Genomic DNA, 57,123 nt, shown 5'->3' with positions numbered 1-57,123 from the left:
GAGGGTGCGCTTCTCGAAGTTGCCCCAGACGGTGCCGCCGCAGTCACCGGCGGCGTTACCGGCCGCCCACTTGATGCCACCGAGCACGTGATTCTGGAAGTTCGCCTCGCTGTAGGAGCCGATCGCGTGGCCCATCGCGGTGGCCCACACCCGCCCGCCACTGGTGTTACGGCACCAGGAGATCGGATGATCCGGGCCCATCGCCCGGGATCCCGGGTTGTACGTGCGCTCGTCGGCGGTCACCAGCACGTGCACGTTGCCGCGCGGGTTGGCGTCGAAGTTGTACCACTCTTCGCTGCGGGTCCACCGATCCGGCAGGCTGGCCGTCGACGGGTGCTTCTTGTCGGCGACGATGGCAGTGCCCTGGAGCACGCCGGGGGAGTGCTCGGGCATGTGGGCGCCAGCGTTGATGGTCTGGTCCCACCACGGGTACTCGCCCTCGATGCCCATGTCGGTGGCATTGTGGATGGCGACGATGCCCTTGCCGCTGGCGAGGTAGCCCTCCACCGCCTGGCGCTGCGCCGTCGAGGTCCAGACCATGCCGGAGGTCTGGAGCATGACGATGACGTCGAAGGTCGCCAGGTTGCTGGCGGTGAAGACGCTGGAGTCCTCGGTGGCCACCACCTCGAAGTTGTTCGCCGCCGCCTGCTGCTGGATCATGCTGATCCCGGCGGGGATCGAGTCGTGGCGGTAGCCGGTGGTCTTGCTGAACACCAGGGCGCGGAAGGCCGGGGCCGCCGACGCGGGTGGGGCGAGGCCGAGCGCCAGTAACAGGCCGGCGATCACCGAGATGAGCATTGTGTTACGACGCATGCCGTCTCCTAGGTTGGGCGGGCGTAGGGATTGCGACCACGGGCCCTACGACGCGCCAGGTTGACCCTGGACACGTGAGGGGACGCGGGCGCGCTTGGCTGTCCTCATGCCGTTCGCCGCAACGGCAGTCAGACCTGCGAGACGTCACACAGCGTGATGGTGACTGTGGTTCTCGCCCCGGGGTCCACGAGGTCAGGATGAGCTAGAGATCGATGACTGTCAATCCACAAAGTAACGTCCGACGTCCTGCCCGGTGGACGACGTCCGTGCCCGACTCCCTCGCTGCGGTGCCGCTCGTCGATCCTGGCCCGACCTGGTAGTCAGTCTTGATCGAGGATTGCGGACCCGCATCCAAACATCTATCTTCATACGTGTGATGTTTCGTCGGTGTCAAGGGAATGTTTGCACCGCAAGAACGTAAGTCGTGGTTGATGCCACGAAAGCTTGTTGTTCAGTGCCTCAAAGCCGCCGTAGTGTGGCATCTAAATACGTCTATAACTACTGTCTGTGAGGGCTTTCGGGATGTCAGACCCGCCGCCGACGCCGCTTCTCACCCTCCGGGGCATCGGTAAGTCCTTCCTCGGGGTCCGCGTTCTCGACGGCGTCGACCTCGATGTCGCGCCGGGCGAGGTGCACGCCGTGGTCGGTGAGAACGGTGCCGGGAAGTCGACCCTCATGAAGATCGTCTCGGGTGGGCACGCCCCGGACGGGGGCACTGTCGAGTTCGCCGGCGCGACGCGGACGTTCCGTGGCCCGCGCGACGCGCAGCGGGCCGGCATCGGCATCATCCACCAGGAATTCAACCTGCTGCCGGAACGGACCGTCGCGGAGAACGTCTACCTGGGGCACGAGCCGGTCCGACGCGGGCTCGTCGACCGTCGGGGGATGATCGACCACACCACGCGGCTGCTGGCCTCGATCGGTGAGACCACGTTGCCGGCCGACGCCCGGGTGGGGCAGCTGGGCGTCGCGCAGCAGCAGGTCGTCGAGATCGCCAAGGCGCTCGCCCTGGACGCGCGGCTGCTCATCATGGACGAGCCGACCGCCGCGCTGGCCGACCACGAGGTCGAGCTGCTCTACGGGCTGGTACGCCGACTGCAGGAGCGGGGCATCGGGCTGCTGTACGTCTCGCACCGGCTCGCCGAGGTCTTCGACCTGTCCGGGCGGATCACAGTGCTCAAGGACGGCCGACGTGTAACCACGGTGGACACCGCCGACACCACGCCGGACCAGTTGGTGCGGCACATGGTCGGCCGGGAACTGTCCAGTTACTACCCGGACCGGGCCGTCCCCGAGGACCGGGGCCCGGTGCGGCTCACCGTTCGCGACGCCGGCAACCGCAAACTGCGCGACGTCAACCTCCAGTTGCGCGCCGGCGAGGTGCTCGGCATCGGGGGCCTGCAGGGCTCCGGGCGCTCGGCGCTGGCCCGCGCGATCTTCGGGGTGTCGCCGTTCACGACCGGCGACGTCACACTCGACGACCGGCCGGTCCGACTGCGCTCACCCCGCACCGCCATGCGGGCCGGCATCGCCTACGTCACCGAGGACCGCAAGGGCGAGGGGATCGTCCCTCGGCAGTCGGTGCTGGACAACGCGCTGCTGGCCAGCCGGGCCGTCTTCGCCGCCCGGTCCGGCCGGGCGGCCAGGACCGCCCGGGTACGCGAGTTGCTGGCCGCCGTGGAGATCCGCGGCGCCGGCGACGACCAGGAGATCCGCTTCCTGTCCGGGGGCAATCAGCAGAAGGTCGTACTGGCTCGGTGGCTCGCGCTCAGCCCGCGGATCTTGCTCTTCGACGAGCCGACCCGGGGCATCGACGTCGGCGCGAAGTCAGCCATCCATGATCTCGTCCGCCGCCTCGCCCGGGATGGCGCGGCCGTGCTGATGATCACGTCCGATCTACCGGAGCTGCTGGGAATGAGTGACCGGATCGTCGTCATGCGGGACGGCCACGTCGCGGGTGAGCTGCCCGCCGGCGCGACCGAGGAGGAGGTCGTCGCGCTGGCGGTCGGCACGGTGCGGGAGGCGGCCCAGTGAGCGCGAGGAGTGAGCCGGTTTTGCGAGCCCCGCAGTCGCGAACCGAGGTGACCCAGTGAGCGCCCTGTCGCTGCTGCCGGCCCGACGGTCCGTACCGGGCGTGTTCGTGGCCCTGACCCTGACCCTGACGATCGGCTGGCTCGTCGTCCTGCTCGACGGTGGTCAGCTCTTCAACCAGTCCACGACCGTGAGTCTGCTGCATGTCGCGGCCGGCCTCGGGCTGGTCGCGGTGGGGCAGACTCTCGTCATCCTGGGAGGCTCGCTCGACCTCTCGGTGGCGTACGTGATCAGTCTCAGCACCCTCGTCGCGGCCGAGACGATGAACGGCAGCGACGGCGCGGTGCTGCCGGCGATCGGCCTGGTGCTCGTGGTCAGCGCCGGTGTCGGGTTGCTCAACGGGCTCCTCGTCACCAGGTTCCGGGTCAACGCGTTCATCGCGACGCTGGGCGTCGGGCTACTGCTCAAGGGCTACCTCGACAACGGCTACGACGGCCCCGCCGGCACCACCGCGCCCTCGCTCGTGCAGGCGCTCGGCTACCAGCGGGTCGGGCCGGTTCCGGTGTCGTTCCTGCTGCTGATAGCGGTCACCGCGGCGGCCTGGTTCGCCCTGTCGCGGACCCGCTTCGGCCACCACCTGGTCGCCGTCGGTGGGGACCCGGAGGTGGCGCGGCTCTCCGGCGTCCGCAACAACCGGGTCCTCGTCACCGCCCACGTCCTGTGTTCGATGTGCGCGGGGCTCGCCGGCATCTACCTCGCCAGTCGGCTCGGCTCGGGCGCACCCCGGGTCGGCACCGAGGGCCTCTACGACCTGGAGTCGATCGCCGCTGTGGTCATCGGCGGAACCGCCCTCGCCGGTGGGCGCGGCGGCGTCATCGGCACGGTCGGCGGGGTGCTGCTGCTGGCCAGCATCGACGCCATCTTCAATCAGCTCGAGGTCGACGCCTTCTTCAAGCAGGTGATCCGGGGCGTCATCATCATCGCCGCGGTCGCCGTCTACGCCCGCCGGGCCATGCGAAAGGCGGCCTAGCCATGCAGACCGTCCAGCCTCGTTCCCTGCCGCTGCGTCTGCCGCGCGTGCGTCCCGGTGGAGTCCTGCCGATCCTCGTTATCCTCGCGGTGCTGCTGGTGCTCGTCGGCATTCGTCAGCCCGACTTCCTGGCCCCGCCGTCGTTGATGTCCTTCCTCGGCCGTTCGGCCCCGATCATCCTGCTCGCCGCCGGCCAGTACTTCGTGATCGTGTCCGGCGAGTTCGATCTGTCGGTTGGTTCCCTGGTCACCGCCCAGGTGGTGGTGGCCGCCCGGCTGATCGACAGCGACCCGGCGCGTACCTGGCCGGTGGTGCTGCTCCTGCTGGCCTTCGGCGCACTGGTCGGGCTGGTCAACGGCCTGATCACGACACGGCTGCGGGTGCCGTCGTTCATCACCACCCTCGGCATGTTCCTGATCCTCGTCGGTGCGGTCTACCTGTGGTCCGACGGTGCCCCGAAGGGTGGGCTCTCCGAGGAGTTCCGTCGGTTCGGCCGGCGCGCCTTCGAGGACGTGCCGGTGCTGGGCCGCGTTCCGTACGCGCTGGTGGTACTGGTGGTCCTGGCGGTGGCGGCCGTGCTGCTGATGCGCTCGGACTTCGGCCGGACGCTGGTCGCCGTCGGCGACAACCCGCGCACCGCCGAGCTCAGCGGCGTACGCGTCTGGCGTACCCGGACCTTCGCCTTCATCCTCAGCGGGCTCGCGGCGGCGGTGGCGGCCATCCTCCTGGGCGGCTACAGCGGCGTGTCGTTCCAGGCCGGCGCGGGCCTGGAGTTCGGTGCGATCACCGCCGTCGTCCTCGGTGGGGTGGCGCTCGGCGGAGGTCGCGGCGCTGTCGTCGGGGCGATGCTCGGCGCGCTGACCCTCGAACTGCTGTTCGCCCTCATGAACTTCTACGGCGTCTCCGGCGCCCTCAGATCGACCGTCCAGGGCGCGATCATCCTGCTCGCCGTGGCGGTCTCGGCAACGCGTTCTTCGTCGAGATGAAGGGAAAACCATAGTGCGACGTTCCATGGCGGCCATTGCCGCTGTCACCCTGCTGTCCCTTACCGCCTGTGCCACCGACGAGCCGGCCGCGAGCCCGTCGGGAAGCGCGTCCGCCGCCACCGGGTCCGGCACCGGGGACCAGTCGAAGTTCTTCGTGCAGGCCGACTACGACGCCGAGTTGGCGCTGCTCGACGCGGCACCGACCGGCCCGGCCGACAAGCCGTGGGAACAGGTGCTCAACCCGACGATGGTCGACACCGCCAAGTTCAAGAAGAGCGGCCCACACAAGATCTGCTTCTCGAACGCGGCGCTGAACAACCCCTGGCGGCAGGTCGGGTTCAAGACCATGCAGGCCGAGGTCGAGGCGCAGAAGAGCCGCATCAAGGAGTTCGTGCACGTCGACGCCGAGGGCAAGGACCAGAAGCAGATCGCGGACATCAACGATCTGCTCGGCAAGGGCTGCGACGCGCTCATCGTCTCGCCGAACACCACCGCCACGCTCACCCCGGCCGTCGAGGCGGCCTGCAAGGCCGGGCTGCCGGTCGTCGTCTTCGACCGCGGTGTCAACACGAAGTGCCCGGTGACGTTCATCAACCCCATCGGCGGTTACGGGTTCGGCCACGTCGGGGCCGAGTTCGTCAGCCAGAAGATGAAGTCCGGCGGCAAGGTCCTCGCCCTGCGGATCCTGCCCGGCGTCGACGTCCTGGAGACCCGCTGGTCGGCGGCGAAGGTGGCGTTCGACAAGGCGAAGGTCGACGTCGTGGGCGTCGAGTTCACCGATGGTGACCCGGCCAAGACCAAGAAGATCGTCGACGACTACATCCAGCGGTACGGCACGATCGACGGGGTCTGGATGGACGCCGGAGCGACGGCCGTCGCGGCAGTCGAGGCGTTCCAGGACGCGGGCAAGCCCGTTCCGCCGATGAACGGCGAGGACCAGCTCGACTTCCTGAAGATCTGGAAGGACAAGAACCTCACCGCGATCGCGCCGACCTACCCGACCTACCAGTGGCGGACGCCGATCCTGGCGGTGTTGCAGATCCTGGACGGCAAGCAGGTGTCCAGCCCGTGGAAGCTGCCGCAGCCGACCGTCACCCAGGACAACCTGGACCAGTACCTCGACGCGAACATGCCGCCCCTGCACTACGCGATGTGCGGCTGCACCGACCTGCCCGGTTACCCGCAGCGCTGGAAGTAGGAACCGATGTACGCCATCGGCGTCAACCCCTGGGTCTGGACCTCGCCGGTCGACGACAAGGCCCTGACCGAGCTGATCCCGCGGATCGCCGCGTTCGGCTTCGACGCGGTCGAGTTGCCGATCGAGCAGCCCGGTGACTGGGACCCGATCCGGACCCGGGATCTGTTGGCGGAGCACGGCCTCGTCGCCGCCGGCGTCTGCGCGGTCACCCCGCCCGGGCGGGACCTGGTAGACGCCGCGCCGGCGGTCGTCGAGTCGACGGTGGCGTACCTCAAGGGCTGCGTGGCGAGCGCGGCGGCCGTCGGCGCTGGATGCGTCGGCGGCCCCGCGTACGCCTCGGTCGGCCGCACCTGGCGGATGTCCCCAGCGGCTCGCGCGGCCTGCTATGCGGAATTCCGGCAGGCCCTGGCACCGGTGGCCGAGCAGGCCGGCGAGTTGGGCGTGAGCATCGGTGTCGAGGCGTTGAACCGCTACGAGACGAGTGTCGTCAACACGATCGAGCAGACGATCGAATTGATCGACGGGCTACCGCCGAACGTCGGCATCATGATCGATACCTACCACATGAACATCGAGGAGGCCGACCCCTACGCGGCCCTCGCCGTCGCCGGCCCGCACATCAAGCACGTCCAGGTCAGCGGCACCAACCGGGGCGCTCCGGGTGCCGACCACTTCGACTGGCCCCGCTTCTTCACGGTCCTGCGGGACACCGGTTACCAGGGCTCGATCTGCATCGAGTCGTTCACCGCGGAGAACGAAACCATCGCCACCGCCGCGGCGATCTGGCGTCCGTTGGCCCCCTCGCAGGACCGTCTCGCCACGGACGGCCTGCGCTATCTCCGGGAGATCCTCGGATAACTGCCCGACCCGTCACCCCCGCGCTGGTCGAGGCCGCTCCGCCACCCCCACCCCGTTCTCATGTCAGGAGCATCGTCCCGTGTCCTCGTCCCTTTCGTCGCTGCGCCGGCTGCTGGCCGGCGCCGCCGCGACAGCGGTGACCGCGCTGGTCGCGGTAACCGCCTCGGCGTCCCCGGCCTCCGCGGCCACCACCACCCTCTACGCGTCGCCCTCCGGCACCGGCACCGCGTGTTCCGCCAGCCAACCGTGTTCGCTGACCGCCGCCCAGACGGCGGTACGGGCGATCAACAGCGCGATGTCCGGTGACATCGTCGTGGAGTTGGCCAACGGCGCGTACCGGCTCTCGTCGCCGCTGCGGTTCACCGCGGCCGACTCGGGCACCAACGGCTATCAGGTGATCTGGCGGGCGGCCTCCGGCGCGCGTCCCACGATCACCGGCGCCCGGGCGGTCACCGGCTGGTCGCTCGTCGACTCCGGAAAGAACATCTGGCGGGCCAACGTCGGCGCCGGGCTCGACTCCCGTCAGCTCTACGTCAACGGGGCGGTCGCCACCCGGGCCCGCACCGCCGTGAACCGCTCCGACTTCACCTTCACCACGTCCGGCATGCGGTTCACCAACAGCGCGCTCAACTACCTCAACAACCTCGGCAACCAGAACCGCGTCGAGGTGGAGAGCGTCGGCTCGTTCACCGACAGGTACTCGCCGGTGCAGAGCATCAGCGGAAACTTCCTGACGATGCAGCAGCCCGCGTGGAACAACAACACCTTCGGGTTCGACACCCTCTCCAGCCCGCACCGCGCCGGCCCCTTCTACCTGACCAACGCGTACGAGTTCCTGGACTCGGCGGGGGAGTGGTATCTCAACCCGAGCAACGGTCAGCTCAACTACATCCCGCTCGCCGGGCAGAACATGAGCTCGGTGAGCGTGGAGCTGCCGCAGTTGCAGTCCCTGGTCAACCTGGGCGGCACCCTCGCCGCGCCGGCGCACCACATCTCGTTCAGCGGCATCACCTTCACCGGCACCAGTTGGCTCGGCCCGAGCAGCAGCAACGGCTTCGCCGACCAGCAGACCGGCGCCCACATCACCGGCACCTGGTCCCGGCCCTCCGACGCGCTGACCTCCTGCCAGGCCGGCTGCCCCCAGTTCGAGGCCACCCGGCCGAACTGGAACCAGATGCCCGCCGCCGTGCAGGTATCCGCGGCCAACACCATCACCTTCAGCGACTCCCAGTTCGTCAACCTCGGGCAGACCGCGATCGGCATCGGCAACGACGCCAACGCCCACGCCAGCGGCGTCGGCCTGGGCGCCAGCAACATCACCGTCACCCGCTCCGAGATCGCCCGCAACTCCGCCGGTGGCGTCGTGGTCGGTGGCGTACGCGCCGACGCCCACCACCCCAGTGACCAGCGGATGATCAACCGCAACATCACCATCAGCAACAACCGGGTGCACGACCTCGGCCTCGAGTACCGGGGTGTGGTCTCGATCCTGACCACCTACGTGAACACGGCGACGGTCTCGTACAACGAGGTCTACAACATGCCGTACACCGGTCTGTCGGTCGGCTACGGCTGGGGCGCCAACGACGCCGGTGGCAGCCAGCACTACGCCAACCGGGGCCTCTACAACTACCAGCCGCGCTACACCACGGCGACCACCGCGGCCAACAACCAGGTCATCGGCAACTACGTGCACGACGTGATGCAGCAGATGACCGACGGCGGCTGCATCTACACGCTGTCGGCGAACCCGGGCGCGACCATCAACCAGAACTACTGCCTGCGGACCAACGGCTGGTTCGGGCTCTACTTCGACGAGGGCTCCCGCTACTACACCGCCCGCAACAACGTGTTCTCCTCCACCGGTACCTGGGCCACCGCCAACTACTGGTACGCGGAGAACATGGGCAACTTCACGGTCACCAACAACTGGTCGACGAACAACTCCACGAACGTGACGAACGGCGACCGCGGCAACGTGGTCAACGGCAACGTCACGGTCAGCAACGGCAGTTGGCCGTCGGGCGCGCAGACCGTGATCAACGCGGCGGGAGTGCAGAGCGGCGGCGGCACCAACCCAACGAACGTGCAGATCGTGGGCGGTCAGTCGGGCCGGTGCGCCGAGATCGGCAACTCCAGCACCACGAACGGCACGCAGGCCCAGATCTGGGACTGCATCAGCGCGGCCACCAACCAGCGGTGGACCCACACCGCCAGCCGGCAGCTCATGGTCTACGGGACCAAGTGCCTGGACGCCTCCGGCCAGGGCACCAGCAACGGCACCGCGGTGGTGATCTGGGACTGCAACGGTCAGGCCAACCAGCAGTGGAACGTCAACGCCAACGGCACGATCACGGGCGCGCAGTCTGGTCTCTGCCTGGACGCCAACGGCGCCGGGACGGCGAACGGCACCAAGCTGATCCTCTGGTCCTGCTCCGGCGGCACCAACCAGCAGTGGCAGCTGCGCAGCTGATCCGGTAGCACGACACCGACAGGTCCGGGCCGGGGCGAGATGCCCCGGCCCGGACGCGTCCGGGCTACCGCTTGACTGTCAACCCGGCCGCGGCGTCGTAGCGGACCGGGATGGGGTCGGTGAGTTCTCCGACGAATGTTCCGTCGACGTGGTCGAGGAAGCCGATGAGGGACCAGTCGTCGGCGGGTCCGGGGACCAGCCGTGGCGCGTACAGGTGCGGGTGGGTGAACGGCTGGGCGGACGCGATGTCCCACGGCCCGAGGGTGGTCTCGCCGGTTGCCACCCAGATCCGGTGGTCGTCGCGCCGGGCGCTGCCGGTGGCGTCGGTGGAGAAGAGCAGCAGCGGCTGCCCGTCGAGCACCGCGACCTGGGGCACCTCCAGGTGACCGAAGCCGGCCGGTGTCGACAGCGGCGGCGCGACGGTCCAGGTGACGAGGTCGGTGGAGGTGGCGTGGCCGACGACGCCACGGGTGTTCGCCGGACCGGTGTTGGCGCGGGCGGTGATGAGCATGTGCCAACCCTCGCCGTCGGGATCGGGGAAGACCCAGGGGTCGCGCCACGCCTGCTCGTACCACAGCTCCTTGTCCAGCAGCTCGTACCAGGTGGGGTCGGCCTGGACGATCGGCTCTGTGCCGTGCCGGTGCCAGGTCATGAGGTCGTCGGAGACGGCCAGTCCGATGCGTTGGACGAGCCCGTCCTCGGCGCGACCGACGCCGGTGTAGAACAGGTACCACCGCCCGTCCGGCCCACGGACCGTGCAGCCCGTCCAGGTCGCCAGGTCGTCCCAACCGGGCGCGTCGGCGGGGACCACGGCGTCGGCGACCAGGCGCCACGAGCACAGGTCCGTCGAGACGGCGTGGCCGATGGTGGCCCGGCGGTGGCGGCGGTGCGGGTCGTGCAGGGCGCGGGACGCGCGCAGGAAGAACACGTGCCAGAGGCCGTTGTCGTCCCGCGTGTACCAGCTGTCCCACACCCAGTGGTCGGGTAGACGAAGCATGGTCGGAAACCTAGCACTAAACCGTTTTAGCGTCGGCCGAGCCCGATTCGACGGTGCGGATCGGAGGCCGTTGCTCAGCCGGCCGGCGGGGCGAGGGACCGGCGTCGACGCAGGGGCATCGGCACGAGCGAGGGCTCGACGGCGCCCCCGTCCAGGAGCAGTTCGACCGCTCGACGTCCCATCTGTTCGTGCGGCAGCGCCGTGGTGGCCAGGCTCGGACGCAACCAGGCGGCGATCGGGTCGTCGTCGAACGAGATGACCGAGATGTCCTCCGGAACGGTCAGCCCCGCCTCGCCGAGTGCCTGGTACGCGCCGAAGGCCAGCCGGTCGTTCATGCAGATGATCGCGCTGGGTCGCTCCGGCTTGCTGAGCAGGCTCCGCGTGGCCGCGTACCCGTGCTCGGGCAACCACTCGGTGCAGAAACACTCGGCCAGGAGGCCGACCTTCGCCTCGTCCAGTGTCTGCCGGATGCCGTGCAGGCGGGCGCGGGCGGCGAGTGAGACCTCCGGATCGTCCTCCTTGAGCCGGTTGCGGCCGATGAGCGCGATCGCGTCGCGGTGGCCGAGCTCCAGCAGGGCGGTGGCGACGGAGCGCCCGGCCCCCTCGTCGTCGGGGACCACGCTGGGCAGGCCGTCGGGGCTGGTGGCGTTGAGCAGCACCACCGGGCCGCCGAGGATGGCGGCGGGCACCGTCAGCCGTCGGGTCGCCATCGCCGCGTAGATCACCCCGTCGACCTGCCGGTCCAGGACAGCCTCGATGGCGTACTGCTCGAAGGTGGCGTCGCCCTGCGTCTCGGTGATGAGCAGGACGTGGTCCCGTTCGCGGGCCGCGTCGAGGGCGCCGCGGATGAGGTCGCCGGCGAACCGGGTGGTCGCCACGATGTCGGAGACGAACGCGATGGTGGCCGTCTTGCGGGTACGCAGGCTGCGCGCGGCCAGGTTGGGTCGGTAGCCGAGTTCCTCGGCGGCGGCGAACACCCGCTGGTGCGCCTCGGCCGAGAGTCGGGTGCCCTCCCTGCCGTTGAGCACCATCGACGCGGCGGTCTTGGACAACCCGGCTTTCCGCGCGACGTCGGCGAGTGTTGCTCTGTTGCGGCCCATCAGTCCTCCGAATCAGGCACGGCGCCACGGGCACCGCTCCTGCCCATCATGATGCGTCGCCGTCCGGGATCGAGCGCCGGTCACGTCGGGTGTGGTGTGAACCCAACGTTTCCGCACCGTTGCCAAGTTGTCCTTGACAGCTCCCCGTGCCGCGCGCATGCTCTGCTAAATCAGTTTAGCGACCACTTCCGGTGCATCCAGAGGCGCCTGCGGTGGCCGCGCCGGTTCCTTTTGTGCTGACGGTACGGGTGCCGCGCCCGCGCGAGAGGCCACGACCGACGTGTCGTGGCCTCCGCCGGTTCGCGGTGGTCCCGGTGGAGCCGTCGCGCGGCCATGGGTCGCGGGACGCGTGGAGATGTCAAGGAGTCATGACATGGCAGAATTGCTGACAAAGTTTCCGCGACGGAGGACTGTGCTCCTCGCGTCGCTGCTGGCCGTCGGGATGACCGCGACGGCCTGCAGCGCGCCGGGGGAGGACCGGTCGTCGAGCCAGAAGTCCGACGCCGCCGTCAAGACCGAGCTGGGCACCGACCCGATCACCCTGGAGATGTACGCGGAGACCGGCTTCCCGCTGGCCAAGGCGTTGGCCGACGAGTTCTCCAAGCAGCACTCGAACGTCACGTTCAACATCCGCGAGGACCAGTTCACGGTGATCGTGGAGAACGCGCCGCGGGTCATGGCGTCGGACAACTCGCCCGACATCATCCGGCTTCCGACCATGGTCGACCTGGTCAAGGACGACCTGCTCAAGAACCTCGACCCGTACTTCACCGCGTACGGCTGGGACAAGTTCCCCGCCTCGCAGCTCATGCAGCTGCGCGTCGGCGAGAACACCCGGGGCGCCGGCTCGCTGTACGGGATGGGACTCGGCTACAGCGTCACCGGCGTCTTCTACAACAAGAAGCTGGCCACCCAGATCGGCATGACCCAGCCGCCGGCCACCGTCGCCGAGTTCGAGGAACTGCTGGCCAAGGCGAAGACCGGCGGAGTCCAGCCGATCATGCAGTTCAACAAGAACACTGCGGGCATCAACTTCCCGCACCAGGCGCTGCAGAACCAGTTCGGCGACCCGACCCAGGTCGCCGACTGGATTTTCCAGAAGCCGGGGGCGACCTTCGACACCCCGGCTGCCCTGAAGGCCACCCAGGCCATCCAGAAGTGGGCCCAGGCCGGCTACTTCCCCAAGGACGCCAACGCCCTGGACTACGCGGGCATGGTGGGGGAGTTCCAGAAGGGCAACGGCCTGTTCATGTTCAACGGCGACTGGGAGTCGGCCAACCTCGACAAGTCGATGCCCGGCAACGTGGGCTTCTTCCTCTTCCCCACCGAGTCCGCCGGTGGAAAGCACGTGGCGATGTCCGCCCCCAACACCTTCGGTGTCTCCGCCAAGGCCAAGAACCCGGACGCCGCCGCGTACTTCCTGAACTGGGTGCACACCAACGCCAAGGCCCGCGAGATCTCGGTGACCGTCGGCGGCTCCAGCCCCGGCGGCCCGAGCGACCTGCCGGTGCCGAGCGCCGCGGAGAACACCGTGCTGGCCGAGACCCTGAAGGCGTCCCAGCAGCTCGGTGCCGAGAACGGCGCTGTCGACTTCACCGCGAACGCGACCGGCGGCATCTTCGCCGCCGCGATCACGCCGGAGATGCAGAAGCTGATCGCCGGCCAGCAGACGCCCGAGGGGTACGTGAAGGCGGTCCAGGCCGAGTACCAGAAGGAACTGTCCCGATGACGTCTGCCCTCGGCAGCGCACCAACCGGGCGCGACGATCGTCGCACCCGCCCCACCCCCACGCGGGCCCACCGATTCCGGTGGGCCCGCGCGGCCGGGACCGGCTGGTTGTACGTCCTGCCCGCCCTGGTGATGTACGCGGTGTTCGTCCTGCGCCCGCTCGTCCTGACGCTCCAGTACTCGCTCTACGACTGGAACGGCATCGGGGTGGCCCGCTGGGTGGGCCTGGACAACTACCTCACCGTGTTCACCGACAGCGACCTGCTGAAAATCATCGGCAACGCGATCGTCCTGATCGTCTTCTTCAGCTTCATCCCCGTCGCGCTGGGGCTGTTGGTGGCGAGCATGGTCCGCCGGATCACCACCGGAGTCTTCGGTACCGTCGTGCGGACCATCCTGTTCCTGCCGCAGGTCATCCCCCTGGTGGCGGCGGGTATCGCGTGGAGCTGGCTGCTCTCGTCGAACGGTCTGGTCAACCAGGCGCTGCGCGCGGTCGGGCTGGGTGGCGTCGCCCGCGCCTGGCTCGGCGACTTCGACACGGCGCTGCCGGCCGTCGGCGTCATCGGGGCCTGGGTCCTGCTCGGCCTCTGCACGATCCTGCTGGTCACCGGCATGAGCAAGATCGACCCGGCGCTGTACGAGGCCGCCCGCCTCGACGGCGCCGGTCCGGTCCGCGAGTTCCTCGCCGTGACCCTGCCCAGCCTGCGCCAGGAGATCGGCGTCTGCCTCACCGTGACGATCATCGCGGCGCTCGCGAGCTTCGACATCGTCTACATCTCCACCAGCGGCGGCCCCGGCCTCCAGACCACGGTGCCGGGCCTGGAGATCTACCGGCTGGCCTTCTCGCAGCGGCAGGTGGGGCTCGCCTCGGCGCTCGCCGTCGTACTCATGCTGCTCGTACTGGCGTGCGTGCTGCCGATCCAGCGCCTGAGCCGAGGGGACAAGCAGTGAACCTGAGTCGACGCGAACAGGTGACCGGCCGGGTCTTCCTGATCGCCCTGATCGTCGTCACCCTGCTGCCGTTCGTGAGCATGCTCTCGGCGGCGCTGCAGCCCCGGGGCACCGTGCCCAACGGGCTCGAGTGGCCGTCCGACCCGCAGTGGGGCAACTTCGCCGACGCCTTCACCGCCGCGAACATGGGCGCCCTGCTCCGCTCCAGCCTGCTCATCGTGGCCGGCGTCGTACCGGTGTCGGTGCTCATCGCGACCCTGGCCGGCTTCGGTCTCGGTCAGCTGCGCGTCCCGGGTGGCCGGCTCGTCTTCGGTCTCTTCCTGCTGGGTCTGACCCTGCCGTTCGAGGCCGTGGTCACGCCGCTCTACTACCAGATGCAGGACCTCGGCCTGCTCAACACCCGCTGGGCCATCATCCTGCCGCTGATCGGGCTCTACATGCCGTTCGCGGTGTTCTGGATGCGGGCACACTTCACCAATGTGCCGGTCGAGTTGTCCGAGGCGGCCCGGGTGGACGGCAGCAGCACGTGGCAGTTGTTCTGGCGGGTCCAGGTGCCGCTCGCCCGGCCGGCGATCGCCTCGCTGACCATCCTGATGTTCCTCTGGACGTGGAACCAGTTCCTGCTGGCCATCGTCCTCGTGGACGACGCGACGAAACGCACCATGGCAGGGGCGCTCGGAGCGTTCCAGGGCCAGTGGGGCACCGACCTGGTGCTGCTGTGCGCCGGGTCGCTGCTGATTCTCACCCCGACCCTCATCGTGTTCCTGATCTTCCAGCGACAGTTCATCAAGGCCCTGATCCAAGGGTCAGTGAAGGGGTAGGCAGTGGTCACACAGCCACAGATCCACGGCGACGTCGACGATCGCTTCGGGCGCGTCGCCGACGTCTTCCGCGACAACTTCACCTCCCGGGGCGAGGTCGGCGCCGCGGTAACCGTCTACGTGCGCGGACGCAAGGTCGTCGACCTGTACGGCGGGGTCGCCGACACCCGTACCGGCCGGCCCTGGGACGCGCGCACGCCGGTCGTCGTCTTCTCCTGCACCAAGGGGATCCTGGCGATCTGCGCCTACCTGCTGGCCCAGCAGGGCCGGCTCGACCTCGACGCTCCCGTGACGCGTTACTGGCCGGAGTTCGGACAGCACGGCAAGGCGGACATCCCGGTGCGCTGGCTGCTGACGCACCAGGCAGGTCTGCCCGCGGTGGACCGACCGCTGACCCTCGACGAGGTGCTGGCGTGGGATCCGGTGATCAAGGCGATCGAGGCGCAGGCCCCGCTGTGGGAGCCGGGCACGGCGCACGGGTACCACTCGATGACCTACGGCTGGCTGATCGGAGAGGTGATCCACCGCATCACCGGCCAACTACCCGGCGCGTTCTTCGCCGACACCGTCGCGGGTCCGCTGGGCCTGCGTACCTGGCTGGGGCTTCCGGCCGCGGAGAGCGACAGCGTCGCCTGGGGCCTGGCACCGCCCCCGGACCCTGACCCGTTCGTGGACCCGGTCGCCGAACGGGGCATCACCATGGGGGGCGCCTTCGCCTTCCCCGCCGACGCCGACGGCCTGGTCAGCTTCAACGACGACGCCATCCGGGCCGCCGGTGTTCCCGGCGCGGGCGCGGTGAGCACCGCCGAGGGCCTCGCGCGCCTCTACGCCGCCTGTGTGTCGGAACGGGAGGGTGGGCCGCTGCTCACGGCGGCGTCGGTGGACGACGCGGTAGTGGTTCGCTCGCGTGGTCAGCAGCGGCACGGCCCGCCGGACACCGGGCAGCGCTGGGGCACCGGCTTCCTGCTGCACTCGCCACCGGCCCGACCCCTGCTGGGTGAGCGCAGTTTCGGCCACGACGGCGCGGGCGGCAACCTCGCCTTCGCCGACGCCGAGCATCAGGTGGGCTTCGGCTACGTGGTCAACCAGATGCGCGGGATGGGCGACGAGCGCGCCAATCTGCTCACCGTCGCCCTCCGAACCTGCCTCCAGGCCTGACCCTCCGGGTCCCCCCCGCCGGGAGGGTCGCCTCGGTCGATCATGGAGTTGCTGCCCCGACCCGTCGTGGACGGTGGCAGCAACTCCATGATCACCGAGGACGGGGCGGGTGCGGGCAGTTGGTCCACTGTGGATGTACGCGGTGTTACGGGCGTACTTCGGATGCGTTTCATCGATAGTCTTGACAGAGCTTGTTAGCGATAACACGATGGCCTTCACGCCGCTCTCGCGTTTGGAGCTCGCCTTGGCCCTGTCGGTCCGCTCGCGCGTCCTGAACATCGCCCGCGAATCCGCTGTGAACAGCCTGAACGCCGCCGCTCGCCACGCCACGCACGCGCTCGCCCGAGCGGCCATCACAGTGGCCGCCAGCCGCCTTCGTCCGCTGTGCGCGCTCGCATCGGTGGCCGTTCTCGTCGCTGCCGGCATGCTGGCCGCTCCCGCCGTCCCCGCCACCGCGCACGCCGCCGACGGATGGTCGCCCCGATCGTCGTACACCTCCACCGACACCGGCGCCGGCACCTACTCGGTGCCGCTGCTCAACGCCGACGTGCCGGACATCAGCGTCGAGCGGGTGCCGGCCGCCGAGAACGACGAGGGCCGTGACCTGTACTACATGATCAGCACGACCATGCACCTGAGCCCGGGCGCGCCGATCATGAAGTCGTACGACCTCGTCAACTGGGAGATCGTCAACTACGTCTTCGACCGGGCGAGCATCGGCGACTCCTTCTCACTGCGCAACGGCCAGAACTCGTACGGCCAGGGCCAGTGGGCGTCGTCGCTGCGTTACCACGACGGCACGTTCTACGCCGTCTTCAACACCAACAACCTCGGCGGGGCGTACCTGTACCGCACCGACGACATCGAGAACGGCCCGTGGCAGCGCACCGCCCTCGGCCGTGGCCTGCACGACCCGTCGCTCTTCTTCGACGTCGACGGCACGCCCTACATCTTCTACGGCTCCGGCGGCACCAGCGCCGTACGCCTCAACGCCGACCTGACCGCCGTCGCGCAGGACTACCCGAACATCTTCACCGCCAGCAACTACGCCGGTCAGCCGTTCATCGGCGGGTTGTTCGAGGGCGCGCAGGTCTACCACATCGACGGCTGGTACTACGCCGTCATCATCACCTGGCCCTCGGGGCAGGGACGCCAGGTGGTGATGTTCCGGTCGAAGGACCTGCTCGGGCGCTACACCTCGGCCGGCGGGGTCAACACCTACGAGGCGCGCGGAGTGCTCAACTCCAACGGCTTCGCCCAGGGCAGCCTGGTGCCGATCAGCCGCCCGGGCGGCCGGACCGACTGGCACGGCATGTTCTTCCGGGACACGTTCCCGATCGGCCGGATCCCGGCGCTCATCCCCGCCACCTGGCAGGACGGGTGGCCGACCTTCGGCACAGGCGGGGTCTTGCCGGTCAACGGAGTGTTCGACAAGCCGATCAGACTGAGCCCGGCCGAGGAACTGTTCGAACGGCAGAAGAGCGTCGTCGCCTCGGACGACTTCGCCAACGACGCGCCGCACCGGGCATACCAGGACGAGCAGTGGGCGGTCCCCGCGCCGCTCGACCCGGCGGAGATCGCCCCCAACGGGTCGCGGCTGGACCTGGCCTGGGAGTGGAACCACGCCCCGGACAACCGGCACTGGTCACTCACCGACCGCGACGGCTGGCTGCGGCTGACGACCGGCACGGTGGTGACCGGCCAGTACCTCTACACCAAGCTGTCCAACCGGGCCGAGCTGGCGTGGTTCGAGGAGGCACGCAACACGCTCTCGCAGCGGACGTTCGGGCCACGACAGTCGGTCCAGACCCGGATGGACATCTCCGGGATGCGCAACGGCGACGTCGCCGGTCTGGCCGCCTACAACCGCGGATTCTCGTACGTGGCCGTCAAGCGCGTCGGGAACGTCAACACCCTCGGTGTGGTCAACCGGTCGCAGCCGTTCGCGGTCGACCTCGACCAGTCGACGCTGGAGACCTTCATCGCCGGCACGACGGTATCGCTGGGCGACGCGACCGAAGTGCACGTGAAGGCGGACCTCGACTTCTCCGCACCGGTCGGCCAACTGTGGACGACGTTCTACTACAGCCTGGACGGGATCCAGTGGACGAGGCTCGGTAACCGCGTGGGCCCGCAGGCGCTCGACGGCAGCCTCGCCCACTTCATGGGTCACCGGGTGGGCCTGTTCACCTACGCGACCCAGCAGACCGGCGGCCACGTCGACTTCGACGACTACCTGCTCAGCGACGTCCTGACCGCGCAGGCCCGGCCACTGGACACCACCGCCCTGGACGCCGCCATCGCCCACGGGCGGACGCTCGACCCGCGCCACTACCCGGCAGACGCCTGGGCGGCCGCGCAGTCCGCGCTCACGGTGGCGACGTCGGCACGGGCCGGACAGTTCGGCACCCAGAACCAGATCGACGCACCGGAGCGGGCACTCAGCTACCAACTGGCCCGGCTCGGGGTGCTGGCGGCGCTGCCCGTGACGGCCACCGCCCAGGTGCGCTGCCTCAACGGCAGGGCGTACCTGGCGGTGCAGGCGCGCAACGACTCGGACGAGCCGGTCGAGATCACGGTGGAGACCCCGTACGGAAGCCGGTCGTTCACCGCCGTCGCACCCGGCGCGAGCGTCTACCAGTCGTTCAACACCCGCGCGTCGTCGACGCCGGCCGGCTCGGCGACGGTCCGGGCCACCGGTACGGTCGCCGGCCGGGACGTGATCACCCCCCACGCCGTCGAGCACCCCGCCACCGCCTGCGGCGGATAACCCCACCACGAGCCTCGGCTCACCGACCAGGACCACCGGCGTTCGGCCGGGCGGCGCGGAACAGCGGACGGGTACCGCGCCTCGGCCGCTGTCGCACCCGGTGGCGGCGGTCGGCCCCTGATGTCCGGACCACTCACGACAGCGCACCCACCGATCCCCCGTACACCGATGACCGCACGTCAGAGATGAAGGAGGATGTCTCGTGGAACAACGAATGCGACGGGCGACCCGAGGACGGGTCGCCGCGCTCGCGGCGGTCGGCCTGATGCTGACCACGGGGTTCGTCGCCCCGGCGGGGCCGGTCCAGGCCGCCGACACGAATCTCGTCGTCAACGGCGGGTTCGAGGACGGCCTGACCAACTGGTTCGTCAACAACGGAAACGCCTCCGACGGGGCTCAGTTGTCGGCCACGTCGAACGCCTACTCCGGTGCGAACGCCGCGCTCGTCACCAGCAGGGCGACCACCGGGTCCGGCCCGATGCAGGACCTCAGCGGCAAGGTGCAGGCCGGTCAGGCCTACACCCTGACGGCCCGGATCAGGTACGAGAACGAGAGCGGGCCGGCGACGAAGCAGTTCTTCGCCACCATGCACTACGGCGGTGGCACCTACACCAACCTCGTCAGCGTGACGGCGACGAAGGGACAGTGGGCGCAGTTCACCGGAACGTTCACGATCCCGACGACGCAGAGCGTGTCGACGGCGCGCCTGTTCTTCGAGACCCCCTGGACGAGCACGCCGTCCACCGACCCGGCGCTGCACCTGATGGACTTCACGCTCGACGACGTGTCGGTGACAGGCGCCGCGCCGCCCGCGCCCGCGTCGAAGACCATCGAGGTCGTCGGCAAGCTGCCTGGGGAGCACAACCCGTTGATCGGGCACAAGTTCGGGGCTGACGGTTTCGGTCTCGTGCACGACGGCCGGGTCTACATGTACATGACCAACGACACCCAGGGCTACGCCCCGAACCCGACCACCGGCGTCTCCCCGGGGATCAACTACGGCGACATCAACCAGATCACGGTGATCTCCTCGGCGGACCTCGTGAACTGGACGGACCACGGTGAGATCCAGGTCGCCGGCCCCAACGGGGTGGCCCCGTTCACCGCCAACTCGTGGGCTCCGGGCATCACCAAGAAGGTGGTGAACGGGGTGGAGAAGTTCTTCCTCTACTACGCCAACGGCGGTGGCTCCAGCAACGTGATCACGGGTGCGTCGCCGCTCGGCCCGTGGACCAGCGAGCGCACCAGCACGCTGATCGACGGCCGTACCCCCGGTGCCGAGGCCGTCGCGTGGAAGTTCGACCCGGCCCCGTTCGTCGACGACGACGGCCAGCCGTACCTCTACTTCGGTGGTGGGCCCGCGTCGACGAGCATGCCGCCGGCCGAGCGCTTCAACAACCCGAAGAACATCCGGTCGATCGAACTCGGCGACGACATGGTGTCGACCGAGGGCACGGCGGCGGTGGTCGACGCCCCGGTCGCCTTCGAGGCGGGCCACGTCTTCAAGCGCCAGGGCCGTTACTACTTCTCGTACTCCTCGCACTTCGGCGGGAACGACTTCGGCGGCAACCAGCAGCCGCTTCCCGGTTACCCGGGGGGCGGCCAGATCGGCTACATGATCTCCGACGGCCCGATGTCGTGGCCGAAGGAGACCTACGCCGGCGTGCTCTTCCCGAACCAGTCGCAGTTCTTCGGGGCCGGCACCGGTGGCAACAACCACCAGTCGGTGTTCGAGTTCGGTGGCAGGTACTACTTCACCTACCACGCGCCGACGCTGAACAAGCGCATCAACGGCAACACCACCCAGGGGTACCGCAGCCCGCACATCCAGGAACTGACCTTCAACCCGGACGGCGCCATCCAGCAGGTCGTCGGCACCTACGCCGGGGTGGAGCAGGTTCGCGACTTCGACCCGTACCGCGTCTTCGAGGCCGAGACCTTCGGGTGGAGCAAGGGCGTCGCCACCACGAAGGTCGACGGCAGCTCCGCCCAGTTCGGTGGTGCGGCACCCAACCTGGTCGTCCGCGACATCGACAACGGCGACTGGACGGCGTTGTCCTCGGTGGACTTCGGTGACGACGGCGCGCGGAGCCTGACGGCGCGGGTGCGTGCGCTCGCCACCGGCGGGCAGATCCAGGTCCGGCTCGACGACGTCAACGGTCCCCTCGTCGGCACTGTCGCGGTGGACAGCCCGGCCGGACAGTGGGCCGAGGTGACCGCCACGCTCGACGGCGTCAGTGGCGTGCACGACGTCTACTTCACCTACACCGGCTCGGCCGGCGCGGACCTTTTCGAGATCGACAACTGGTCCTTCGCGGCGGACACCCTCGACCTGCCCGTCACGCTCACCGCGTCCACGCGGTGTGTGGGCGGCAAGGCGTACGTGGCGGTGCAGGCGCGCAACGACCACGACGCGCCGGTGGGGATCACCCTGGAGACGCCGTACGGCGAGCGGTCGTTCGCGGCCGTCGCGCCGGGCGCGAACGCCTACCAGTCCTTCAACAGCCGTGCCGTGTCGCTGTCGGCGGGTTCGGCCACGGCCCGGGTGACCGGGGCGATCGGCGGACACGACGTGACGACCGTCCGCACCGTGCAACACCCCGCCGGCACCTGCGGCGGATGACCCCTGATGGCGGAGAACGGAGAACACATGAACACAGACAAACGGCGGCAGACGCTCGCGGCCGGCGTCGTCGTCGCCGTGCTGACCGGGGCGGCGGTGCTGCCGTCGCCCGCGCTGGCCGAGCCCGGTGACGACGCCAGCGTGCGGGTCACTGTCGACATCGACGAGATCAGGGAACCGGGCGTGCTCGCCCTGTCGATCGCCGGCGACGCCGTCGCGCTGTCCGAGGACGGCTCGACCCTGCTGGTCCGCCAGTTCGTCGGCACGTTGCCGACGGTGACGGTCACCGACACCCGGGTCGCCGACGAGGTGCCCGACGGCGCCAACTGGGCGGTGCTCGGCAGCGCGACCGACTTCGCGGGCAGCGCCGGCCAGGCACCGATCACCGCCGACCATCTCGGTTGGAAGCCGCGCCTGCTCGACGGCGGCGAGACCGGCCTGGTCACCGAGGGCGAGGAGGTGGTGACCAGCCTGGACGAGCCGACCCAGCCGGGCAACAATGTCGGCCTCGTCGACCAGGAGCTGTTGGTCTCGGCCTTCGACTCCGGGGCTGTCGCCAGCGACTCGTACTCGGTGAACGCCGACCTGTACCTGCGGACCCCCGCGGAGGTCGCCGCCGGCGAGTACAGCTCGACGCTCACGCTCTCACTGTTCGAGTAGTGGCCTGGGCGGGGGCCCGGAGCGGGCCCCCGCCCAACCCCGTGCCGAAGGGCCGTCTCATGACCGTCACCCCGTTGCGCCGCGCGCTCGTCGTCCTCGCCGTCGCGTCCCTCGCCGTTTCGGTCTCGCCGAGCACGGCGGCGGCGGAACCGGACCCGAAGGCCCTGACCTGGACGGTCCAACCCGCCACCGCGAGCGGGCCGGACCAACGCCGATGGATCAACGCCAGTCTGGACCCGGGGCAGGCGGTCACCGAACACCTGGCGGTACGAAACTTCAGCCGCACCGCCGTCGCCTTCTCCCTGAAGGCCGCCGACGGCTACCTCACCGACAAGGGCCGCTTCAACATGCTGTCGTCCGACCGACCCTCCGTCGACGGCGGCACCTGGATCGACGTGCAGGAGAAGGTCACCGTCGGCCCCAACGAGACACGGGTGGTGCCGTTCACGATCACGGTGCCTCAGGGCGCCGCACCTGGCGACCACCCGGCCGGCATCGCGGCGACGGTCACCAGCACCGGGGGCACCGTCAACGTCGAGAGCCGCGTCGGCTTCCGGGTGATGCTGCGCGTGAACGGCGCCGCGCGGGCCGCTCTGGCCGTCCGGGGCCTCGATGCGACGTACTCCCCGTCGTGGAACCCCTTCGCCGGTGGCACGGTGCGGGTCCGCTACACCGTCGAGAACGACGGCAACGTCTGGGCCGGCGGGACGAGTCGGGTGGCGATGTCCGACCTTCTGGGCCGGAGCAGCCACGACGCCACCAGCGCGGTCGAGGAGTTGCTGCCTGGCGGCGCGCGAACGATGCAGACCCGGGCCGGCGGCGTCTGGGCCCTGGGGCGCCTGCGCACCACCGTCAGCACGTCGCCGACGCTGCTCGGCGACGGCCAGGGTGGGGCAGACCTCCGACCGGCCTCCGCCACCGTCACCACCTGGGTGGTGCCGTGGGCGCAGCTCGCCCTGTTGGGTCTGCTCGCCGGCCTGTTCCTGGGACTGCGGGCGGCGGCTCGGCAGCGGCGGCGTCGGCTGGCCGGGCTGCTGGCCCGCGCGAGGCAGGAGGGCAGGCAGTCGGTGCTCGTCGGGGGTGCGCCCGCTGCCGCCGAGCCCGGCGCGGGCGACGCCCGCCGGTGAGCCGTCGGCGCGAGGGAGTCGCGCTGCCGGATCACGGCGAGGACGTCGCCCGGCCCCGGCCTCAGGGCTTGGACCGGCCCAGCAGCCAGCGCAGGATGCTGGCGTCCTCGTAGGTCGGCCCGAACGCCGCGTGGTAGTCCGGCACCGAGAACGCGGCGTCGGCGTACTCGGTGTAGCCCACCAGGTCGGCGGTCTGCTCGGGCGTCCTGCCCCGGGCGGCGTACGCCTGCCGCAGCAGGGCGGTCGAGTTGCGCGCGCCCGAGACGTTGAGCAGGTGGTCGTGCTCGCCGTGCGTGATCCACACCGGCACCTCGGCCGCCGCGATGGCGGTCGCCTGGGAGGCGTTGACCGGGAAACCACCGGTCACCAATCCTCCGGCGAACAGGTCGGGACGCTTGGCGAACGCCTCCCAGAGCAACTGCGAGCCGTACGACACAGTGGTCGCGTACACCCGACGGGTTTCCACCGCGAACTGACCGATGAACTGGTCGAGCAGCTTGACCAGCAGGTCGGCCTCGGCGACCCCACCGACGCGCTGGTGCTGGGGCGCCAGGACGATGACGTCCTCGGCGGTGCCGGTCCACCGCGGTTGGAGCCACGCGGTCGCCGGGATGTCGGCGGCGAGTTGGACGCCGAGGTTGTCACCGTCCCAGCCCATGCCGTGACCGGGCAGAACGACCATCAGTGGGTATGTGCGGCCCGGCTGGTAGTTCTTCGGCAGGTGGTAGTGGTACGGCAGCACCATTCCGCCACTCAGGAACGAGCCGTAGGTGAACTCGTCGACCAGTTGGTTGACCGGCTTCTCGGTGAGGGGACGGGATTCGCGCGGGGTGGCCCGGGCGAGCACCGGGCCCTTGCCGGCCCCGCGGCCGGGCTGGCCGTGCACGTCCTTGCGTTGCACGACCCGGGTCGGCAGCTCGGGGTTGACCTTCACGGTGCAGAGGAAGGTCGGGCACTTGGAGACGACGACCGTCGAGCCGCCGGTGTCGGCGGGGTCGAGTTCGACGATGACGTACCGTCCCGGCGCCGATCGGTGGTCGGCGCGGGTGCCCGGTGTTCCGTTGGTGTAGGTGTGGGTGACGGTCCGTTCGGCGAGCTTCGGCAGGTCCTCGATCGGGTTGAAGCGGAAGTTGTAGATGGTGTCGGTGACCGAGAACGTGGCGGTGTCGAGGGTGCGCGGGTTGACAGTGGCCGGGTACTCGATCGCCACCGCCGAGACCTTCTGGCCGTAGGTGTAGACGGTGGTGATCGGGGTGATGCTCCGGATTCCGTCAGTGCTGCCCGGGCTGCCGCTCGCGCTGCCGTACGCCGTGCCGGAGGCGCCGGCCAGGACGAGGGTGGCGGCGAGCGGGATCAGTCCTTTTCGCAGTCTCATGGGGGTCCTTTCTCGAAGGTGGTGCGCTCAGTCAGCGGTCCGGCCGGGGGAACGGGAGTGGGACGGGTCGGAGAAGTCGGTCGCTAAACTGATTTAGCAGAGCATCGATCGCGGGCCCGCCGGTGTCAATACCGAGGGCGCTATGAGCCGGGAACCGGGTCGCCGACGGCCGGGACCGCTCTGGCTGCGCGGTCGACCACTCCCGTGAGCACTGCAACAAACCTGCAAGCGTCAGCTATTGCGTTCCCGGAAACCGCTTTCCTACGATTGCGTTACATCGATGTTTCATTTGACAGTCGTGTGAGCGATGGCACCGGGCGCACTCCGCTTGCACGGCGCGACCCCGCTTCCACCAGGGCGCGAGCGATCTCGATGAAATCTCTGCGATTGACTGCCGTCAATTCTCGAATCTTGTCTGTCGGCAGGTGCGGTCGCGATGTCCGTCGAGTCGAAGCCTGGAACGAGACGATTGCGAAGGTGAGAAGACATGAGACGACCAGTCGTGTTGCGACGTCAGGCGGTGCTGGCCGCGGTAGCCGTGGTGACCGCGGTCGGGGTGGCCCTCCCGACCCCGCAGGCCTCGGCGGCGGTGGGCAGCGCCACCGGCTACGCCACCCAGAACGGCGGCACCACCGGCGGCGCGGGCGGGCAGACGGTGCGGGCCACCACGGGCACGGCGATCCACGCGGCCCTGTGCGGTCGGCCCAGCAGCAGCACCCCGATCACCATCGAGGTGAGCGGGACCATCAATCACGGCAACACCAGCAAGGTGTCGGGGTCGAGCTGCAACACCGCGGCGGGCGTGATCGAGCTCAAGCAGATCAGCAACGTCACCATCATCGGGGTCGGCAGCGCCGTCTTCGACCAGCTCGGCATCCACATCCGCGACTCCAGCAACATCATCATCCAGAACGTGACGGTGCGGAACGTCAAGAAGTCGGGCTCGCCCACCTCCAACGGCGGGGACGCCATCGGGATGGAGAGCACGGTCCGCAACGTCTGGGTCGATCACGTCACCCTGGAAGCCTCGGGCGGGGAGTCCGAGGGGTACGACGGCCTCTTCGACATGAAGGACAACACCCAGTACGTGACGCTGTCCTACAGCGTCCTGCGCAACTCCGGTCGGGGCGGCCTCGTCGGGTCCAGTGAGAGCGACCTGTCCAACGGCTTCATCACGTACCACCACAACCTCTACGAGAACATCGACTCCCGCACGCCGCTGCTGCGTGGCGGGGTCGCCCACATCTACAACAACCACTACGTGAGCCTGAACGAGTCCGGGATCAACTCCCGGGCGGGGGCCAGGGCCAAGGTGGAGAACAACTACTTCCGCGACTCCAAGGACGTCCTGGGCACCTTCTACACCAGCGAGCGCGGCTACTGGCAGGTCGCCGGCAACGTCTTCGACAACGTGACCTGGTCCAGCGCGGGCAGCGACAACTACCCCGCCGGCCCCAACCCGACCTCCACCACCACGGTCGGCATCCCGTACTCGTACCGCCTCGACGGAGCGAGTTGTGTGCCGGACATCGTCCGTCAGACGGTCGGGGCCAACACGGGCCTGAGGGTGTCCGACGGCAGTTGCTCGCCGCAGACCCCGCCGCCCACCACGCCCCCGCCCACCACGCCCCCGCCGACCACGCCCCCGCCCACCACGCCTCCGCCCACCGGCGGGACCAACCTCAGCCTGGGCGCCGGCGCCGACGGCTCCAGCAAGGCCAGCGGAACCAGCTACGGCAACGTGCGTGACGGCAACCTGAGCACCTGGTGGTCGCCGGCCGGCTCGACCGGCACGATCTCGATCAAGTGGGGCTCCGCGACCCGGGTGTCCCGGGTGGTGATCCGCGAGCCGTCCGGCACCCAGGGCTCCATCGGGTCCTGGCAGCTGATCAACAACGACAACGGAGCCGTCCTGGCGTCCGGCAGTGGGGCGGGTGCGATCACCTTCCCGGCCACCGCGATGAGCAAGGTCAACTTCAAGATCAACAGTTCCAGCGGTACGCCACGGGTCGGCGAGTTCGAGACGTACGCCAGCTAGGGCTTGTTCATCAGGGCGGTCGCCTTCGTCGGGGGCGGAAGCGGTTCCGAGCGGTACACCGCAGAGGTGTGGACGCGCCTCTGCGGTGTACCGCTCCTCGGCGGATCGACAATCGGCGAGGCGGCCCTGCGCGCCCTCAGGAGTCCGTGTTCGGCAGAGTGTCCATGAAGGAGCTGACCGAGAAGACCGCTCGCCCGGGCCCGGCCGGGCCGTACCCCGGCGGGCTGGACAGACCGTGGGCGTCCATCGTCGCCCGGTAGGCCTCCAGCAGGCGGACGTGGTATTCCAGCGGCGCGCCCTGCGGGTTCGTCCGGCCCAGCGGTGTGGTGGGCTCCGGGCACCAGGTGGTGAAGCGGGGCGTGATCCCCCGGGACATGAAGTAGTCGAGCCCCTCCGTGGTGGAGGTGATCGCCTCGTCGACGCTGGTGAAGCCGTGCGGGGCGGCCATCTCGACGCCCGCGACGAAGTTCGGGATCACGTTGCGGGGGCCGAACACCTCGGCCGAGTCGAGGATGCGCCGGTGCCACTCCTCCCGACCGACGTACCGCTCCTTGCCCGGGCAGTACAACTCGAACAGCCGCTTGTCCCACACCTCGTAGTTGGGGTGGTAGATGCGGATCCCGTAGTCGTGGAACCGCTGCACATCGGCTCGGGGGAGCGCCTGGGCCACCACCTTGCCGATCCATCGTCCCGGAAACCGCTCCTCGATCGCCTGCGCGTACTGGCCGTAGAAGTCGGCCTCGGCCAGCCCGTTGACCTGCGAGGTGATGCTGCCACCGGTCAGCGTGTACGCCTGCGACGCGCGATCGACGTCATGTCGGTTGATGATCTCCAGCGCTTCGAGGACCTCGTCGACGGGCTTGACCCCGGTGTAGGGCCGGCCGGCCTGCTTGTGCTGCCGCCAGTTGTGGTTGATGTCGCAGTACTGGCACTCCTCCTTGGCGCCGAAGTACTGGCAGACCCGGAACGCGGTCAGATAGATGAGATAGCCCCACTGGATCGTCGGGGCGACCTCCATCACCGACTTGCCGTTGGCGAGCGTGTGACGGTAGTACGCCGGCATGGGGGGCAGCCCGACATCGGCGATCGGTCGTCCGTCCAGGAACAGGCGCAGTCGACCGTCGCTGTCGGTGCCGACGCGGTACGGCGAGCTGGGGTTGGTGCGGACCGACACGACGGTACGACGCAACTCGTACGGGCCCCCGGTGAGCACGATCTCCTCCGGTGGCCGGCGCAGCGCCGCCGTCCCCAACTCGGGCAACGTCCGGTGATCGAAGGAGAAGATGAAGTACGACTTCGGCTTCACGTCGCCGTGCTCGTTGTCGGTCAGTGCCGCGTCGTCGAAGGCGAGCCCGCCCCGCAGCAGGTCCTCCTTGAGGACCGCCTCCCGCGGCACGTGTGGGAAACGGCTCATCAGATCTTCGACGAGGTCGGTGCGCGACGTCATGCGGTTCCTCCCGAACGCGGTACGCCGCACCGGGTGGCCGGTGCCACCCGGTGCCGGCTGATCAGCTCTGCTTGGTCTCCCAGAAGATCTTCGAGATCTCCTCGATCCTGCCGAGGAGCTGCTCGGCGACCGCCGGGTCCGCGGCACCCTTCGCGCCGCCGGCACCTGCCAGCTTCGTCGCCTCGTTGAAGAGGCCGTGCAGGTGGGGGTACCTCTCGAAGTGCGGCTGCTTGAAGTAGTCGGTCCACAACACCCAGAGGTGGTGCTTCACCAGCTCGGCGCGCTGCTCCTTGATGAGCAGCGCGCGGGTGCGAAACTCCGGGTCGTCGCTGGCCTGGTACTTCTCGGAGATCGCCTTGATCGACTCGGCCTCGATGCGGGCCTGCGCGGGGTCGTAGACGCCGCAGGGGAGGTCGCAGTGCGCGCTGGCGACGGTGCGGGGGCGGAGAAGGCGGGACAGGAACATCGGAATCCCTTCGACTGTGGCGTTCGGCCGACGTGGGTCCGGGCGCGGCGGCCCGGACGTGACCATCGAGGAACGCTAGAACCTCAACCGCACTTCATGTCAATGGCGGGCCCTGTTTGCGGACGAGCGTCAGCAGGGCGGTGTGCGTCCGCTCGTCCGCGGCCACCACGAGACCGTCCCCACCGGTGTGCAGGGGCTGGCCGTCGAGCCCGGTGACCACGCAGCCAGCCGCCTCGCAGAGCGCGATTCCGGCCGCGAAGTGGACGCTGTTGCGCAGGTCGTGGCGGTCGGTCACATAGCCGGCGCGGCGGCCGGCGGCGACCCAGGCCACGGCCAGGCTGGTGGAGACCACCCGGGGCCGGAACTGTTCGAGGAAGCCCTCGTCGGCGAGCAGGCGGGCGGCCAGGAAGACGTCCCGGTTGGGAAAGGGCGGGTCGAGGTTCAGGTCGACCAGCGTCGACTCGGCCGACGGGACGAGACGCTCATCCGTCCCCGCAACCCCCCGGACGTACGCGGCGACGCCGTCGGTCCAGAACACCTCGTCGGCGAACGGGTCCACCGACGCCGCCACTGTGACGTCGGACCCGACGCGCAGGGCGACGTTGACCGAGACCAGCGTGGTCCGCGCGGCGAAGTTCAACGTCCCGCACAGCGGGTCGACCAGCCAGGTGCGCCCGTTGTCGCCGGTACCCGTACGCCCGCTCTCCTCGGCCACCACGGCGTCGTCCGGACGCGCTGCGCGCAGGACGTCGATGATGGCGTGCTCGGCCTCCACGTCGGCGGCGGTGGCGAAGTCGCCGGCGGTCTTCATGACGCGCGTTAACACTGAGCCGTACCGGGAGCCCACGACTGCGGCTCCGGCTTCCGCCGCCTCGACGGCCAGCGCCTGGTCTGTGATCGACATGCCCGAACCATAGGAGCCGTGGGCAATGTGTGACAGGCCCGCACCCGGGCCGCAGGTCAGTCCGACAGTTCGCTGATCGGTAGCTGACTGACGACCGCCGTCATGATCATGGGAGCGTCGCCGTCAGACTGGTTGACCGAGACCGCGACCCACCGCCCCTCGGTCACCGTCGGCCCCCACACGGTCAGGTCGCCGTAGCAGTCCAGGTCAGACAGCGACTGGAACAGCGCCGGCATGGGTTCACCGGCCTGGGCTCGAAACAGCGGCACCCGCATGGAGACAGCGCGGTGCGCGCCCCATTTCTGGGTCAACTCCGCTACGACGAGGGCCAGGTTCGCCTCGGCGGCCTCCTCTGCCCGGTTCCATTCGGCGCCGTACACACCCGTCAGGGCGTCGCTCTCCCAGAGCGGGGCGATCCTAAAGCCCTCGCCCCGGGTGCCGGTCCACTCCCCGGTGACCGGGTCGCCCTCGCTGACCGGCACGCCGCCCGTGGGCAGGTCCGCGGCGAGCAGCGACTCGATGTCGGACACCGCCCGACCCGTGTCGAACACCTCGCCGGCCCGGCCGGTCATCGGGGAACTCGTCGTACCGTCGGCGGCCCATACCGCATCGTCCGCACCACCTGTCTCCGTCGGACTGTGGCCTCGATCATCGCACCATGAGCGAGCCGGGGAGGGGGCGGGCGTCGGTCAGGAGACCGCCGTCCGCACCAGCTCGGTGAGCTTCTTCTCCACGGCCGGGCTCCACTGCTGCAACGCGTACGCCACCGGCCAGAAATCCCCGTCGTCGAGGTTGGCCGGGTCCTGGAAGCCCACCGTCGAGTACCGGTAGTTGAACTTGCCGGAGTCCTGGAAGAAGACGACGATCTTGCCGTCCTCGTTCGCGTAGGCGGGCATCCCGTACCAGGTCTTCGGCGTCAGCCCCGGGGCGGCGGCGGTCACCGTGACGTGCACCCGCTCGGCGAGCGCGCGGTCCTCCGGCTCCATCTGCGCGATCCGGTCGAGGACCGCTTGCAGCCCGTCCGCCTTCTTGGCGCCCTTCCTGCCCTCGGCGCGCAGCTCGTCGGCGCGCTCCTTCATCGCGGCCCGCTCCTCTGCGCTGAAGCCGTCGGACCCGGTCGTGGTGGTCTTCGCGGACATTCTCGGGCTCCCTCTCGTCGTCGTCCGGCCCGGCGCGTTGCCGACTGCCTGGGAAAAGGCTAGGCCGGGCGGCGCTGGCGAGCTTCTCGATTCCTGATCGTTCGACGACCGCCCTCCTGCTCAGGGGTGACCTCGGCCTCTCGAAGGTGCTCGCCAACCCGACCGGTGGCTAGGTTGCTGGGCGAGGGCGAGCGAGCGTTCCGGGGGGAATCAGACATGAGCACCACCGCCGACCAGTTGGCGACGGCGTACTTCGACGCGATCCAACTCCTCTGCCAGGTGACGCCGAAGGGCTGGTACGCCGAGCGGGGCACCGCTCGTGCGGGGCTCACCCACGCCAGCGTCGCGACGCTCAACGGGGTCCTGGAGACGGCCGCCGAGCCGGATCTCACGGCCATCGACGAGCTGGCGACCGAGGTGAGCCGGCAGACCACGCACTGGTCGATCATCATTCGCGGTGCGGCGAGCGACGAGGTCGCCGACCTGGCGGCCCGGCACGGGCTGCGCACACGCAGCCATCTTCCCCTGATGGCCTGCGCCACCGACGACATCGTGTTCCGGGCCGGCCCGACCCAGCAGGCGCTGGTCCGCCGGGTCGGAGCCGCCGAGAGCGACAGGTACACCGACGCCCTCACCCGGAGCTTCGAGGCGCCCGACGGCCTCTTCGGCCCGCTGATGGGCGGCGCGGTGCTCGACACCGACGCCATCACCGGGTATCTGGCCGAGGAGTCCGGCAGCCCGGTCGGCACCGGGCTCGGAATCCACACCTCCGACGTGATCGGGGTGTTCAACATCGCCGTCGTACCGTCCGCCCGGGGTCGTGGCCTGGGCCGGGCGCTCACCGAGGCGGCGCTGCGCGACGGCGTCGCCGCCGGCGCGGACGCCGCGTACCTGCACGCCAGTCCGATGGGTCGACCGCTCTACGAGGCGATGGGTTTCGCGCTGGTGGAGACCTGGACCGTGTTCCAGGCGGCCTGACGGTCCGCACCGGCCAGCAGGAGGAGGACCTGTGACCTTCAGTGAGAACGTCCGCTCGGCTTTCCGGCGCGGCGAGACCGACGCCGTGGTGCGGATGAGCGAGGCCGAGATCGAGCGGGCCCGGGCGGCCGGTGACCTGGCGGGCGAGGTGGAGGCCCGGTACAGCCTCGCCCGGGTCGCCATTCGGGGCGGTGACCTGACCGGGGGCGAGGCCCGGGCCCGGGAGGCCCTCACGGTGGCGCTGCGCTCCGGCGACCGGGCGCTGGAGGAACGACCGAGGCACGTGCTGGCCGCCGTCGCGAGGATGTCCGGTGACCTGGTCCGCGCCCGGGACCTGTACCGGGAGAGCATCGCGCTCAACGAGGCGCTCGGCCGACCCAGGACGGTCAACTCCGAGTTTCACAACCTCGCGTTCTGCGAGTTGGGGTTGGGCAACCTGGACGTGGCCCGGACGCTGTTCGCCGAGAACCGCGAGCGGGTTTTTCGCAACAACTGGGCGGACTTCGTGCCGTACGTCTGCGTCGCGGGCGCCGCGCTCGCGACCGCCGAGGGGGACCACTCCCGCGCGGCCAGGATGATCGGTGTCGCCGATGCCGCGTTCGCGGTGCTCGGCCAGGTGCCGGACCCGGACGACGCCGCGGACCTCGCCAGGATGCGCGCCGCCGCCACCGAGGCGCTGGGCCCGACCGACTTCGACCGGGAGTACGCCGTGGGCCGGCACCTCGAACCGCAGGCGGCGTTCGACGCCTAAGAGGTCGAGGCTCGGGCAGCGGTGATGGTCCGTCCCCGCTCCGACTCCGGGAAGCGGTCCAGCATGGCGCGCACCTCGTCGGCGCTCACGTTGGCGCCGAACAGCTCGCTGCCCGGTTCGAGTCGGACCCCCTCGGCCAGCGGGCCGGCGACGACCGGGTCGAAGCCGAGCGCGTCCACCAGGGCCGCGACCTCGGTGAGGTCGACGTCCTCGTCGCCGGCGATCGCGATGGCCTTGCGGCCGACCGCCCCCGTCGGCCGGGCCTCGTCCTCCAGGTCGTGATAGCCCATGTGGTTGAACGCCTTGACGACGCGGGAGCCGGACAGGAACGCCTGGACGGTCTCGCTCGACGAGGTCCGCGGGTTGGTGAGGTCGTCGCGGATGCCGTCGATCTCCCACCAGTAGTTCATGGCGTCGACGACGAGCTTGCCGCGTAACGCCTCGGCGGGAACGCCGCGGTACTTGCCCAGGGGCAGGGCGAGGATGACGACGTCGGCGTCGGCCGCCGCGTCGACCGCCGTGGTGGCCTCGGCCCCCGGCGCGAGGACCTCGACGGTGAGGGCGATCTTCGCCGGGTCGCCGGAGCCGGCCACCCGTACCCGGTAACCGGCGGCGACGGCGAGCCGGGCGAGCACCGTGCCCACCTTGCCGGCCCCGAGGATGCCGAGGGTCGCGGGCCGGCTCCGGTCGTTGTCGAACATGGTCGTCCTCTCGCTGGTGGGAAGCGCTGATCAGGCCAGCAGTTCGCGGACCATGGGGATCACCTTCGAGCCGTACAGTTCCACCGCGCGCATCCGGGCGCTGGCCGGTTGCGCTCCGGCCGAGTAGATGAGGTCGAAGCGGCCGACGCCGAGGCTGCTGATGGCACGGGCCATCCGGCGGGCCACCGTCTCCGGTGAGCCGATGTAGAGGGAACCGTTCTCCACCTCGGAGTCGAACTCCTGACGGCGGATCGGGGGCCAACCCCGCAGCTTGCCGATCCGGTCCCGCATGATCCGGTAGTGCGGCCAGTAGATCTCCTTGGCCTGCTCGTCGGTGTCGGCGATGAAGCCCGGCGAGTGCATGCCGACCGGGTGCGCTGTGGTGCCGAGTTGGTCGGCGGCCCGGCGGTACAGGTCGATGTAGGGCGCGAAGCGCTCGGGTGCGCCGCCGATGATGGCGAGCATGAGCGGCAGCCCGTACTGGGCGGTGCGGACGACCGACTGCGGCGAGCCACCCACACCGACCCAGGTGTCGAGGTGACCCGACTCGGTCTTCGGGAACACGTCGGCGTTCTCCAGCGGGGCACGCAGGGTGCCGCTCCAGGTGACCGGCTTCTCGTCGAGCAACTTGACGAACAGCTCGATCTTCTCCTCGAACAGCGTGTCGTAGTCGCGGAGGTCGTAGCCGAAGAGCGGGAACGACTCGGTGAACGAGCCGCGACCGAGGATGACCTCGGCTCGGCCGTTCGACAGCGCGTCCACTGTGGCGAAGCGCTGAAAGACCCGTACCGGGTCGTCGGAACTCAGCACCGTCACGCCGGAGGCCAGCCGGATCCGCGAGGTGCGGGTGGCGATTCCGGCCAGCACCGTCTCCGGTGTGGAGACCGAGTACTCGGGGCGGTGGTGCTCGCCCAGGGCGATGACGTCGACCCCGAGTTGGTCGGCGAGCACGGCCTCGTCGACGACCTGCCGGATCGCCGCCGCGTGGGAGACGAGTTTGCCGTTGTCGTCCTCCGGTACGTCGCCGAAGGTGTCCAGGCCGAACAGCAGATCAGACATGGTTGGGCTCCTTAGCCAGCAGCTCCCGGACCCGCGGCGCGACCTCACTGCCCAGCAGTTGGATGGTGCGCGCCCGTGCCTCGCGGGGCAGGTGCATGATGTCGTACTTCAGGTCGAAGCGGCTCAGTCGCAGGTCGCGGGCGACAGTGGCGATCTTCTGCGCCACCGTCTCGGGCGAACCGACGAAGAGCGCCCCGTGGTCGATTTCCGCCTCGTAGCGCGTGCGGTCCGGTTTGTAGAAGCCGCGTTCGGCGGCCAGAGCCGCCACCACCGGCTGCCAGTACCGCCACCACGTCTCCACCGCCTCCTCGTCGGTGTCTGCGACAAGGCCGAGTGAGTGCTGCCCGATTGGCTGCAGGGTATGCCCGAATTGTTCGAGCGCTCTGGTGTAGAGGTCGACGTGACCGGCGAAGCGCTGGGGGCGCCCCCCGATGATCGCGAGCATGAGCGGGAGTCCGTGCCGCGCGGCGCGGATCACGGAGTTCGGGCTTCCCCCGACGCCGATCCAGGTCGGGATGCCGCCCGGCCGCATCCGTGGGTGCAGCCGTTGCCCGGTGAGTGGGCTTCGTACCGTGCCGGACCAGGTGACCGGTTCGTCCTGTTGCAGTCGCAGGAAGAGGTCCAGCTTCTCCTCGAACAACCGCTCGTAGTCGGCCAGGTCGTACCCGAACAGCGGAAACGACTCGGTTGCCGATGCCCGCCCGAGGACGATCTGGGCGCGGCCGTCGGAGACGGCGTCCAGCGTGGAGAACTCGTGGTAGAGCCGTACCGGGTCATTGGTGCTGAGCACGGTGACCGAGGTGCCGAGGCGAATTCGCTCGGTCGCCGTCGCGACCGCAGCCAGCAGCACCGGTGTCGCCGAGTCGTTGTGACCCTCGCGGTAGTGCTCACCGACGCTGAACACGTCGAGTCCGGCCGACTCGGCGAGCCGTGCCTCGTCCACGAGCAGCCGTACGGTCTCGGCGTCGCTCAGGACCCGGTCACCGTCGGTGGCCACCTCCCCGAACGAGTTGAGCCCCAGCTCGAAGTCCGCAGCTGCCATCGTCTCCTCCTCGGCGCATTCCGCCGGCGACCCACGGGAGCGGACCTACCGGTTGACGTGTCAATGATGCTAACTTGGCGATTGACACGTCAATTCCCGGGAGAGTGAGATGACGGAGGCCACACCCGGCCGGCGGGGCGGACGGCAACTTCCGACCGCGGACGAGCTGCGAATCTGGCGGGACTTCATCGAGACGACGGCGACGCTCGGCTCCCGGCTCGAGTCCCGCCTGCAGGGCGACTCCTCGCTCTCGACCGGAGACTACGCAGTGCTCCTCGCTCTCAGTGAGGCGGAGGGCGAGGCGATGCGGTCGTCCGAACTCGCCTCACGCATCGGGTGGGAGCGCAGCCGGCTCTCCCACCACCTCGGGCGGATGGAGCGGCGCGGTCTCATCCGCCGCCAGGAGTGCGCCACTGTTCCCCGCGGTGCGGAGGTGCTGCTCACCACGGTCGGCGCCGAGGCGTTCAGGGGAGCCACCTATCCCCACCTGCGCGCCATCCGGGAGTTCTTCGTCGACGCCCTCACGCCGGAGCAGATCGTCGCGGCCGGCGAGATCGCCACGGCGCTGCGGGCGCAGCTCGATGTCCTCGGCAAAGATTGATCACCGCACATCGATGACCGCGAGTGCCCAAACGATTGCCGAGAGCTACGCCCGGGTGGTCCAATCCTCCAGAAAGCCTGCTCCGCCGCTTGGGAGGTACGTCCATGAGCGAGGCCGCCACCGCAGAGGACCGCCGCGTTCGAGCGGACCAACCCGGCCCCGGGCGTACGGAGTCGGTGTTGCCGGAGCTGCGGGAGATGTGGTGGGAGACGGGGGTCCGGGCGCGCGCGGAGGCCGGCGTCCTCGCCGTGTTCGCGGAGTTGCCCAGGCTCGTCTGGACAGCCATCGGTATCAGTTGGCGCGCTGACCGGCTCCGTACCGGTGTGGTGGCTGCGGCCACGGTGGGCGCGGGGGCCATGGCAGCGTTCGGCCTGTTGGCGACGCAGCGGGTGCTGGTGGAACTGTTCGCCGGCCGGCGGGCAGTGGCAGCGCATCACCGCCGCTCGCGGGTTCCTGCGCGACGCCGAACTGCTGATCATGGATGAGCCGTCCTCCGCGCTCGACCCCCGCGCCGAGGACGCCCTGTTCCAGGCCATCCGGGACCGGAGAGGTCGGGCCACCACGATCCTCATCACGCACCGGCTCGCCAACGTCCGGCACGCCGACCGGATCTTCGTCCTGCACCACGGCCGGCTCGTCGAGGACGGCACCCACGCCGACCTCGTCGCCACCGGCGGCCGGTACGCCGAACTGTTCGCCCTCCAGGCCGCCGGCTACGACGCGAACCTGGCCGATGGCAACCAGCACACCTGAACCGTTCAGTCGGACCTTCTCCCGCTCATTCGCGGGAGACTAGGCTTCGCCCCATGTCAGGGTGGCGGGGCCGGACGGCGGACGTGCTCCTGGTGCCCGCCGTGGGTCTGGTCGCCGTCGTGGGCCTGGTGGTGCAGTCGCGCGGCATCGCCACCGTCGCCGAGTGGGCGGCGCTGCTGGTGGTGCTGCTCGCCACCGGCGCCCTGTACCTGCGCCGACGTCACCCGGTGCCGGTGGGCATCGTGGCGCTGGCTGCCATCGGCGCGTACGGGGCGTTGCTGCACCGGCCGGGTCCGATCATGTTGGTGTTCGTCGTCGCGCTCTACACCGTCGTCGACGAGGGACATCTCGCGGTCGCCATCGGGCTCGGTCTCGCCTCGGTGATCGCCTTCGCCGTGGCGGACAGCGACAACCGCACCCCGGACACCATGAACGGGGCGACGCTGCTGCACGCCGGTTGGCTCGTCGCGGTCATCGTCGGCGTGACCCGTAACCGCCGCGCCTACCTCGCCGAGGCGCAGGCCCGAGCGGTCGTCGCCGAGCAGCGGATGGAGGAGGAGGCCCGGCGTCGGGCCACCGAGGAGCGGCTGCGCATCGCCCGGGAGTTGCACGACGTGCTCGGCCACCACCTGTCGTTGATCAACGTGCAGGCCAGCGCCGCGTTGCACCGACCCGACCCGGTCCGGTCCGAGCAGGCCCTCACCGCGATCAAACAGACCAGCAAGGAGACCTTGAGTGAGTTGCGGGCGACGCTGGGCGCACTGCGGCAGGCCCCGGCGGTCGTGCCCGCACCCGGTCTGAACCGCCTCGGTGATCTGATCAGGACGGCCGCTCGGCCGGAGTTGGAGATCCGCACCGAGCTGACCGAGACACCGTCGCTACCGCCGGAGGTCGATCTGGCGGTGTACCGGATCGTCCAGGAGGCGCTCACCAACGTGGCGCGTCACGCGCGTGCCACCACCGCAGTGGTCCGGGTCCGGCCCGATCACGACGACGTGTTCGTGGAGGTCGAGGACGACGGCACCGGCGTGCCGGGTTCCCCGGGCAGCGGGATCCTCGGAATGCGGGAGCGGGCGCTGGCACTCGGCGGTTCGTTGAACACCGGCCCGCAGCCGGGCGGGGGCTTCCGGGTGCGTGCCCGCCTGCCGATGCGACCCGTTCCGGCGCCGGTGGGGGAGCAGAGGTGATCCGGCTGCTCCTCGTCGACGACCAGACCCTCGTACGCGCCGGTTTCCGGTCCATCCTCGACGGTGAGGACGGCCTCCAGGTGGTCGGCGAGGCCGCCGACGGATTCGAGGCGGTGCGGCTGGCCCGGCACCTGCGACCCGACGTCGTCCTCATGGACATCCGGATGCCCGGGCTCGACGGCCTGGCCGCCACTGGTGAGATCGTCGCGAACTGCGACGCTCGCGTGATCATTCTGACCACGTTCGACCTGGACGAGTACGTCTACGGCGCGCTGCGTGCCGGTGCCAGCGGCTTCCTGGTCAAGGACACCGAGCCAGCGGAGTTGATTCACGGAGTGCGGGTGGTGGCCCGGGGTGACGCGTTGATCGCGCCGTCGATCACCCGGCGGTTGATCGCCGAGTTCGCGGCCCGGGCCAAACATCCCGACCCCGGGCCGCGACTGAGCGTGCTCACCGAGCGGGAGCGTGAGGTGCTGACGCTGGTCGCCGCCGGCCTCTCCAACGACGAGATCGCGGCACGGTTGGTGCTGAGCCCGGCGACCGCCAAGACACACGTCAGCCGGATCATGACCAAGGTCCAGGCCCGGGACCGAGCCCAGCTGGTGATCCTCGCCTATGAGTCCGGTCTGACCGTGCCGGGTTGGCTCGCTCACTCCTGAGTCAGCCCGCCAGACGGCCGGTGCGGCGCGCTCGCACCAGGGCCAGCCCGCCGAGCACCACCCCGGCCAGTCCGACCGCCAGTGCCACATAGGCCCCACCGCGTCCGTTGCCCGCGCCGATGCCGCTGTCGGCGGTGGCCGCCACCAGCCCGCCGAGCGCCATGCCGATCAGGCCCGTCACCAGGGCCAGGACGGCTCCGAGGCTGCCCGATCCGGTGCCGAGCCGACTGGCGGGGCGGGCCACTGCCAGACCTCCGATGATCGTGGCGGCCAGCCCCAGCAGGACGGCCACAGTGGCCCCGAAGCGCCCGGTACTCATGGCGAAAGCGGTGGCCGCGCTCGGCTGGGCGGACACGTGCGCGGCTGCCGGTGCGCCCAGCCCCATCCCGGCGAGCGGGGCGGCTACGGCGGCGGCGAGCAGGTGACGGACGGACATGGTGGATCCCCTCGGTCGCATGGCGAATACAGGTGGCAGCCTAGGAAGCAACCAGCTGGTGAGTCGTCATGCCGGAGTTGCCGACCGGCCTACCACCCGGGATGTACGCGTCCGGCACCTCGTACCGCCGCAGTTGTCCGGCGGGTGCGGGTTGCGCGGTCACGCCACGTCGTCGCCACCCGATACGGGCTCCAGCACCACCACTGTCGTCTCCGACGATCGTCGTGCCGCGTGGGCGTCGAAGTTCTTGTCGGCCGCGCGCCACCGCGGCCACAGGCGCGACCGCTCGTCGTCGGTGGCGGCGCGACCGCGCACCAGCCGGCGCCCGTCGGCCAGCTCGACGGACGCGTCCGGATGAGCCTGGAGGTTGAGCCACCAGGCTGGGGCACCCTCGCCCCACCCGTTCATCGCCACCCCGACCAGGTTCGAGCCATCCTCGAAGTACGCGATGATGACGCTGCGCTGCTGGCCGGTGCGGCGACCGGTCGTGGTCAGGCGCAGCGTGCCCCACCGGTGCTCGCGCGGCCGCCACAGCCCGACCCGGCTGCCGCTGACCCGGTACAGGCCCCGGTGCACCGCCCAGGCCAGCCGGATGAACCACCGAGGCGGGAGCCACGGCGCCTTCGTTACCTGACCGTCCGACATCGCGAACCTCCTTGAGCGACGGACGATGATGGGTTGCCATCACCTGTGACGTGCGGCGTACGCCGCGAAGTGATCGGCCCAGCGGCGGGTGACGTCCTCGGCGGGCTCGAGCCACTGGGTCGGCTGGGCGGGCAGCGGTAGGCCCTGCGACTCCAGGAAGCATTCGACCGGGATCATCGAACGACTTCGGGCGGTCAGCAGGCTCAGCTCGTCGCGTAGTCGCTCCAGGCGGTCGCGGTCGCCGTCGAGCAGCGCGATGCAGCATTCGGCAAGCCCGTACCGGTAGCCGATCTCGTCCATCGACGCCTCGTCGAGGATCCGCAGGCGGTCGATGGCCAGCGCGACGTCCGTCCGATCCGAGTGCCCCAGCAGGACGGTGGTGAGCAATGCGGAGCGGGTCGCGACCAGGTGACCGGACTGGTCGGCCCGATCGACGAAGTCGCGCATCTCGTCGACGCTGACGTCGCCGCGGAAGAACGCACGCCGCATCAGCAGTGTGCCGACCTCCTCCAGATACTCCCGCTGGCGGCCGGCGTCGCGCAGCTTCGCCATCTTGTCGGCGATCTCGGCGAAGTAGCGCTCCGGTCGACCGTGGGCGTACTCGGCCACCCTCGTGATGAGGCTCTGCACCGGGAGCCCTCGCGCGGCCTGGTCGGCATCTCTGAAGCGCCGGGCCAGGCTCAGAACCTGTGGACGCTGTCCCCGGTGCAGTGGCGTGGGTCTACGTGCGACCAGCTCGTCGAAGACGGCGAGCGCCTCGTCCCAGCGGTGGCGAAGCCGCAGGGTGTAGCCCAGATGCCGGCCCGCGGCCGGCCAGAGTGGGTGATCGGAGTCGAAGATCTCGCGGAGCAGACTGAGTCGCTCGTCCACCGGCGTCTCGATGGACTTGGCCGCGATGAAGTTCAGGACCAGGCGACCGTACCCGGTGCGGCTCGCGGCCGGCACCCGGGACCGTAGGCCCTGCACCGACGGGCTGAACACGATCGCGCGTGACAACCAGTCCGCGTAGTTCTCACTCGGAGCCGGCTCCAGCGTCGTGCTCTGCTCGCACACCAGCACGACAGCGACACCGATCAGGTCCAGGACCTCGCGGTTGTCTTCTCGATTCTTGGCATCGTCGTGTTGGCATCGGACCGCGGCGGCGGCCCGGCCGGCGGCCAATTCCCAGTCGCGCTCGGCCCAGCCGCCGGAGATCTGGTGGTCGGATCGGCGGATCGCCTCCCGGACGGCGTCGTGTATCCGGTACGGGAAGCGGTCGCCGTGGTGGTGGTCGATCATCGGACGTCGAACGGCCCGCTCGGCGCACCCGTGGTCGACGTCCGCCGCGGCCGCCATCAGGTGAGTGTCGAAGACCCGGAACAGGCACGCGGCCCGGATGGCCCGTTGCTCGTCGGCCGGAACGTCGTCGAGGATACGCATCACCAGCGAACCGAGCGAACCCGTGACGTCCTGGGCCTTCACCTCGCGTCCAGCCCCGGCATCCTTGATCGAGATAGCGACCTGCCGAGCCAGTTCCAGATACTGCGGCAGCCCCGCCGACGATCGGACGAGGTGCTCGACAACGTCGTCGCTCATCGGCAGGTCGAGTTGGGTACGTCCGCGCATGACCAGCGCGCGGGTGTCCGAGGGGGAGAGGTTGCCCACGAGATGCTGCCGGGGGTTGTCCGCGGCACCAGGCACGAGCCCTGGCCACGTCCACGGACCGCGGTGCGGAAGGTCGACGCGGCTCTCGTCGTACCAGTCCAGCAGATCGCGCCCGGTCAGCACGAACAACACGTTCGGCATGCCGTGGATCAGCCGGTTGAGGTGGCCCTCCGAGACCCGTCGCGGGTCCAGGGCGAGCCGTTCGGTCGTGTCGACGAACACCGCCACCAGGGGCGACGGCATGACCTGAGCCAGCTCCCAGGACAGAGCCGCGGCGAGCTTGCAGGCCAGGGCTGGTCGAGGCTCGGTAGGGCTCGGCTCGTCGGCGCAACGGAGCAGGAAATCCTCGAAGCCCGGGAACCCGTCGACGGCGAGCCGCAGATCACGTCGGCGGCGGAGTTCACCGACCACCTTGCGGACACCACGCACCCCGAGCGAGGCGGCCGTGCCACCGGCGAGGTCCGCCAGCGAGCCGAGGTCTTTGAGTACCTCGCCCACTGTCTCCGCCACGGAGTTCTCCAGCTCGTCCCGCCCCCGGAAGCGTGGCAGTGGCTCACCGGGACGTAGGGCCGACCAGTAGGCCGTGAACGCCAGGTCGAAGACCGGCCAACGGCGGCGGATGCCGGCCACGCCTGCCCGCAACGCGAGCAGTGCCGTGGGAAGGTCCATACGACCGGCGGAGCCGTGCAGGTCGATCCGGGCCGTCGCGTCGACGTTGGTGGCCGGAGGTGGCCCCCAGCCGTTGACGAGCGGGAGGTCGCGACGGACCCAGGCCTCCAGCCGCTCCGAGAGAGCGGTCTTGCCGATGCCGCCCAGACCGTAGAAGGTCAGCACGTTGTGGCGGGCGACCCCGACCTCGTCGTCGCCGTCGAGCAGCTGGCGGAACCGGGCCAGCGTCGACTTGAACGCCTGCGACTCGGTTTCCCGGTCGGTGAACAGCTCACCGGCGTGCGCTGGACCGTCGCGGTGCTCGCGTCCGCCCGGGGGTGAAACCTTCATCAGCCGCCACATCCAGGTCGTCGGCGTCACTGTGGACCGAGATCCCTAGTCTCCGGGCGTGAGCGCGGCCTGGGTCCAGGTGTCCAAGATCCGACGGAGAACCGGACCGGTCGGAGGAAGCCGTCGTGGCGACGACCGCGCGGTTACCGCTGCCAGGCGTCGATGGTCCGTACGCCGTCCCGCACGACCCGGTCCAGGATGGCGGGGTTGCCGCTGGTGCCCCCCCACCCTTCGTCGTCGAAGACCGTGACCGTGCTGTCGACGCGGGCCACGGCGATCTGGCTGGACGCGGTGCCGCCGGTGCGCTCGCCGTTCAGGCTCGTCTCGGGCCAGGTCCGGGTCAGCAGCAGCGCCTCGTTCCCGACGCCGGGCAGAACCTGGCTCTTGACGGTGACGCGGTTCCCCGACTGGTCGTACGAGGGGCACGCCTGCACGGCGGTGCGCAGCCGGCTCAGGTAACCGGGGGCGCCGTCACCGTCGAAGGTGAAGATGGTCTGGTGGATCATCCCCTGCGGCACGTTGCTGGCGGGCTCGCCGGCCTTCCGGTAGGTGACAGTCATCGCGGCGCTCGCGGTGACCTGCCGGCCGCCGGTGCCGAACTCGTTGCCGCACAGCCCCGGCAGCGCCTCCTCGACCGGCGTCGTCCGTCGCGGGGACTTCCGCAGTTCGCCGGGCAACTCGACGAAGGCGGAGGTCGGGATCGTCACCGGGGTGCTCGCGCTCGGCGATGGCGGTTCTGTCGTGGGCACTGACGTCGACGCGGTGGCCGGTGCCGCGGTCGCCGGGGCGGAGCCGGACGGATCCTCGGTGGCGGTGCAGGCAGCGGCCAGCGCGACGGTGCCGAGCAGCGCCAGCGCGCGTCGCGTACGGGCCATCGGTAGTTGTGCGTGTCGCCTCATGATCACCCCTCGTCGGTCCTGAGGCAGTTCCCTGCGCCGAGTCGACCGAAACGACCAGGCGACGCCCCGGGCGTCGGCCGAACCACGGGAATTCGTCTGTCGTCGGGTCGGCCGGGCCGCTAGGCTGCCCCGCATGACCAGCGTGATCGCCCAGTGCACCGGACTGTCGTGTGACGTCCAGGTCGGTGCGGGGCGACGCCGGCGATCCGTCGCCCGCCCGCGCTGACCTGTTACCTGCGACCGGCGGATCGAGCCGCCGGTCGTTCGCTGGTCGTCCTCGGTCCGCCCGAATCTCCCCCCGTCAACGGCTCGCGTGGCAACGCGGGTCCGAGCGAGATCGGCGTACTCATGGATCTTGAGAAGTTGTTGTCCGACCGGCTGGCACCGGCGTTCGCGGCGGTGGCCGGCGGCCCGGTCGACCCGCTCGTGCGGCGGTCTCCGCGCGCGGACTTCCAGTCCGACGCGGCGCTGGCGCTGGCCCGGCGGCTCGGTCGCCCACCGCGCGACATCGCCGCGGCGGTGTTGACGCACGCGGTGCTCGACGACGTCGGGGTGTCGGCGGAGGTCTCCGGGCCGGGCTTTCTCAACCTGACGGTTGCCGACCGGGCCCTGGCCGACCTGGTCGCCGGGCTGGCCGGTGACGCCCGCCTCGGCGTGCCGTCGACGGCGACGCCGCAGAAGGTGGTGGTCGACTACTCGGCGCCCAACGTGGCGAAGGAGATGCACGTCGGGCATCTCCGCTCCACGGTCATCGGCGACGCGGCGGTGCGGCTGCTGGACTGGCTCGGGCACCGGGTGGTGCGGGTCAACCACCTGGGTGACTGGGGCACACCGTTCGGCATGCTGATCGAGCACCTGATCGACCTCGGCGAGGCCGAAGCCGCACAGAACCTGTCGATGGGGGACCTGGACACCTTCTACCGGGCGGCCCGGCTGAAGTTCGACGCCGACGAGGCGTTCCAGGAACGGTCGCGGCTGCGGGTGGTCGCGTTGCAGCGCGGTGACGAGCGGACCCGCCGGTTGTGGCGGCTGCTGGTGACGCAGTCGCAGCGGTACTTCCTGACCGTGTACGACCTGCTCGACGTGACGTTGTCCGAGGCCGACTTCCGGGGCGAGAGCACCTACAACGACCTGCTGGCGGGCGTCGTCGACGACCTGGACCGGCTGGGGCTGCTGCTGCCCAGCGGTGGGGCCGAATGCGTCTTCCCACCCGGGTTCACCGGCCGCGACGGCGAACCGCTGCCGCTGATCGTGCGCAAGAGCGACGGTGGGTACGGCTATCCGGCCACCGACCTGGCCGCGCTGCGGCAGCGGGTCGGCGAGTGGGGCGCGAACCGGCTGCTGTACGTCGTGGGCCTACCGCAGCGGCAGCACTTCGCGATGGTGTTCGCCGTCGCCGAGGCGGCCGGCTGGCTCTGTCCGCCGGCCCGCGCCGAGCACCTCGGCTTCGGGTCCATCCTCGGCACTGATGGGCGGATGCTGCGCAGCCGGGCCGGTGAGTCGGTGAAGCTGGTCGGGTTGTTGGAGGAGGCGGTCGCCCGCGCCACCGAGCTGGCCCGGAGCAGGAACCCGGATCTGGACGCCGGGACCGCCGCCGAGATCGGCCGCGCGGTGGGCGTCGGCGCGGTCAAGTACGCCGACCTGTCCGTCGACCGGACGAAGGACTACGTCCTGGACTGGGAACGGATGTTGGCGCTGGACGGCAACACCGCTCCCTACCTCCAGTACGCGTACGCCCGGATCCGGTCGGTGCTGCGGCGGGCCGGGACCGCCGTACGGCCGGACGCGCCCATCGTGGTGGCGCAGCCGGCGGAGCGGGCGCTCGCGGTCGAGCTGCTCGGCTTCGCCGCCGTGGTCGGCGAGCTGGAGCGGAGTCTCGAGTTTCATCAGCTCGCGGGTTACCTGCACCGACTCGCGACAGCGTTCAACGCGTTCTATGAGCGCTGCCCGGTGTTGCGGGCCACGGACGAGCTGCGGGAGAGCCGGCTGCTGCTGGCCGAGTTGACCGCCCGGACCCTGCGGCAGGGGCTGCACCTGCTGGGCATCCGCACGGTGGAGCGGATGTGACGCGCCGGCCTGCGGGCCCGGTCAGCGGGCCCGCTTCGTCGCCCGCTTCCGGGGCGGCGTCAACAGGTCGGCGATCTGCGCGATCGCGGAGGGCACCAGGCGGTAGTACGCCCAGACCCCGCGCTTGTCGCGTTCGAGGAGGCCGGCCTCGGTGAGGATCCGAAGGTGATGACTCACCGTCGGCTGGGAGAGATTGAGCGCCGCGGTGAGGTCACTCACTGACGCCTCACCTTCCGGCGCGGACTGGATCAGGCTGAGCAACCGGAGTCGCGCCGGATCGGCGAAGGCCTTCAGCACCCCCGCTAGCCGCTCGGCATCGGCCCGCTTGATGGGATCGCCGGTGAGCGGCGAGATCGCAGGCATGGCAGTTTTCGCAGTTCCCACGCCTGCAATAGTGACACCAACACCATCAATAAACCGGCAGATCCGGCACCAGCCCTCCGATGGCGTCCGGATGGCGCGACGGAACCACCGAACGTGAGTCGAACGTCGACGTCCGTGGCGGCACACGGGCCGTGTGGAGCTTCGGGAAGCTCCACACGGCCCTGGGCGTCAGCGGCGGGGTTTGGGTGCGATGCGGGGCAGGACGTACGGCGGCCCGGCGAAGATCAGGTCGGACTTCAACTCCTGGTACGCCCGCTTGGGCTGGTAGTTCTCGTCGTAGATGGTGGCCAGGCCCTCCGGCGGGTCGTCGAACCAGCCGGGCACCCACGAATGATTGTCACTGAAACCCCAGACCGTGTACGACAGGCAGCTCCGCACGGCGAGGCACGCCTTCATCAGCACGCTGAAGTTGGCGGCCGACGCCTGTAGCCGGGGGTTGATCTCCTCGGAGTCGCCCGCCTGGACGCCCTCCGTCAGCCGGCTGCGCACGTCGACCTCGGTGAACGCGGTCGCGACGCCGAGCCCGCTGAACTTCCTCAGCGCGGCGGTCACCTGGAGGGTGTCGAAGTTGCCGTACTGGGTGCCCAGGTGGCCCTGGGAGCCGACTCCGTCGATCGGGACGCCCTGAGCGCGCAGGCTCTTGGTCATGTCGTACACGAACTGGGTCTTGTCGTCCGCCGGGTTGCCCGAGCCGAACGCCTCGATGTTGTAGTCGTTGTAGAACAGCAGGGCCTTCGGGTCGGCGGCGCGCGCCCAGCGGAACGCGTCGGCGATGTAGCCGGGCCCGAGGTTCTGCGCCCAGAAGCCCTTGTAGTGCAGGGTCGACGGAGTGTCCCACGGGTCGCTGACCGCCTCGTTGACCACGTCCCACTGCCAGATCTTGCCCTTGTAGCGGTTGACGACGGTGGTGATGTGCTTGCGCAACAGCTCGCGCAACTCCTGCTTGCTGATGGAGCCGTCGGCGACGCCGCTGGTCAACCAGGCGGGCAGCTGGTTGTGCCAGACCAGCACGTGACCGCGCACGCTCTGCCGGTTGCGCTTGGCGAAGTCGACGAACTCGTCGGCTGGCCCCCAGTTGTAGGTGCCTCGGGTCGGCTCCAGGCTCTCCCACTTCATCACGTTCTCGGCGGTGACCGAGGCGAACTCGGAGGAGGCCAGTCTGCGGTACTGCGGGTCGTCGGCGTCGTTGAGTGCATCCATGTTCACCGCGGTGCCGACGTGCAGACCGTGGCGCAGGCCGAGAGTGCCGAGGCTCTGCGTTGTGGGGTCGTACGGTCGACTCGCGGTCGCCGGCACCGTGTTCAGCGTGGCGATGGTCGCGACGGCGACCAGGCCGACGCTCGACCACTGTCTCAACTTCATGTGCCTGCCCTTCCCGATGATCAATAGATAGATGTCGATCTAGGAGGTGAGGGTCCGGTCGTGCTCGGATGGAGACGCGAGATGGCTGGGTGACGCCGGTAGTTCCGGTCGGAAACCGGAAACTTGCTCGAAACGTTAAGCCGATCGATGTCTGGGCGTCAACGCTGAAAACTTCCGGAAATTCATCACATGACCTGCCCGGCGCGGCGTGGCCAGCCAGCGAAACTTTCGGCGACCGGAGGCCGTGGTTCGGCGACCGGTTCGGGTGGCGAGGACGTTCGCGACGCACGCCACGGGACGTCGTCGCCCCGGTGGCCGACGATGTCCGGTGGCGCTATCGAGAGGTGATCAGCGCAGACCGGCGAAGAGGTCGTCCTCGGGGGTCGGCGCGCCCGTTTGGTCCCGCACCCGCAAGAAGGTCTCCACGCCCATCAGCTCGGTGAACCGCTCCTGGCCCAGTTGCAGGAAGAAGATGTTCTCGGTCTGACTGGCGTGCGTGGCCAGCGCGTCGAACTTCTGCGCGCCGTACTTGCTGGTGTCGACCCAGGTGGTGATCTCGTCGTCGGGCAGACCGAGCTGCGGCCCCGGCTCCGACTCCGCGTCCGGCTCGGCCCACTCGACGCCGAGCTCCTTCATGATCCGACCGAACTCCGCGAACGCCGTACGCGGCACGGTGGTCCAGTAGACCTTCGCCGGGATGTCCGTCTGCTCGACAGCGGCCATGGTGATCCGATGCGCCTGGATGTGGTCCGGGTGGCCGTAGAAACCGTTCTCGTCGTACGTGACGATCACGTCCGGCCGATACTGCCGGATCAGCTCCGCGAGCCGGGCCGCCGCCTCCGCCACCGGCGTGATCCAGAACGCGCCGGGCTGGTCGTTCGTCGGCCAGCCCATCATCCCCGAGTCGGCGTAGCCGAGGGTCTCCAGATGGGTGACCTTCAACGTCGCGCAGCTGGCCTCCAGCTCGGCCTGGCGCATCGCCACCACGGCGGCCGGGTCGTGCCCCTCCTCGCCCGGCTTGACCCCACCGGGGCCGTCGCCACATCGCCCGTCGGTGCAGGTCACGAGCACCGTCGTCACCCCTTCGGCGGCATAGCGGGCAAGGACGCCGCCGGTGCTCGTCGCCTCGTCGTCGGGGTGGGCGTGCACCGCCATCAGGGTCAGAGGTCGCTCAGCCATGCCATCACCCTACGGTCCTGCGGCTACCGGCCCCCGACCTCCACCGGGAACATCCGCGGGAGCGGGGCATCGTACCCATTCCGGGACCCGTCGAGCTGTCCTTGTCTGAACGGTGATCAGGCCCCGGACAGGTCGCTAGATTCGGGCGTGATCAGCACATCCGAGCAGGTCCGGACGCGGGGAGAAAGTCGATGGCAAAGGCCGCTGGCGGGTTCACCGACCTGCGACAGATCGACGCCGGAGTCCTGAACGTCGGTTACGTGGACGCCGGTCCGCCCGACGGCGACGCGGTGATCCTTCTGCACGGCTGGCCCTACGACATCCACAGCTTCACCGACGTCGTACCGCTGCTCACCGCAGCCGGTCAGCGGGTCGTCGTCCCCTACCTGCGGGGCTACGGCACGACCCGGTTCCTCTCCGACGACACGATGCGAAACGGCGAACCGGCCGCCATGGGGCTCGACCTCATCGCCCTGATGGACGCCCTGAACATCGACACCGCGAAGCTCGCCGGGTTCGACTGGGGCGCGCGGACCGCCGATGTCGTCGCCGCGCTGTGGCCCGAACGCTGCCGGGGGCTGGTCTCGGTCAGCGGCTACCTGATCGCCAGCCAGGAGTCCGGTAAGGCGCCGCTGCCGCCGAAGGCGGAATTGGCGTGGTGGTACCAGTACTACTTCGCCACCGAGCGAGGGCGGGAGGGCTACGACAAGAACCGACGCGCCTTCAACAAACTGATCTGGCACACCGCGTCCCCCCAGTGGACGTTCGACGACGCGACGTACGACCGCAGCGCGGCGTCGTTCGACAACCCCGACCACGTCGACATCGTGATCCACAACTATCGGTGGCGGATGGCCCTCGCCGACGGCGAGGCACAGTACGACGACATCGAGAAGCGCCTGGCCACCCAACCGAAGATCAGCGTGCCCAGCATCTCCATGGAAGGCGACGCCAACGGCGCGCCCCACGTCGAGCCCACCGTCTACGCCAAGCAGTTCACCGGCCAGTACGAGCACCGGACCGTCGGCGGCGGTGTCGGGCACAACCTGCCGCAGGAGGCGCCGCAGGCGTTCGCCGACGCCGTGCTGGAGGTCTGAGCGGGCCTAGCCCGTTGGACGTTCCACCCGGACCGGGTCGCCGCGAACCAGCCCGTCGTGGACGCGCCACCGGGCGGTGGTGACGGCACGCCGCGCCGCCTCGTCGTCCTGCTCGATGCGGTGGCGCAGCAGGTCCAGGGCGATCCGGCGGTTGAGGCTGAACTGCCGCTCCTGGTCCACCACGACCACCAGGCCCGAAGGACGGTGCGTCGCGCGTACCGCCGTGCTGGCCTTGTTCCGGTGCTGACCCCCCGGCCCGCCGGTGCGGCAGGCGACGACGTCGACATCCGCCTCGCGAAACGTCGTCGGTTCAGCGTCGCGTTCGGGCGGCTGGGCGGTGACGTACCAGTTCTTCCGGCCGACGCCCACCCGGTACGGGCTCGGGGCCTGCCAGCACAGCGTCCCGGTCCAGGATGCCGCGAACGCCTCGGCGTCGGCACCGCAGATCCGGATCAGCACCGACCGGTGAGTGCCGGCGCGGTCGCCGGGCACCGCCTCGACCTGCTGGATCGTCAGACCCCGGCGGACGCCCTCGTCGCGGAGGCGGTGCAGCAACTGGCTCAGCGCCCAGGCGCACTCCTGCGGCCCACGTCCGGCCGACAACAGCAGGAACGCGGTCATGAGCGGCCTCGCCGGCCGCGGTGGCCCCGCCGCTGCGGGCGTGCGGAGCCGAGGTCCGGCGTCTTGTAGGTGACCACTGGTGTCGTGCTGACCACCGGGGTGGCCAGCCGGTGCTCGACCAGGTCGCCGATCACCTGCTCGATGCGCTTGTACGCCGTGGGCGCCTCCTCGAAGAGCAACTGCCGGTCACCGCACACCACCAACGACCCCACCGGGGTACGGCGCAGCTCCTCGACCGTGTGCTTGGCTCTGCCCCGCCGTAGGGCGTCAGCGCGCGACATCTTGCGACCGGCACCGTGGGCCACGGAGAAGTTGGCGTCCCGTCCGGCGTGCGCGGCTACCAGATAGGACGCCGTTCCCCGGGTACCGGCGATGAGGACGTCGCGCCCGTCACCCGGCGCCGCGCCCTTGCGGTGCAGGTAGACCCCGTCCCGGACCTCGACCAGGTTGTGGCACTCATCGACGATCGGCGCGGTCGGCTCGGCCCCCAACGCGTGCGCCACCCGGGCGGCCAGCACCCGGCGGTTGAGTGAACCCCAGCGCACGGCGTCGTCGTGCCCGCCCAGGTAGGCGGCGGGATCGGGTGCCGCGCCGGCACCGTGGACCTCGGTGTGCGCCCGCAGGATCCGCTCGCCCAGACCACGGGACCCGCTGTGCACGATCAGCACGAGATCGCCCGCATCGAGCCCGAGCCGACCTGCGTGACCCACGTCGAGGACGGTGTCGACGCGGGCCAGCTCCACGAAGTGGTTGCCTCGCCCCACTGTCCCGAGACCGTCCAGGTGACCGGCCGGAACGTCACCGTCGACGGCGGCCCAGGCCGGGTCGTCGGCGTCGCGTACCGGGTCGAGCGCCTGGTCGAGGTCGGGGAACCGGGCGGCGAGCCGTTCCGGCACGGCCCGCTTGAGCTTGATCGGAAACACGGCGATGCCGCAGCCGATGTCGGAGCCCACCAGGAACGGGTACAGCACTGTCGAGGCCATGGCCGCGCCGATGGGCGCACCCTTGCCCGGGTGCAGGTCCGGCATCGCGGCGACGTGCCGCATGCCGTCCAGGGCGGCGACCTGCTGGCACTGTGCGAGCGCATCGGACTCGATCCAGCTCGCGGGAGAGGCGAACACCGTGACGGTGGCCGGGGCGGACGGGGGCAGGGCCTCCCGAGGGAGGTGGTGCTGGGACAAGGATGCTCATCTCTGGCTGTGAACGTGAAGAGCGGACGGCGTCACGGCCCCCGGGAGGCAGCACCGGGAGGCGCGGAGCAAAGGTGGAGTCCGTCAGTACGTCATGGACGCCACTCTGGTCGAGGCGCGTCCGGCACGACAACCGATTTTCCTTCACGACGTACGCTGCCGCGATGAGCGCACCGCGTCGCATCCTGGTCTACGGGGTGTACGGCTCCGGCAAGTCCACCCTCGCGGCGCGACTGGCCGAACACCTCGGACTGCAGTGGTATCCGGTGGACGACCTGCTGTGGCAACCGGGCTGGGTCGAGGTGCCGGTCGCCCAGCAACGCAGCCGGATCGAGGAGATCTGCCGACGGGACCGCTGGATCATCGACGGGGCGTACCACGGTTGGCGGGACGTCCCGATGGCCCGCGCCGACCTGGTCGTCGGTCTCGACTATCCACGGTGGCTGTCGTTCGGGCGGTTGCTCCGCCGTACCGTCCGCCGAGTGGTCACCGGCGAGGTGATCTGCAACGGCAATCGCGAGTCGCTGGGCAGTGTGCTCTCCTCGGACTCGATCCTGGTGTGGCACGTCACCGCGTTCGGCCGGGCCCGACGGCGGATGCGAGCCTGGCAGTCCGACCCGTCCGCGCCGCCCGTGGTGTTACTGCGCTCCCCGGCGGAGCTGGAGGTCTGGCTGGCCGGGCTGCCTCGCCGCTGAGTGGTGCGATCGACGGCGGTGTCAGGCCGGCCGGAGCGCGCGACCGAGGACGCAGGGGGAGGAGGGGCTGTTGCTGGTGGCCGGGAAACGGAACCTGCGCAGCTCCTGCACCTCGAAGCCGGCCGTGCCGATGGCGGCGACGGTGTCGCGGTTGGTGTGGCAGCCGGCGAACAGCTTCGGCCACAGCGTGGCGTCGACGAGTCGTTGGGCGCGGTGCAGACCGCTGGCCCCCTCGGCGGCGACGTGCTCGAAGAACCGCACCTCGCCTCCGGGGCGCAGCACCCGGTTGATCTCGGCCAACGCGCTTGCCTGATCGGGCACGGTACACAACACCAACGCCACCACCGCCGCGTCGAACTCGCCGTCGCCGGCGGGCAGCGCCTCGGCCAGACCGTCGACGACAGTCACCGGAACCGGCGCGGTCGACGCGGCGCGCTCGGCGGCGGCCCGCAGACGCCGCTCCGGTTCGACCGCGTAGACCTGGGTCACGCCCGGCGGATAGTGGGCGAACATCCGCCCGTTGCCCGCGCCGATCTCGATCACCCGGCCGGCGAGGCCGGCGGCCAGGTCCCGCCGGAACGACGCCGTGCCGGCGCGGTCCATGGCGACGCTGAGCCGCTCGTAGACCCGGGCGAACACCGGGTGGGACACCGTGGCCACGTCGACCTCCTGATCTCCGTCGAACCGTTCTCCGGCGATTGTCCTGCATCCGCGCACGCTTTCCGTCTTACTGGGTGGCAGCACGATCCAACCCAGTGCAGACAGGACGTGGTACGACCATGAAGATCGTCGTCATCGGGGGCAGCGGCCTCATCGGTTCCAAGCTCGTGGAGCGCCTCGGCGCCCAGGGCCACGAGGCGGTGCCGGCATCGCCGAAGACCGGCGTCGACACCCTGACCGGCGAAGGGGTGGCCGACGCGCTCACCGGCGCCGAGGTCGTCGTCGACGTGTCGAACTCGCCGTCGTTCGAGAACGCCGCCGTACTGGAATTCTTCGAGACCTCGACCCGGACGCTCCTCGCCGCCGCGTCCGACGCCGGGGTGAGCCACTACGTGGCGCTCTCCATCGTGGGGTGCGACCGGATCCCGGACAGCGGGTACATGCGCGCGAAGGTTGCCCAGGAGAAGCTGATCGTCGCGTCCGGACTCCCGTACTCGGTGGTGCACGCCACCCAGTTCTTCGAGTTCCTCAAGGGCATCATCGACACCGCCACGGACGGCGACACCGTACACCTCGCGCCGGTGCTCATCCAGCCGATGGCCGCGGACGACGTCGCCGCCGCGGTCGCCGAGGTCGCGCTCGGCACGCCGACGAACTCGGTGGTCGAGGTCGCCGGGCCGGAGCAGTTCCGCCTCGACGAACTGGGCCGATCCCTCCTCGCCGACCAGCAGGACCGTCGTTCGGTGGTGGCCGACCCCGACGCCCGGTACTTCGGCGCCAAGCTGGGCGAACGCGACCTCGTTCCGGCCGACGGCGCCCGCCTCGCCGGCACCGCTCTGGACGACTGGCGCACCCGGGCGGGCCGGGGAAACTGAGCCGGCCCGTCACCCCGGCGTTCCGGGCGGGTCGGCCCGTCCACCGAGGCGCCGCACCAACTCCTGTACCACCTCGGTGAACGGTTCGTCGGACTCGCCCGGCCAGTGCCCCTGGATCGGTGGGGCGACGCTGTCCCCGGGGGGTGCCACCACGCCATCGGGGTCACGCTGTCGGCGATCCACTCCGGCGGCCGGGTCGCCCGTGCCGGCCGGGGTGGGTGACGTGCGCGGGGAGAACACCCAGCCGCCGATGGGGTCGGTGTCCCGCCACAGGTTCACCCACCGCCAACCCACCCGCCGGCCGATCTCGTACAGCGCCGCGTCGTCGACGTACGCGGGGAACAGCCGGGCGTAGAGGCGGCGCAGCGGGGATCCGTGAGTCAGCAGTGCGACCCGGTCGCCGACCCGCGGCGGCAGTTGGAGCACCGTGGCGGCCAGCAGAACCGAGCCGTGGCTGTGCCCGGTGAGGAGCACCGCGTCGCCGCGCTCGACGAGGTAGGTGATCCGGCGGGCCAGCTCCGGCACCGCCCGCTCCGAGTAGCACGGCGGTGAGAACGGGTGGGCGGCCCGCGGCCAGAAGGTGCCGAGGTCCCACAGGACGCCGATGTGCCGGCGGTACGGCTCGGTCCGGTACGCGAAGATGCCACCGATGATCAGCCCGAGAATGATCGCCGCGATCACCCAGCTACCGAACGCGATGCCGAACGTGACGGCGTCCGCGGGCAATCCCACGTTCCGCTCGATCACGTCGCTCGGGAACTGCCCCAGCAGGCCGACGGTGGTGGTGGCGGTGGCGAGCCCGGCGAGGCAGCCATACAGCACGGCCAGCGGCACCAGCTTCTCGGTGAAGCGGGCCCGAGCTATCGCGTCCCGGACCTGCCGCAGACGAGGCCCTGCCCCGGCCGGCGGGTTCGGAAAGTCGCGCGCGACGATCGTCGCACCGGCGCGACGACGACCCCGGCGAGAAAGCAGGACGACGAGCCCGGCGACGATCACCGTGACCAGCAACGCCCGTAGGAAGCCGTAGATCGCCCAGGTGTAGGCCCGGGGCGGGCCGGAGGCGATGCCCTCTCCGGTCGGCACGTCGCGGTCCAGGAAGTCCGCCACCCGGTAGACCAGTTCGGCCGAGTACGCCACCGCCATGCTGATCCCGGTGGCGGCGACCACGAGAGGGCCCAACCCGTACAGCGGGGTGGCCCCCCGCTCCCGGCGGCGGTGCCAGAGCAGCACCACGCCCAGGGCGGCCAGCAGCGTCGTCTGAGCCACGAACAGGCCGGCCAGGGTCGGGTCGTAGCCGGGAAGCCCACGCTCCGGCGGCCACGACCGCGAGCTGGTCAGCACGTGTGCCACCACGACCACGGTCAGGACGACGGCAGCGGTCCGGAGGGTGCGGGTGACCCGGTCCAGCCGCTGGTCGCCGGGGGCCCGGTCCATCAGCGGGGGTGTGCAGAGCAGCCCCACGCAGCCCGCCAGGAGCACCCCCGTGACCGCCGTCAGCGCGATCGTGGCCGGCGAGGCGTCACCGGCACCTCGGGCCAGCAGCAGGACGAGATCCAGCGTCGCGAAGGCCGCGGCGATGTGCACGGCCCGCAGCCGACCGACGAGTGGTTCGGCGTCCCACTGGCCGACGGTGCCGAGCCGGGACGCGGAGCTGCCCTGATCCGGTGCCCGAAACGCCTCGAAGGTCCGCCCCGGGCGGCAGCTGACCCGCCAGATCAGGCCGATCGCGGCAACCGGGACCAGCGCGAGCACCGCCAGTTGCAGTCCGACCGGGCGTCCACCCAACCAGGACAACCAGCTCCGTCCGGCCAGGCAGTCCGGCGAGGCCAGGCACTTCCAACCGACGAGGTCCAGGGCGACGCCGGCGATGGCGAGCACGTACAACACGGTGAGGGTGAGCGCCAGCAGCCGGCACAGGGACTTGACCGTCGCCTCGGAACCCGGGTTCGCCGGGCGCATCCAGATCGCGACGTTGACCAGCATGAAGGGGAGGAGGAAGACCACCGCCAGGGTGCGGGCCACGGTCCCGGAGGGCAGGTCACCCCAGCGGTACGCCTCAAGCGTCACCCCGTGTGCGCCGGTGCTCTCCGAATACCGGGGGCGCGGCCGGTAGAACCCGCCGCTGCGGTCACCGGCTACCTGCGCGGTCTGTTGCAGGTCCAGCACCTGTACGGCGCTCGCGCCGGAGACTCCGTGCACGCGTAGCTCCACGACGTCAACGGAGTCGTCCGGCCCGCTCAACCGCGTTGATCCATCCGACGTCCCCCCGAGGCGTCTGGCAGCCCTTGTCCCGTGATCCGGCGCCGACGCCCCACGGCGCCGGGTCGCCGGTGACGGCAGAGCCGGGTCTACCCGATCCGGACGCCCCCAATCTCCGCCGGTACTACCGCCCCGGCAGGGACCGACCGGCGGTCACCGTCGGTTCGGGTACGTCGCTCCGGGCGGTCTTCGCCAGCTCGGTGCGGTAGGCGCGCGGCGACAGGCCGGTGGTGCGCTTGAAGGCCACGCTCAGCGCGCTCTCCGAGCCGTACCCGACGGCCTGGGCGATGGTGGCGACGGTGTCGGAGCTGCGCCGGATGCGGTCGGCCGCGAGTTCTATCCGCCACCCGGTCAGGTACTCCAGCGGGCCCACTCCGACGATCTTCTTGAAGCGGGCCGCCAGCGTCGACCGGGAGACGGTGGCCGCCCGGGCGACCTCGTCGACTGTCCACGGGTGCGCGGGTCGCGCGTGCATCGCGCGTAGCGCGGGAGCGACCACCGGGTCGGTGAGACCGGCCAGCCAGCCGGAGCCGGGTCGCTCGTCACGGGCCAGGTGCAGCCGGAGGATCCGGATCAGCAGGACGAGCGCCAGATGCTCGGCGACGAGGTGGGAGCCGAGTCGCGTCGATCGCAGTTCCGCGTCGATCTCGCCGAGGGCCCACTGGACGGTCCCAGCCTCCGGGGTGTCGGCGGGCACGTGGATGACCGGCGGAAGGTCGTCCAGCAGGAGGCTGCGCGCCCGCCCGCCGAGGGTGAAGGCACCGCCGACGAGGAACACGTCGTCACCGTCGCCGACGCGCGCCACACCGTCGGTGGCGGCGGCGAAGATGGGGTACGCGGGCTGGACCGGCACCTCGGGATCGCTGAAGAGGGTGTAGGCCGCCGGTCGGGTCAGGAGGAAGCAGTCGCCCGTACCGAGGTCGATCGGCTCGGCGTGGCCGTCGACCCGCAGCGAACATCGGCCCCGCCGGACGGCGTTGAACTTGGCTCCGGCCGGGGGGTCGAAACCGACGGCCCACCGTCCGCCTCCGACCAGGCCGGCGGAGACGTGGCTCGTCGCGCCGAGCAGGGCCAGGACATCCTCCAGCGGATCCACCCCCACCTCCTCTGGACGCTCACGAAAGTATGAAGGACTTCAGACTATAGGCAGTCTGAACCGAGCGTTCGTAGCCTGGGTGTCATGACAGCGAATCCACGCCTCACCACCCCGTTCAACGCCCGCACCACCGCCGGCGAGGTCCTCCACGGTGTCGACCTCACCGGACGCCGGATGATCGTCACCGGGGGTGCCTCCGGCATCGGTGTGGAGACGGTGCGCGCGTTGGCCGGGGCCGGCGCCGAGGTGACCATCGCGACCCGGAATCCTCGCGCGGCCGACCGGCTCGCCGAGGAGTTCGCCACCGATGCCACAGCGGGCACGGTCCGGTCGTCCGCCCTCGATCTCTCCGACCTGGCGTCGGTCGACGCCTTCGTCGCAGCCTGGCAGGGCCCGCTCGACGTGCTGGTGGCCAACGCCGGAATCATGGCGATCCCGACCCGCCAGCTGACCGCCGTCGGCTGGGAACTCCAACTCGCGACGAACCACCTCGGCCACTTCGCGCTGGCCCGGGGGCTGCACGGCAGTCTGCGGTCCGCCGAGGCGGCCCGGGTCGTGATGGTCAGCTCCGGTGCGCACCTGGCCGCGCCG

General features: G+C 70.1%; 50 protein-coding genes and 1 pseudogene (2 of these 51 only partly in view). 27 read left to right on the top strand and 24 right to left on the bottom strand.

Annotated elements, in window-relative coordinates:
* Positions 1–813: the beginning of a ThuA domain-containing protein gene (locus tag ACZ6NZ_RS11950; RefSeq protein WP_465858136.1), read on the bottom strand. 2,736 nt of this gene lie to the left of the window's left edge; only the first 813 of its 3,549 coding nucleotides appear in the window; its start codon is at positions 811–813; its stop codon lies off the left edge, out of view.
* A 522-nt stretch (positions 814–1,335) separates the two neighbouring features.
* On the opposite strand from ACZ6NZ_RS11950, the gene ACZ6NZ_RS11945 reads away from it, so the two are divergent.
* The 6 genes from ACZ6NZ_RS11945 (at position 1,336) to ACZ6NZ_RS11920 (ending at position 9,389) form a co-directional block, all read left to right on the top strand.
* On the top strand, positions 1,336–2,847 hold the full coding sequence (locus ACZ6NZ_RS11945; RefSeq protein WP_465858134.1) for a sugar ABC transporter ATP-binding protein: 1,512 nt from the start codon (positions 1,336–1,338) through the stop codon (positions 2,845–2,847).
* A 55-nt stretch (positions 2,848–2,902) separates the two neighbouring features.
* Entirely contained in the window at positions 2,903–3,874 is a 972-nt protein-coding gene (locus ACZ6NZ_RS11940) for an ABC transporter permease (protein WP_366611358.1), read from the top strand.
* Between the two features lie 2 nt (positions 3,875–3,876).
* Entirely contained in the window at positions 3,877–4,860 is a 984-nt protein-coding gene (locus ACZ6NZ_RS11935) for an ABC transporter permease (RefSeq protein ID WP_366611360.1), read from the top strand.
* Between the two features lie 13 nt (positions 4,861–4,873).
* Positions 4,874–6,058 (top strand): substrate-binding domain-containing protein, encoded by a 1,185-nt coding sequence (locus ACZ6NZ_RS11930; RefSeq protein WP_465858131.1) that lies wholly within the window; start codon positions 4,874–4,876, stop codon positions 6,056–6,058.
* Positions 6,059–6,064: 6 nt separating this feature from the next.
* Positions 6,065–6,916 carry a sugar phosphate isomerase/epimerase family protein gene (locus tag ACZ6NZ_RS11925; RefSeq protein ID WP_465858129.1) on the top strand — a complete coding sequence of 284 codons (852 nt, stop codon included), beginning with the start codon at positions 6,065–6,067 and terminating at the stop codon, positions 6,914–6,916.
* Positions 6,917–6,995: 79 nt separating this feature from the next.
* Complete coding sequence (locus ACZ6NZ_RS11920; protein WP_465858127.1) at positions 6,996–9,389, top strand: RICIN domain-containing protein; 2,394 nt, start codon at positions 6,996–6,998, stop codon at positions 9,387–9,389.
* A 64-nt stretch (positions 9,390–9,453) separates the two neighbouring features.
* Here the strand turns inward: ACZ6NZ_RS11920 and ACZ6NZ_RS11915 are convergent, their stop codons facing one another.
* Together ACZ6NZ_RS11915 and ACZ6NZ_RS11910 are read right to left on the bottom strand one after the other, a co-directional pair.
* Entirely contained in the window at positions 9,454–10,464 is a 1,011-nt protein-coding gene (locus ACZ6NZ_RS11915; protein WP_465858417.1) for a family 43 glycosylhydrolase, read from the bottom strand.
* Positions 10,461–11,486 (bottom strand): LacI family DNA-binding transcriptional regulator, encoded by a 1,026-nt coding sequence (locus tag ACZ6NZ_RS11910; protein ID WP_465858125.1) that lies wholly within the window; start codon positions 11,484–11,486, stop codon positions 10,461–10,463. Before ACZ6NZ_RS11910 ends, ACZ6NZ_RS11915 begins: the two co-directional genes overlap by 4 nt.
* 373 nt (positions 11,487–11,859) lie before the next feature.
* Between ACZ6NZ_RS11910 and ACZ6NZ_RS11905 the strand changes: the two genes are divergently transcribed.
* The 8 genes from ACZ6NZ_RS11905 to ACZ6NZ_RS11870 all read left to right on the top strand — a co-directional run bounded on the left by ACZ6NZ_RS11905 (position 11,860) and on the right by ACZ6NZ_RS11870 (position 23,324).
* On the top strand, positions 11,860–13,215 hold the full coding sequence (locus tag ACZ6NZ_RS11905; RefSeq protein ID WP_465858123.1) for an ABC transporter substrate-binding protein: 1,356 nt from the start codon (positions 11,860–11,862) through the stop codon (positions 13,213–13,215).
* Positions 13,212–14,165 (top strand): carbohydrate ABC transporter permease, encoded by a 954-nt coding sequence (locus ACZ6NZ_RS11900; RefSeq protein ID WP_465858121.1) that lies wholly within the window; start codon positions 13,212–13,214, stop codon positions 14,163–14,165. The genes ACZ6NZ_RS11905 and ACZ6NZ_RS11900 overlap by 4 nt, the downstream gene beginning before the upstream one ends.
* Positions 14,162–14,986 (top strand): carbohydrate ABC transporter permease, encoded by an 825-nt coding sequence (locus tag ACZ6NZ_RS11895; protein WP_366611371.1) that lies wholly within the window; start codon positions 14,162–14,164, stop codon positions 14,984–14,986. Before ACZ6NZ_RS11900 ends, ACZ6NZ_RS11895 begins: the two co-directional genes overlap by 4 nt.
* A 3-nt stretch (positions 14,987–14,989) precedes the next feature.
* Positions 14,990–16,144 carry a serine hydrolase domain-containing protein gene (locus ACZ6NZ_RS11890; protein ID WP_465858119.1) on the top strand — a complete coding sequence of 385 codons (1,155 nt, stop codon included), beginning with the start codon at positions 14,990–14,992 and terminating at the stop codon, positions 16,142–16,144.
* A gap of 208 nt (positions 16,145–16,352) precedes the next feature.
* Entirely contained in the window at positions 16,353–18,914 is a 2,562-nt protein-coding gene (locus tag ACZ6NZ_RS11885) for a glycoside hydrolase family 43 protein (protein ID WP_465858117.1), read from the top strand.
* Between the two features lie 202 nt (positions 18,915–19,116).
* A complete protein-coding gene (locus ACZ6NZ_RS11880; protein ID WP_465858115.1) occupies positions 19,117–21,537 on the top strand; it encodes a family 43 glycosylhydrolase in 2,421 nt (806 codons plus the stop codon).
* A gap of 27 nt (positions 21,538–21,564) precedes the next feature.
* Complete coding sequence (locus tag ACZ6NZ_RS11875; protein ID WP_465858113.1) at positions 21,565–22,197, top strand: hypothetical protein; 633 nt, start codon at positions 21,565–21,567, stop codon at positions 22,195–22,197.
* Positions 22,198–22,256: 59 nt separating this feature from the next.
* The gene (locus ACZ6NZ_RS11870) at positions 22,257–23,324 is read left to right on the top strand and encodes a hypothetical protein (protein ID WP_465858111.1); all 1,068 of its coding nucleotides are present in this window, start codon (positions 22,257–22,259) and stop codon (positions 23,322–23,324) included.
* Between the two features lie 61 nt (positions 23,325–23,385).
* Here ACZ6NZ_RS11870 and ACZ6NZ_RS11865 read toward each other — a convergent pair whose 3' ends face one another.
* Entirely contained in the window at positions 23,386–24,699 is a 1,314-nt protein-coding gene (locus ACZ6NZ_RS11865; RefSeq protein WP_465858109.1) for a hypothetical protein, read from the bottom strand.
* Between the two features lie 487 nt (positions 24,700–25,186).
* On the opposite strand from ACZ6NZ_RS11865, the gene ACZ6NZ_RS11860 reads away from it, so the two are divergent.
* The gene (locus ACZ6NZ_RS11860) at positions 25,187–26,737 is read left to right on the top strand and encodes a pectate lyase family protein (RefSeq protein ID WP_465858107.1); all 1,551 of its coding nucleotides are present in this window, start codon (positions 25,187–25,189) and stop codon (positions 26,735–26,737) included.
* Positions 26,738–26,873: 136 nt separating this feature from the next.
* Here the strand turns inward: ACZ6NZ_RS11860 and ACZ6NZ_RS11855 are convergent, their stop codons facing one another.
* From ACZ6NZ_RS11855 to ACZ6NZ_RS11835, 5 genes are all read right to left on the bottom strand, one after another.
* A complete protein-coding gene (locus tag ACZ6NZ_RS11855) occupies positions 26,874–28,184 on the bottom strand; it encodes a radical SAM protein (protein ID WP_465858105.1) in 1,311 nt (436 codons plus the stop codon).
* A gap of 61 nt (positions 28,185–28,245) precedes the next feature.
* The gene (gene sodN, locus ACZ6NZ_RS11850) at positions 28,246–28,650 is read right to left on the bottom strand and encodes a superoxide dismutase, Ni (RefSeq protein WP_366611628.1); all 405 of its coding nucleotides are present in this window, start codon (positions 28,648–28,650) and stop codon (positions 28,246–28,248) included.
* A gap of 94 nt (positions 28,651–28,744) precedes the next feature.
* Positions 28,745–29,554 carry an inositol monophosphatase family protein gene (locus tag ACZ6NZ_RS11845; RefSeq protein ID WP_465858103.1) on the bottom strand — a complete coding sequence of 270 codons (810 nt, stop codon included), beginning with the start codon at positions 29,552–29,554 and terminating at the stop codon, positions 28,745–28,747.
* A 56-nt stretch (positions 29,555–29,610) separates the two neighbouring features.
* Positions 29,611–30,126, bottom strand: coding sequence for a hypothetical protein (locus ACZ6NZ_RS11840; protein WP_465858101.1), 516 nt, complete (start codon positions 30,124–30,126; stop codon positions 29,611–29,613).
* 117 nt (positions 30,127–30,243) lie between these two features.
* Complete coding sequence (locus ACZ6NZ_RS11835) at positions 30,244–30,693, bottom strand: iron chaperone (RefSeq protein ID WP_366611390.1); 450 nt, start codon at positions 30,691–30,693, stop codon at positions 30,244–30,246.
* A 216-nt stretch (positions 30,694–30,909) separates the two neighbouring features.
* On the opposite strand from ACZ6NZ_RS11835, the gene ACZ6NZ_RS11830 reads away from it, so the two are divergent.
* Both ACZ6NZ_RS11830 and ACZ6NZ_RS11825 read left to right on the top strand, forming a co-directional pair.
* Positions 30,910–31,671 (top strand): GNAT family N-acetyltransferase, encoded by a 762-nt coding sequence (locus ACZ6NZ_RS11830; RefSeq protein WP_465858098.1) that lies wholly within the window; start codon positions 30,910–30,912, stop codon positions 31,669–31,671.
* A 31-nt stretch (positions 31,672–31,702) separates the two neighbouring features.
* Positions 31,703–32,422 carry a tetratricopeptide repeat protein gene (locus ACZ6NZ_RS11825; protein WP_465858096.1) on the top strand — a complete coding sequence of 240 codons (720 nt, stop codon included), beginning with the start codon at positions 31,703–31,705 and terminating at the stop codon, positions 32,420–32,422.
* On the opposite strand, the gene ACZ6NZ_RS11820 is transcribed toward ACZ6NZ_RS11825, so the two are convergent.
* Genes ACZ6NZ_RS11820 through ACZ6NZ_RS11810 form a run of 3 tightly spaced genes read right to left on the bottom strand, consistent with a single transcriptional unit; the run spans position 32,419 to position 35,224 of the window.
* On the bottom strand, positions 32,419–33,123 hold the full coding sequence (locus tag ACZ6NZ_RS11820; protein ID WP_465858094.1) for an NADPH-dependent F420 reductase: 705 nt from the start codon (positions 33,121–33,123) through the stop codon (positions 32,419–32,421). The two genes, ACZ6NZ_RS11825 and ACZ6NZ_RS11820, sit on opposite strands and share 4 nt — an antisense overlap.
* 30 nt (positions 33,124–33,153) lie before the next feature.
* Positions 33,154–34,182: an LLM class flavin-dependent oxidoreductase gene (locus ACZ6NZ_RS11815; RefSeq protein ID WP_366611396.1), complete on the bottom strand. Its 1,029-nt coding sequence runs from the start codon at positions 34,180–34,182 to the stop codon at positions 33,154–33,156.
* On the bottom strand, positions 34,175–35,224 hold the full coding sequence (locus tag ACZ6NZ_RS11810) for an LLM class flavin-dependent oxidoreductase (RefSeq protein WP_366611397.1): 1,050 nt from the start codon (positions 35,222–35,224) through the stop codon (positions 34,175–34,177). Before ACZ6NZ_RS11810 ends, ACZ6NZ_RS11815 begins: the two co-directional genes overlap by 8 nt.
* A gap of 109 nt (positions 35,225–35,333) precedes the next feature.
* Here ACZ6NZ_RS11810 and ACZ6NZ_RS11805 point away from each other — a divergent pair, with 109 nt between their 5' ends.
* The 5 genes and pseudogenes from ACZ6NZ_RS11805 (at position 35,334) to ACZ6NZ_RS11785 (ending at position 38,424) form a co-directional block, all read left to right on the top strand.
* The gene (locus tag ACZ6NZ_RS11805) at positions 35,334–35,825 is read left to right on the top strand and encodes a MarR family winged helix-turn-helix transcriptional regulator (protein ID WP_366611398.1); all 492 of its coding nucleotides are present in this window, start codon (positions 35,334–35,336) and stop codon (positions 35,823–35,825) included.
* A 104-nt stretch (positions 35,826–35,929) separates the two neighbouring features.
* On the top strand, positions 35,930–36,310 hold the full coding sequence (locus tag ACZ6NZ_RS11800; protein ID WP_465858433.1) for a hypothetical protein: 381 nt from the start codon (positions 35,930–35,932) through the stop codon (positions 36,308–36,310).
* Positions 36,237–36,578 (top strand): annotated as a pseudogene (locus tag ACZ6NZ_RS11795) (ABC transporter ATP-binding protein); the annotation flags it as partial. The gene ACZ6NZ_RS11800 and the pseudogene ACZ6NZ_RS11795, both read left to right, overlap by 74 nt.
* A 53-nt stretch (positions 36,579–36,631) precedes the next feature.
* Positions 36,632–37,765: a sensor histidine kinase gene (locus ACZ6NZ_RS11790; protein WP_465858091.1), complete on the top strand. Its 1,134-nt coding sequence runs from the start codon at positions 36,632–36,634 to the stop codon at positions 37,763–37,765.
* Complete coding sequence (locus tag ACZ6NZ_RS11785; RefSeq protein WP_465858089.1) at positions 37,762–38,424, top strand: response regulator; 663 nt, start codon at positions 37,762–37,764, stop codon at positions 38,422–38,424. The genes ACZ6NZ_RS11790 and ACZ6NZ_RS11785 overlap by 4 nt, the downstream gene beginning before the upstream one ends.
* A 1-nt stretch (position 38,425) precedes the next feature.
* On the opposite strand, the gene ACZ6NZ_RS11780 is transcribed toward ACZ6NZ_RS11785, so the two are convergent.
* From ACZ6NZ_RS11780 to ACZ6NZ_RS11765, 4 genes are all read right to left on the bottom strand, one after another.
* Entirely contained in the window at positions 38,426–38,860 is a 435-nt protein-coding gene (locus tag ACZ6NZ_RS11780; protein WP_465858087.1) for a DUF6223 family protein, read from the bottom strand.
* Between the two features lie 159 nt (positions 38,861–39,019).
* The gene (locus ACZ6NZ_RS11775; RefSeq protein WP_465858085.1) at positions 39,020–39,505 is read right to left on the bottom strand and encodes a nitroreductase/quinone reductase family protein; all 486 of its coding nucleotides are present in this window, start codon (positions 39,503–39,505) and stop codon (positions 39,020–39,022) included.
* A gap of 39 nt (positions 39,506–39,544) precedes the next feature.
* Positions 39,545–42,148, bottom strand: coding sequence for a hypothetical protein (locus ACZ6NZ_RS11770; RefSeq protein ID WP_465858083.1), 2,604 nt, complete (start codon positions 42,146–42,148; stop codon positions 39,545–39,547).
* Between the two features lie 143 nt (positions 42,149–42,291).
* Positions 42,292–43,047, bottom strand: a complete 756-nt coding sequence (locus ACZ6NZ_RS11765) for a hypothetical protein (protein WP_465858081.1) — start codon at positions 43,045–43,047, stop codon at positions 42,292–42,294.
* 348 nt (positions 43,048–43,395) lie between these two features.
* Here ACZ6NZ_RS11765 and argS point away from each other — a divergent pair, with 348 nt between their 5' ends.
* Positions 43,396–45,114, top strand: coding sequence for an arginine--tRNA ligase (gene argS, locus ACZ6NZ_RS11760; RefSeq protein ID WP_465858079.1), 1,719 nt, complete (start codon positions 43,396–43,398; stop codon positions 45,112–45,114).
* Between the two features lie 21 nt (positions 45,115–45,135).
* On the opposite strand, the gene ACZ6NZ_RS11755 is transcribed toward argS, so the two are convergent.
* The 3 genes from ACZ6NZ_RS11755 to ACZ6NZ_RS11745 form a co-directional block, all read right to left on the bottom strand.
* Positions 45,136–45,477: an ArsR/SmtB family transcription factor gene (locus ACZ6NZ_RS11755; RefSeq protein ID WP_238686609.1), complete on the bottom strand. Its 342-nt coding sequence runs from the start codon at positions 45,475–45,477 to the stop codon at positions 45,136–45,138.
* A gap of 189 nt (positions 45,478–45,666) precedes the next feature.
* Entirely contained in the window at positions 45,667–46,860 is a 1,194-nt protein-coding gene (locus tag ACZ6NZ_RS11750; RefSeq protein ID WP_465858077.1) for an endo-1,4-beta-xylanase, read from the bottom strand.
* Between the two features lie 348 nt (positions 46,861–47,208).
* Positions 47,209–48,039 (bottom strand): PIG-L family deacetylase, encoded by an 831-nt coding sequence (locus ACZ6NZ_RS11745; protein WP_465858075.1) that lies wholly within the window; start codon positions 48,037–48,039, stop codon positions 47,209–47,211.
* 191 nt (positions 48,040–48,230) lie between these two features.
* Between ACZ6NZ_RS11745 and ACZ6NZ_RS11740 the strand changes: the two genes are divergently transcribed.
* The gene (locus tag ACZ6NZ_RS11740; protein WP_465858073.1) at positions 48,231–49,136 is read left to right on the top strand and encodes an alpha/beta fold hydrolase; all 906 of its coding nucleotides are present in this window, start codon (positions 48,231–48,233) and stop codon (positions 49,134–49,136) included.
* A gap of 6 nt (positions 49,137–49,142) precedes the next feature.
* On the opposite strand, the gene prfH is transcribed toward ACZ6NZ_RS11740, so the two are convergent.
* Positions 49,143–49,757 carry a peptide chain release factor H gene (gene prfH / locus ACZ6NZ_RS11735; protein ID WP_465858071.1) on the bottom strand — a complete coding sequence of 205 codons (615 nt, stop codon included), beginning with the start codon at positions 49,755–49,757 and terminating at the stop codon, positions 49,143–49,145.
* On the bottom strand, positions 49,754–50,938 hold the full coding sequence (locus ACZ6NZ_RS11730) for an RNA ligase RtcB family protein (RefSeq protein WP_465858069.1): 1,185 nt from the start codon (positions 50,936–50,938) through the stop codon (positions 49,754–49,756). Before ACZ6NZ_RS11730 ends, prfH begins: the two co-directional genes overlap by 4 nt.
* A 173-nt stretch (positions 50,939–51,111) precedes the next feature.
* Between ACZ6NZ_RS11730 and ACZ6NZ_RS11725 the strand changes: the two genes are divergently transcribed.
* Positions 51,112–51,642, top strand: coding sequence for an AAA family ATPase (locus ACZ6NZ_RS11725; protein WP_465858067.1), 531 nt, complete (start codon positions 51,112–51,114; stop codon positions 51,640–51,642).
* 21 nt (positions 51,643–51,663) lie between these two features.
* On the opposite strand, the gene ACZ6NZ_RS11720 is transcribed toward ACZ6NZ_RS11725, so the two are convergent.
* Complete coding sequence (locus tag ACZ6NZ_RS11720; protein WP_465858065.1) at positions 51,664–52,302, bottom strand: class I SAM-dependent methyltransferase; 639 nt, start codon at positions 52,300–52,302, stop codon at positions 51,664–51,666.
* 95 nt (positions 52,303–52,397) lie between these two features.
* On the opposite strand from ACZ6NZ_RS11720, the gene ACZ6NZ_RS11715 reads away from it, so the two are divergent.
* Positions 52,398–53,177, top strand: coding sequence for an SDR family oxidoreductase (locus ACZ6NZ_RS11715; RefSeq protein ID WP_465858063.1), 780 nt, complete (start codon positions 52,398–52,400; stop codon positions 53,175–53,177).
* A gap of 9 nt (positions 53,178–53,186) precedes the next feature.
* On the opposite strand, the gene ACZ6NZ_RS11710 is transcribed toward ACZ6NZ_RS11715, so the two are convergent.
* Positions 53,187–55,376 (bottom strand): hypothetical protein, encoded by a 2,190-nt coding sequence (locus ACZ6NZ_RS11710; protein ID WP_465858061.1) that lies wholly within the window; start codon positions 55,374–55,376, stop codon positions 53,187–53,189.
* Positions 55,377–55,560: 184 nt separating this feature from the next.
* Positions 55,561–56,532: an AraC family transcriptional regulator gene (locus ACZ6NZ_RS11705; RefSeq protein WP_465858059.1), complete on the bottom strand. Its 972-nt coding sequence runs from the start codon at positions 56,530–56,532 to the stop codon at positions 55,561–55,563.
* 84 nt (positions 56,533–56,616) lie between these two features.
* On the opposite strand from ACZ6NZ_RS11705, the gene ACZ6NZ_RS11700 reads away from it, so the two are divergent.
* Positions 56,617–57,123, top strand: the 5' portion of a protein-coding gene (locus ACZ6NZ_RS11700; protein ID WP_465858057.1) for an SDR family NAD(P)-dependent oxidoreductase. It continues 462 nt past the right edge of the window; the window shows 507 of its 969 coding nt (coding positions 1–507); its start codon is at positions 56,617–56,619; its stop codon lies off the right edge, out of view.

This window comes from Micromonospora sp. NPDC047756 (genome assembly GCF_055587245.1).
This window is presented reverse-complemented; position numbering and strand designations above follow the sequence as displayed.

Bases quoted from the DNA above. Each gene is read 5' to 3' on its own strand.
- sodN (WP_366611628.1), bottom strand. From the start codon at position 28,650: ATGTTCCTGTCCCGCCTTCTCCGCCCCCGCACCGTCGCCAGCGCGCAC.
- prfH (WP_465858071.1), bottom strand. From the start codon at position 49,757: ATGACCGCGTTCCTGCTGTTGTCGGCCGGACGTGGGCCGCAGGAGTGC.
- ACZ6NZ_RS11745 (WP_465858075.1), bottom strand. From the start codon at position 48,039: ATGGCTGAGCGACCTCTGACCCTGATGGCGGTGCACGCCCACCCCGAC.
- ACZ6NZ_RS11855 (WP_465858105.1), bottom strand. From the start codon at position 28,184: ATGACGTCGCGCACCGACCTCGTCGAAGATCTGATGAGCCGTTTCCCA.
- ACZ6NZ_RS11765 (WP_465858081.1), bottom strand. From the start codon at position 43,047: ATGAGGCGACACGCACAACTACCGATGGCCCGTACGCGACGCGCGCTG.
- ACZ6NZ_RS11835 (WP_366611390.1), bottom strand. From the start codon at position 30,693: ATGTCCGCGAAGACCACCACGACCGGGTCCGACGGCTTCAGCGCAGAG.
- ACZ6NZ_RS11790 (WP_465858091.1), top strand. From the start codon at position 36,632: ATGTCAGGGTGGCGGGGCCGGACGGCGGACGTGCTCCTGGTGCCCGCC.
- ACZ6NZ_RS11750 (WP_465858077.1), bottom strand. From the start codon at position 46,860: ATGAAGTTGAGACAGTGGTCGAGCGTCGGCCTGGTCGCCGTCGCGACC.
- ACZ6NZ_RS11910 (WP_465858125.1), bottom strand. From the start codon at position 11,486: ATGGGCCGCAACAGAGCAACACTCGCCGACGTCGCGCGGAAAGCCGGG.
- ACZ6NZ_RS11830 (WP_465858098.1), top strand. From the start codon at position 30,910: ATGAGCACCACCGCCGACCAGTTGGCGACGGCGTACTTCGACGCGATC.
- ACZ6NZ_RS11800 (WP_465858433.1), top strand. From the start codon at position 35,930: ATGAGCGAGGCCGCCACCGCAGAGGACCGCCGCGTTCGAGCGGACCAA.
- ACZ6NZ_RS11945 (WP_465858134.1), top strand. From the start codon at position 1,336: ATGTCAGACCCGCCGCCGACGCCGCTTCTCACCCTCCGGGGCATCGGT.
- ACZ6NZ_RS11860 (WP_465858107.1), top strand. From the start codon at position 25,187: ATGAGACGACCAGTCGTGTTGCGACGTCAGGCGGTGCTGGCCGCGGTA.
- ACZ6NZ_RS11725 (WP_465858067.1), top strand. From the start codon at position 51,112: ATGAGCGCACCGCGTCGCATCCTGGTCTACGGGGTGTACGGCTCCGGC.
- ACZ6NZ_RS11740 (WP_465858073.1), top strand. From the start codon at position 48,231: ATGGCAAAGGCCGCTGGCGGGTTCACCGACCTGCGACAGATCGACGCC.
- ACZ6NZ_RS11870 (WP_465858111.1), top strand. From the start codon at position 22,257: ATGACCGTCACCCCGTTGCGCCGCGCGCTCGTCGTCCTCGCCGTCGCG.
- ACZ6NZ_RS11905 (WP_465858123.1), top strand. From the start codon at position 11,860: ATGGCAGAATTGCTGACAAAGTTTCCGCGACGGAGGACTGTGCTCCTC.
- ACZ6NZ_RS11775 (WP_465858085.1), bottom strand. From the start codon at position 39,505: ATGTCGGACGGTCAGGTAACGAAGGCGCCGTGGCTCCCGCCTCGGTGG.
- ACZ6NZ_RS11840 (WP_465858101.1), bottom strand. From the start codon at position 30,126: ATGACCGGCCGGGCCGGCGAGGTGTTCGACACGGGTCGGGCGGTGTCC.
- ACZ6NZ_RS11845 (WP_465858103.1), bottom strand. From the start codon at position 29,554: ATGTCGATCACAGACCAGGCGCTGGCCGTCGAGGCGGCGGAAGCCGGA.
- ACZ6NZ_RS11885 (WP_465858117.1), top strand. From the start codon at position 16,353: ATGGCCTTCACGCCGCTCTCGCGTTTGGAGCTCGCCTTGGCCCTGTCG.
- ACZ6NZ_RS11935 (WP_366611360.1), top strand. From the start codon at position 3,877: ATGCAGACCGTCCAGCCTCGTTCCCTGCCGCTGCGTCTGCCGCGCGTG.
- ACZ6NZ_RS11770 (WP_465858083.1), bottom strand. From the start codon at position 42,148: ATGAAGGTTTCACCCCCGGGCGGACGCGAGCACCGCGACGGTCCAGCG.
- ACZ6NZ_RS11820 (WP_465858094.1), bottom strand. From the start codon at position 33,123: ATGTTCGACAACGACCGGAGCCGGCCCGCGACCCTCGGCATCCTCGGG.
- ACZ6NZ_RS11810 (WP_366611397.1), bottom strand. From the start codon at position 35,224: ATGGCAGCTGCGGACTTCGAGCTGGGGCTCAACTCGTTCGGGGAGGTG.
- ACZ6NZ_RS11815 (WP_366611396.1), bottom strand. From the start codon at position 34,182: ATGTCTGATCTGCTGTTCGGCCTGGACACCTTCGGCGACGTACCGGAG.
- ACZ6NZ_RS11875 (WP_465858113.1), top strand. From the start codon at position 21,565: ATGAACACAGACAAACGGCGGCAGACGCTCGCGGCCGGCGTCGTCGTC.
- argS (WP_465858079.1), top strand. From the start codon at position 43,396: ATGGATCTTGAGAAGTTGTTGTCCGACCGGCTGGCACCGGCGTTCGCG.
- ACZ6NZ_RS11900 (WP_465858121.1), top strand. From the start codon at position 13,212: ATGACGTCTGCCCTCGGCAGCGCACCAACCGGGCGCGACGATCGTCGC.
- ACZ6NZ_RS11805 (WP_366611398.1), top strand. From the start codon at position 35,334: ATGACGGAGGCCACACCCGGCCGGCGGGGCGGACGGCAACTTCCGACC.
- ACZ6NZ_RS11865 (WP_465858109.1), bottom strand. From the start codon at position 24,699: ATGAGACTGCGAAAAGGACTGATCCCGCTCGCCGCCACCCTCGTCCTG.
- ACZ6NZ_RS11925 (WP_465858129.1), top strand. From the start codon at position 6,065: ATGTACGCCATCGGCGTCAACCCCTGGGTCTGGACCTCGCCGGTCGAC.
- ACZ6NZ_RS11780 (WP_465858087.1), bottom strand. From the start codon at position 38,860: ATGTCCGTCCGTCACCTGCTCGCCGCCGCCGTAGCCGCCCCGCTCGCC.
- ACZ6NZ_RS11755 (WP_238686609.1), bottom strand. From the start codon at position 45,477: ATGCCTGCGATCTCGCCGCTCACCGGCGATCCCATCAAGCGGGCCGAT.